General features: G+C 45.5%; 48 protein-coding genes, 2 tRNA genes and 1 pseudogene (1 of these 51 running past the window's edge). 38 read left to right on the top strand and 13 right to left on the bottom strand.

The genetic code is table 11. From position 1 onward, the window contains the following. From HXT59_RS00255 to HXT59_RS00225, 7 genes are all read left to right on the top strand, one after another. Window positions 1–768 carry the 3' portion of a nitrate/sulfonate/bicarbonate ABC transporter ATP-binding protein gene (locus HXT59_RS00255; RefSeq protein WP_421783888.1) on the top strand. The gene continues 747 nt to the left of window position 1, outside the view, so the window shows 768 of its 1,515 coding nt (coding positions 748–1,515); its start codon lies off the left edge, out of view; the stop codon is at window positions 766–768. A 247-nt stretch (window positions 769–1,015) separates the two neighbouring features. Then, window positions 1,016–1,381: a 50S ribosomal protein L19 gene (rplS, locus tag HXT59_RS00250; protein WP_421783886.1), complete on the top strand. Its 366-nt coding sequence runs from the start codon at window positions 1,016–1,018 to the stop codon at window positions 1,379–1,381. 28 nt (window positions 1,382–1,409) lie between these two features. Next, a complete protein-coding gene (gene lepB / locus HXT59_RS00245; RefSeq protein WP_004110299.1) occupies window positions 1,410–2,198 on the top strand; it encodes a signal peptidase I in 789 nt (262 codons plus the stop codon). A 66-nt stretch (window positions 2,199–2,264) separates the two neighbouring features. Further along, entirely contained in the window at window positions 2,265–3,008 is a 744-nt protein-coding gene (locus HXT59_RS00240) for a ribonuclease HII (RefSeq protein WP_421783884.1), read from the top strand. A gap of 13 nt (window positions 3,009–3,021) precedes the next feature. Beyond that, on the top strand, window positions 3,022–4,125 hold the full coding sequence (locus tag HXT59_RS00235) for a LacI family DNA-binding transcriptional regulator (protein ID WP_004110302.1): 1,104 nt from the start codon (window positions 3,022–3,024) through the stop codon (window positions 4,123–4,125). A gap of 269 nt (window positions 4,126–4,394) precedes the next feature. Beyond that, window positions 4,395–6,950 (top strand): ABC transporter, encoded by a 2,556-nt coding sequence (locus HXT59_RS00230; RefSeq protein ID WP_174182659.1) that lies wholly within the window; start codon window positions 4,395–4,397, stop codon window positions 6,948–6,950. A 51-nt stretch (window positions 6,951–7,001) separates the two neighbouring features. Continuing rightward, entirely contained in the window at window positions 7,002–7,712 is a 711-nt protein-coding gene (locus HXT59_RS00225) for an HNH endonuclease family protein (protein ID WP_064621542.1), read from the top strand. A 53-nt stretch (window positions 7,713–7,765) separates the two neighbouring features. Here the strand turns inward: HXT59_RS00225 and HXT59_RS00220 are convergent, their stop codons facing one another. The 3 genes from HXT59_RS00220 to trxA all read right to left on the bottom strand — a co-directional run bounded on the left by HXT59_RS00220 (window position 7,766) and on the right by trxA (window position 11,034). Further along, complete coding sequence (locus HXT59_RS00220) at window positions 7,766–9,394, bottom strand: MDR family MFS transporter (protein WP_004110308.1); 1,629 nt, start codon at window positions 9,392–9,394, stop codon at window positions 7,766–7,768. Window positions 9,395–9,557: 163 nt separating this feature from the next. Then, complete coding sequence (locus tag HXT59_RS00215; RefSeq protein ID WP_033888583.1) at window positions 9,558–10,544, bottom strand: G5 domain-containing protein; 987 nt, start codon at window positions 10,542–10,544, stop codon at window positions 9,558–9,560. Window positions 10,545–10,692: 148 nt separating this feature from the next. After that, window positions 10,693–11,034 (bottom strand): thioredoxin, encoded by a 342-nt coding sequence (trxA, locus tag HXT59_RS00210; RefSeq protein WP_004110313.1) that lies wholly within the window; start codon window positions 11,032–11,034, stop codon window positions 10,693–10,695. 106 nt (window positions 11,035–11,140) lie between these two features. Between trxA and serS the strand changes: the two genes are divergently transcribed. Both serS and HXT59_RS00200 read left to right on the top strand, forming a co-directional pair. Next, on the top strand, window positions 11,141–12,427 hold the full coding sequence (serS, locus tag HXT59_RS00205) for a serine--tRNA ligase (RefSeq protein ID WP_004110314.1): 1,287 nt from the start codon (window positions 11,141–11,143) through the stop codon (window positions 12,425–12,427). A 189-nt stretch (window positions 12,428–12,616) separates the two neighbouring features. Beyond that, window positions 12,617–12,701 (top strand) — tRNA-Ser (locus HXT59_RS00200). 371 nt (window positions 12,702–13,072) lie between these two features. Here the strand turns inward: HXT59_RS00200 and HXT59_RS00195 are convergent. From HXT59_RS00195 to HXT59_RS00180, 4 genes are all read right to left on the bottom strand, one after another. Further along, window positions 13,073–14,386 carry a hydroxymethylglutaryl-CoA synthase gene (locus HXT59_RS00195; protein WP_004110316.1) on the bottom strand — a complete coding sequence of 438 codons (1,314 nt, stop codon included), beginning with the start codon at window positions 14,384–14,386 and terminating at the stop codon, window positions 13,073–13,075. Window positions 14,387–14,409: 23 nt separating this feature from the next. Then, window positions 14,410–15,744: a hydroxymethylglutaryl-CoA reductase, degradative gene (locus tag HXT59_RS00190; RefSeq protein WP_102703378.1), complete on the bottom strand. Its 1,335-nt coding sequence runs from the start codon at window positions 15,742–15,744 to the stop codon at window positions 14,410–14,412. A gap of 66 nt (window positions 15,745–15,810) precedes the next feature. Then, window positions 15,811–17,058: an acetyl-CoA C-acyltransferase gene (locus HXT59_RS00185; protein WP_064621546.1), complete on the bottom strand. Its 1,248-nt coding sequence runs from the start codon at window positions 17,056–17,058 to the stop codon at window positions 15,811–15,813. Between the two features lie 566 nt (window positions 17,059–17,624). Next, window positions 17,625–18,206 (bottom strand): xanthine phosphoribosyltransferase, encoded by a 582-nt coding sequence (locus tag HXT59_RS00180; protein ID WP_004110321.1) that lies wholly within the window; start codon window positions 18,204–18,206, stop codon window positions 17,625–17,627. Between the two features lie 189 nt (window positions 18,207–18,395). Between HXT59_RS00180 and HXT59_RS00175 the strand changes: the two genes are divergently transcribed. The 23 genes from HXT59_RS00175 to HXT59_RS00065 all read left to right on the top strand — a co-directional run bounded on the left by HXT59_RS00175 (window position 18,396) and on the right by HXT59_RS00065 (window position 44,943). Then, entirely contained in the window at window positions 18,396–21,356 is a 2,961-nt protein-coding gene (locus tag HXT59_RS00175) for an ATP-dependent helicase (protein ID WP_421783881.1), read from the top strand. 142 nt (window positions 21,357–21,498) lie between these two features. Next, window positions 21,499–21,912 carry a DUF4418 family protein gene (locus tag HXT59_RS00170; protein WP_064621548.1) on the top strand — a complete coding sequence of 138 codons (414 nt, stop codon included), beginning with the start codon at window positions 21,499–21,501 and terminating at the stop codon, window positions 21,910–21,912. A 38-nt stretch (window positions 21,913–21,950) separates the two neighbouring features. After that, window positions 21,951–23,162 carry an FtsX-like permease family protein gene (locus HXT59_RS00165; protein ID WP_116431898.1) on the top strand — a complete coding sequence of 404 codons (1,212 nt, stop codon included), beginning with the start codon at window positions 21,951–21,953 and terminating at the stop codon, window positions 23,160–23,162. 2 nt (window positions 23,163–23,164) lie between these two features. After that, entirely contained in the window at window positions 23,165–23,953 is a 789-nt protein-coding gene (locus tag HXT59_RS00160; protein WP_421783879.1) for an ABC transporter ATP-binding protein, read from the top strand. A gap of 490 nt (window positions 23,954–24,443) precedes the next feature. Continuing rightward, window positions 24,444–25,070, top strand: coding sequence for a 30S ribosomal protein S4 (rpsD, locus tag HXT59_RS00155; protein ID WP_004105277.1), 627 nt, complete (start codon window positions 24,444–24,446; stop codon window positions 25,068–25,070). A gap of 353 nt (window positions 25,071–25,423) precedes the next feature. Then, window positions 25,424–26,098, top strand: a complete 675-nt coding sequence (locus HXT59_RS00150) for a histidine phosphatase family protein (protein WP_004110332.1) — start codon at window positions 25,424–25,426, stop codon at window positions 26,096–26,098. 148 nt (window positions 26,099–26,246) lie between these two features. Beyond that, window positions 26,247–26,693, top strand: a complete 447-nt coding sequence (locus HXT59_RS00145; protein ID WP_004110334.1) for a DUF948 domain-containing protein — start codon at window positions 26,247–26,249, stop codon at window positions 26,691–26,693. Continuing rightward, the gene (locus tag HXT59_RS00140; RefSeq protein ID WP_033888587.1) at window positions 26,693–26,938 is read left to right on the top strand and encodes a hypothetical protein; all 246 of its coding nucleotides are present in this window, start codon (window positions 26,693–26,695) and stop codon (window positions 26,936–26,938) included. Before HXT59_RS00145 ends, HXT59_RS00140 begins: the two co-directional genes overlap by 1 nt. Before the next feature lie 216 nt (window positions 26,939–27,154). After that, window positions 27,155–29,839 (top strand): alanine--tRNA ligase, encoded by a 2,685-nt coding sequence (gene alaS, locus HXT59_RS00135; protein WP_421783876.1) that lies wholly within the window; start codon window positions 27,155–27,157, stop codon window positions 29,837–29,839. A gap of 54 nt (window positions 29,840–29,893) precedes the next feature. Beyond that, complete coding sequence (gene ruvX / locus HXT59_RS00130; RefSeq protein ID WP_004110340.1) at window positions 29,894–30,352, top strand: Holliday junction resolvase RuvX; 459 nt, start codon at window positions 29,894–29,896, stop codon at window positions 30,350–30,352. A gap of 45 nt (window positions 30,353–30,397) precedes the next feature. Beyond that, complete coding sequence (gene mltG / locus HXT59_RS00125; protein ID WP_004110342.1) at window positions 30,398–31,588, top strand: endolytic transglycosylase MltG; 1,191 nt, start codon at window positions 30,398–30,400, stop codon at window positions 31,586–31,588. A 511-nt stretch (window positions 31,589–32,099) separates the two neighbouring features. Then, complete coding sequence (locus HXT59_RS00120; RefSeq protein ID WP_080551028.1) at window positions 32,100–32,516, top strand: peptidase A24; 417 nt, start codon at window positions 32,100–32,102, stop codon at window positions 32,514–32,516. Window positions 32,517–32,565: 49 nt separating this feature from the next. Then, window positions 32,566–33,753: a chorismate synthase gene (gene aroC / locus HXT59_RS00115; protein WP_415685074.1), complete on the top strand. Its 1,188-nt coding sequence runs from the start codon at window positions 32,566–32,568 to the stop codon at window positions 33,751–33,753. After that, window positions 33,750–35,432 carry a bifunctional shikimate kinase/3-dehydroquinate synthase gene (locus HXT59_RS00110; RefSeq protein WP_004110702.1) on the top strand — a complete coding sequence of 561 codons (1,683 nt, stop codon included), beginning with the start codon at window positions 33,750–33,752 and terminating at the stop codon, window positions 35,430–35,432. Before aroC ends, HXT59_RS00110 begins: the two co-directional genes overlap by 4 nt. Before the next feature lie 19 nt (window positions 35,433–35,451). Beyond that, the gene (aroQ, locus tag HXT59_RS00105) at window positions 35,452–35,907 is read left to right on the top strand and encodes a type II 3-dehydroquinate dehydratase (RefSeq protein ID WP_076002657.1); all 456 of its coding nucleotides are present in this window, start codon (window positions 35,452–35,454) and stop codon (window positions 35,905–35,907) included. A 62-nt stretch (window positions 35,908–35,969) separates the two neighbouring features. Next, entirely contained in the window at window positions 35,970–37,652 is a 1,683-nt protein-coding gene (locus HXT59_RS00100; RefSeq protein ID WP_415690094.1) for a CTP synthase, read from the top strand. Window positions 37,653–37,984: 332 nt separating this feature from the next. Continuing rightward, complete coding sequence (sufB, locus tag HXT59_RS00095) at window positions 37,985–39,523, top strand: Fe-S cluster assembly protein SufB (protein WP_049762345.1); 1,539 nt, start codon at window positions 37,985–37,987, stop codon at window positions 39,521–39,523. Continuing rightward, window positions 39,523–40,770 (top strand): Fe-S cluster assembly protein SufD, encoded by a 1,248-nt coding sequence (gene sufD / locus HXT59_RS00090; RefSeq protein WP_004110687.1) that lies wholly within the window; start codon window positions 39,523–39,525, stop codon window positions 40,768–40,770. Before sufB ends, sufD begins: the two co-directional genes overlap by 1 nt. A 9-nt stretch (window positions 40,771–40,779) precedes the next feature. Beyond that, window positions 40,780–41,556, top strand: coding sequence for a Fe-S cluster assembly ATPase SufC (sufC, locus tag HXT59_RS00085; RefSeq protein WP_004110671.1), 777 nt, complete (start codon window positions 40,780–40,782; stop codon window positions 41,554–41,556). 68 nt (window positions 41,557–41,624) lie between these two features. Beyond that, window positions 41,625–42,968 (top strand): SufS family cysteine desulfurase, encoded by a 1,344-nt coding sequence (locus HXT59_RS00080; RefSeq protein WP_415693669.1) that lies wholly within the window; start codon window positions 41,625–41,627, stop codon window positions 42,966–42,968. An 86-nt stretch (window positions 42,969–43,054) separates the two neighbouring features. Continuing rightward, complete coding sequence (gene sufU, locus HXT59_RS00075) at window positions 43,055–43,735, top strand: Fe-S cluster assembly sulfur transfer protein SufU (RefSeq protein ID WP_421783872.1); 681 nt, start codon at window positions 43,055–43,057, stop codon at window positions 43,733–43,735. A gap of 32 nt (window positions 43,736–43,767) precedes the next feature. Beyond that, window positions 43,768–44,241 carry a metal-sulfur cluster assembly factor gene (locus HXT59_RS00070; RefSeq protein WP_004110664.1) on the top strand — a complete coding sequence of 158 codons (474 nt, stop codon included), beginning with the start codon at window positions 43,768–43,770 and terminating at the stop codon, window positions 44,239–44,241. Between the two features lie 57 nt (window positions 44,242–44,298). Further along, window positions 44,299–44,943: an HAD family hydrolase gene (locus tag HXT59_RS00065; RefSeq protein ID WP_421783869.1), complete on the top strand. Its 645-nt coding sequence runs from the start codon at window positions 44,299–44,301 to the stop codon at window positions 44,941–44,943. On the opposite strand, the gene HXT59_RS00060 is transcribed toward HXT59_RS00065, so the two are convergent. The 3 genes from HXT59_RS00060 to HXT59_RS00050 all read right to left on the bottom strand — a co-directional run bounded on the left by HXT59_RS00060 (window position 44,940) and on the right by HXT59_RS00050 (window position 47,909). After that, window positions 44,940–45,608, bottom strand: coding sequence for a DUF4125 family protein (locus HXT59_RS00060; RefSeq protein ID WP_415692910.1), 669 nt, complete (start codon window positions 45,606–45,608; stop codon window positions 44,940–44,942). The two genes, HXT59_RS00065 and HXT59_RS00060, sit on opposite strands and share 4 nt — an antisense overlap. Next, window positions 45,605–47,614: a DUF4037 domain-containing protein gene (locus tag HXT59_RS00055; RefSeq protein ID WP_415691682.1), complete on the bottom strand. Its 2,010-nt coding sequence runs from the start codon at window positions 47,612–47,614 to the stop codon at window positions 45,605–45,607. Before HXT59_RS00055 ends, HXT59_RS00060 begins: the two co-directional genes overlap by 4 nt. Window positions 47,615–47,835: 221 nt before the next feature. After that, a tRNA-Pro gene (locus HXT59_RS00050) sits at window positions 47,836–47,909 on the bottom strand. Between the two features lie 238 nt (window positions 47,910–48,147). Here HXT59_RS00050 and lysS point away from each other — a divergent pair. Together lysS and HXT59_RS00040 are read left to right on the top strand one after the other, a co-directional pair. Beyond that, a complete protein-coding gene (lysS, locus tag HXT59_RS00045; protein ID WP_116431886.1) occupies window positions 48,148–49,845 on the top strand; it encodes a lysine--tRNA ligase in 1,698 nt (565 codons plus the stop codon). 155 nt (window positions 49,846–50,000) lie between these two features. Next, window positions 50,001–50,741: a phosphoglyceromutase gene (locus HXT59_RS00040; RefSeq protein ID WP_004112459.1), complete on the top strand. Its 741-nt coding sequence runs from the start codon at window positions 50,001–50,003 to the stop codon at window positions 50,739–50,741. Window positions 50,742–50,897: 156 nt separating this feature from the next. Here the strand turns inward: HXT59_RS00040 and phoU are convergent, their stop codons facing one another. Next, on the bottom strand, window positions 50,898–51,578 hold the full coding sequence (phoU, locus tag HXT59_RS00035) for a phosphate signaling complex protein PhoU (RefSeq protein WP_248893152.1): 681 nt from the start codon (window positions 51,576–51,578) through the stop codon (window positions 50,898–50,900). A gap of 189 nt (window positions 51,579–51,767) precedes the next feature. Between phoU and HXT59_RS00030 the strand changes: the two genes are divergently transcribed. After that, window positions 51,768–53,036 (top strand): sensor histidine kinase, encoded by a 1,269-nt coding sequence (locus HXT59_RS00030; protein WP_116431885.1) that lies wholly within the window; start codon window positions 51,768–51,770, stop codon window positions 53,034–53,036. Window positions 53,037–53,071: 35 nt separating this feature from the next. On the opposite strand, the gene HXT59_RS00025 is transcribed toward HXT59_RS00030, so the two are convergent. Continuing rightward, window positions 53,072–53,338, bottom strand: coding sequence for a DUF2530 domain-containing protein (locus tag HXT59_RS00025; protein ID WP_004110629.1), 267 nt, complete (start codon window positions 53,336–53,338; stop codon window positions 53,072–53,074). A 185-nt stretch (window positions 53,339–53,523) separates the two neighbouring features. On the opposite strand from HXT59_RS00025, the gene HXT59_RS00020 reads away from it, so the two are divergent. The 3 genes from HXT59_RS00020 (at window position 53,524) to HXT59_RS00010 (ending at window position 56,672) form a co-directional block, all read left to right on the top strand. Continuing rightward, window positions 53,524–54,669 (top strand): CHAP domain-containing protein, encoded by a 1,146-nt coding sequence (locus tag HXT59_RS00020; RefSeq protein ID WP_116773805.1) that lies wholly within the window; start codon window positions 53,524–53,526, stop codon window positions 54,667–54,669. 113 nt (window positions 54,670–54,782) lie between these two features. Further along, entirely contained in the window at window positions 54,783–55,505 is a 723-nt protein-coding gene (locus HXT59_RS00015) for a C40 family peptidase (RefSeq protein WP_421783866.1), read from the top strand. Window positions 55,506–55,646: 141 nt separating this feature from the next. Next, window positions 55,647–56,672, top strand: coding sequence for a universal stress protein (locus HXT59_RS00010; RefSeq protein WP_004105206.1), 1,026 nt, complete (start codon window positions 55,647–55,649; stop codon window positions 56,670–56,672). Between the two features lie 668 nt (window positions 56,673–57,340). Here the strand turns inward: HXT59_RS00010 and HXT59_RS00005 are convergent. Further along, a pseudogene (locus HXT59_RS00005) lies at window positions 57,341–57,671 on the bottom strand (glycosyltransferase family 4 protein); the annotation flags it as partial.

Here is a 57,671-nt window from a genome sequence, read left to right as displayed (position 1 = left end):
CACAGTGCTGAATTTGAAGCGATGGTTGATAATTTGTATGCTATTTTGACTGGTTCTGCTCCAGAAAGCACTGCAGAGCAAGACGCTTCCGAAGATGCTGATTCTCAAGATCAAGCAAATAATGCAACTAATGAAGATGCTGAAGATAACGAAGCTGCAGCAATTGCAGATATGCTTATTCAGCGCCACCATGACGATGAAGATGAAGATAAGCAAAGTGAGGATGAAGCTGAAGCAGGTGAGACAAAGGCAGAGCCTGTGGCTGTTCGTTTGCTTCCAAACGCTACACCAGGTGGTATGGCTGGTTTGCTTGACGTGATTTCTGAAAGCCCAGATGGCATTGATTTGGCTGATTTGGCAGCTGATTTGTCGTTTGAGATTGATGATTTGTTCCCACTTGTTGATGCTGGCACGATGCTTAATTTGCTTACTGCAGAAAATGGTCATATTACTATCACTTCTGAGGGTGAAGAGTGGCATAATGCCGATATTTTGCACAGTAAGCAAGTTTTTGCTCGTCTTGCGATTGAACATGCGCCTCTTGTGCACGCAATTGATCAAGCTTTGAGTAGGAATCGTAACGGAAAGCTTCGTGGCGAGCTGATTTTGGATTTGTTGCGCAGTAAGCACACGGATGCTTTGGCGCGTCAGCAGTTTGATATTGCAATTAGCTGGGGTCGTTACGGCGAGTTGTTTGATTATGACGCTGATGATGACGAGTTGACTCGTACAGTTGAAACTGCTCCTCTCGATGGAGTTGTGCGCTGAAATAGTGCGGAATAGTGCGGAATTATGCTCAATAATGTCCATTATTGAGCATAAATTTGGTACTTGTATGCTTTCGATAAAGGGATGCCGCATAGTTCTTTTATCTTTTAGGTCTAGTCGCTTCTTATTTAAGATTGCGCGGATCGGAAGTCCCCTAAAAAGCGAACTTTTTGGGGAAAGATTTGCGTAGCACATTTGTTGCTAACGCTTACTATGCGTCGATATGCGGCGGCGATGGAGGAATATTATGGTAAATGCTGTAGAAGCATTTGATGCTAAGCATCTTAAGACTGCTGAAGAAATTCCAGCTTTCCGTCCTGGCGATACCGTTGACGTCAACGTTAAGATTCAGGAAGGCAACAACACTCGTATTCAGACTTTCACCGGCGTTGTGATTGCTCGTAAGGGTGCTGGCGTGCGTGAAACTTTCGTTGTTCGTAAGGTGAGCTTCGGCACTGGTGTTGAGCGTCGTTTCCCACTTCATTCTCCAGCTATCGATTCGATTAAGCTGGTTCGTAGCGGTCGCGTTCGTCGCGCTAAGCTGTACTACTTGCGCGCTTTGCGTGGTAAGGCTGCTCGTATTGCTGAGCGTCGCGATAACTCTGCTAAGTAAAATAGAACTTATGTGAAGGGTATTTGTTATGACTGATGACACGCAAATTAGCGATACTCATATCGTTTCAGTAGCGGGTCATGGTATAGATCCTTCACCGGTTCCACCAGAGCCGGAAGGAGATTTACCTTCCGGCTCTCGCATGTTTAAGCGCAAAAATAGAAAAGGTAAGCATTTTGCACATTCTAAGCGTGCTAAAAATGACCGCCTAACTTTGCGCGATGCTATAACATGGTTCGGTATTCCAGTATTAGTAGTGATACTTATTCGTGTGTTCCTATTTGGAGCTTACACAATTCCTTCTGGCTCTATGCTAGATACTATTCATATTGGCGATTATGTTATTACGACTAAGCTAACTCCGCGCTTATTCCCATTAAAGCGTGGAGATATTGTTGTTTTTGAGGATCCTGCACATTGGTTGAGTGGTGAAAATTCTTCCGGTGTTGTTGGCAAGGATTTAATTAAGCGTCTTATTGGTTTGCCTGGGGATACTGTTGAGTGTAAAGGCGCTGGGCAGCCTATTGTTGTAAACGGTGTTCCAATACGAGAATCTTCCTATATTCGTCCTGGTGTTGACCCGAGTGCTTTTCCGTTTAAAGTAAAAGTTAAAGCTGGTCACGTGTTTGTTTTGGGCGATAATCGTTCTAATTCTGCGGATTCACGATATCATCGCAATGATGGCGATGATGGCTTAGTTCCGATTTCCAAAATCGAGGGCGTTGCTGTGTTTAGATCGTGGCCGCTTGATCGAATTGGTCTTTTAGACGAACACCATGATGATTTTAAAGATGTGCCTGATCGTCCTGCAAAATAAAAAGTATTAACGCAATGAGTATTAACGAAATTGTGTTAGCGCGACTTGTATCTACTGATTTTAATTATGTCAAATAAATCATCCAATATACCGCTTGTTCCATCATTTAAATATGAGCAAGATCTGCTTTGCGAAGGCTATGATTGGGTTATTGGTCTTGATGAAGTAGGAAGAGGCTCTCTTGCAGGTCCTGTGATGGTAGGAGCTGCAGTTATTGGAATTAAACAAGTAAAAGAAAACTATATGCCTGAAGGCTTAGCTGATTCTAAATTGCTGAGTGAAAAGCGTCGAGAAGAGCTTTATGAACCGTTGCAAAAATGGTGTACAACTTGGGCAGTCGGGTCTTGCGCTAACACAGAAATTGATGAGTGGGGTATTAGCTATGCTCTTGGTGTTGCTGCATTAAAAGCAATTTCTAAAGTTGAGGAAGATATTAAAAAGCTAAGTTTTAGCGTAAATGCGAATACGCGTGAGAATACGCGTGAGAATTCAAACTTTCGTATTGCAGCAATATTGGATGGACCTTGCGATTATATTGACAAAGTCGCAAATACTTTTGACGCTCCTTACATTCCTGAGCCTGTAAAAGTCCATACTTTAGTAAAAGCAGACAGACAGTGTGCGAGCGTAGCTGCAGCTGCAGTTTTGGCAAAAGTTACTAGGGATAATCTTATGGTATCTCTTGCTAAAAATCCGAAATATGCAGCCTACGATTGGGCAAGTAATAAGGGTTACGGCTCTTTAGCTCATCGCAATGCCATTAAAAAAGTAGGACCTAGCGATTTGCATAGACTGTCTTGGCATCTATAAGCGAGGGGTATATATGGCAGAAAATGAAGCAAAACGCGTGTCAATGATCGATGTTGCGCATGCTGCTGGCGTAAGTCATCAAACTGTTTCTCGCGTTATTAATAATTCTCCTGATGTTTCTGCTAACACGCGAATTAAAGTTCTGCGAGTTATTGAGCAACTTGGGTATTATCCAAGTAATTCAGCGCGCGCATTAGCGACTAAGAGGTCGCGTACTTTAGGGCTTATCGTTGGTGCAGAAAATAGAACATCTCGAAACATTATTGCTCCTATAGAAGCGCAAGCAAAATCTCGTGGTCTTTTTCTTTCTATTAGCATGGTCAACGAAACGTTATGTGAACAAAGTGATATTCAAGATTTATGCGAGAGTTTTGAAGAGCAAAATGTCGACGGATTAATAATTGACGCTCCAACAGACGCAATATTTACGTCACTGTGTCGTACGCGTATTCTTAAGCCGTGCGTATGTGTTACTGCTACTCATGGTGCAATAAGCGCGCATGAAGGCATGAATATGTTGCGTTCTCATAGCAACGTTGAGTATTCAATGATTGGGATTAATCAATCTCGCGCAATGAACGATATTGTGTCACTTATTGCGCATTATGGACATCGAAATGCTATTTATATAGCAGGTCCTTCACAATGGAGAGGTGCTGCAACGCGACTCATTGCATGGCGTTCACTTTCAACTGCTCAAGGTATTCATTCGCATATTGTGCAATGTACTTCGTGGAAGTCTTCTGAAAGTTACGCGCGAATGAATCATATGATTGAGAAATTTGGTATAGATGGCATTGCATTGCCGACTGTTATTGTTGCTTCAAGCGATGAGCAGGTAGTAGGAGTTGTGCGTTCCTTGTATGAGCACGGTTTGAAAATTCCGAGTGATATTAGTGTTGTTGGTTTCGGCGATATTCCGGCAATAAGTGATTTTTTCCCACCTCTTACAACTGTGAGTCTCGATATGCAGCAATTAGGATCGTTGGCAGTGCGTGAAGCTTTGAGATTAATGAATCATGGGCCTGAACCAGCATTCCCAGATATGTCTCATGGAGTTGGACAAATACCTGCTAGCTTAAAATTGCGTTCTTCTATTGGTGCAGTATTGAGATAATTTTGCGATCGTGAAAAATTGTATGAAAAAATTATTGAGAATAGAATTAAGAATGGTATTTTTAATTATTTTTTTGATTATTTAAATATTGCGTGAAACAGTTGTGAAACAACTTTATTTTCTTAATGCTAATATCTGGCAAAATGGCTTAAAATCAGCATAATTACGCGGCTGTCGGCGTGTTGATGGTGTGTGTGAAGCGTAATCTTAACATCTGTTGGGAGTGTGTGGTTTTTGAATAAATATGGAATAAAGAAAAGGATCAGGAGATGATAAATCGCTGCTTTGCGTTCGTGCCAGGAATTAAGCATCTAGTTGTTTTAAGGTCGGCGTGTCTTGCGATTTCTTATCTTGTAAACATAGCTTTTGTCTACGTTTGCGTTGGGATGTTGTCTCCAGTATTAAGACCTGTTCGTTCTACTGGAACTTCTTTAATGAGTTCTGTTGAATTTACGTCTTACATTATTGTTTTAGCTGCTATTATTTTGCTGAAATATGCAGTTTTTTACTGGTCGTGTACTGTTTGTGCAGAAATTGAGTCGCGAATAGCTATGCGTTTGCGCCCTAAAATGTTGCGCGCAATGTTATCTCTACGCTCTGTAGATATTGAAGATTCTCATGACATTACTTCTTTGCGCGTAAATGAAGATATTTTTGCAATACAAAGTTTTGTTGCTTCTTTAGTTCCACAAATTATTGCATCTATTCCTGTTCCTGTAGTCGTTTCTGCAGCACTATTTACAGTTAACCCTGCTATAGCTGGGATTTGCGCATTAGCTGCGTTGTTTAATGTTGCTTCTCTTATATTCTCGTTGGCGCTAAGCCCAGTATCGTGGCGTTGTGTAAGTGCATTATTTGCCTATGTTATTGCTGGACTCGCAATTGTTGCAACTGTTTGGTTATCTTCCGTTAAAGGTGTAGGTCTTGCTGCAGCTCTGTTGACAATGCCTTTGTTAATGTTAAGCGTCCAGCCACTGAGAATTGTTGGTAAGAATATGCATGTAGTTAAACATGCTGTTCATGGTTTGAATCATGTTGAAGCATTGTTGCAAATGGTTACTGATTCTCCTGCTCCAATAGCATTTAGTGACGACGGTTCAACATTATCTTTGCCTGATGGCTCAACCAATATTGCTTTGCGTATGCGATGCAATATTTCGGAAAATAATGCGAATACTAATGAAGCTCAACGTTTATCGATAATTGCAAAATCTGGTGAATTGCAAGTTATTCCAAGTAAATATCATCATGTTATGCGTGAGAAAATACTTTCTGGAACAGGTTTTAATAAATCTGCTGACATATTGCTTTCTTATAGCGACCGTTATGATATTCATGAAGACGACGTTTCTCCATTTGTAGTTTCTGAAGTATTTGACGCAAACGATAGTGCATCTTACTTGTCGTTGAACGATGCAAGTTCTGCAGCTTTAGCAGATATTGTTACTATAGTTAGCGAGCGAAGTCATCTATTTTCCACAACATTGCGAGAAAACTTACTTTTGGCTGCTCCAACAGCTACGACTACTGCGATGTGGGATGCATTGCGAGCTGTGCGAATAGATGGTGTTGTTTATGCCGATTACGACGGTCTAGATATGCCAATAGATAGACTTTTTAATAATCCTGAAGCATCCTATAATTCTGAAGATTTAAAGCGTCGCGTTATTCTTGCTAGAGCAATTTTAAGACACACTAAAGTGTACGTTTTTGATTATTCCCAATGTGATATTAGCAATCATGAGGCTGAAGAAATTGTTAAAATATTGCGTCGCATAGCGCGTTATGCAAATGTAATAGTATTAATGCCAAATGATGATGGCATTAGCTCAACGGACGAAATAGCAACTGTAGAATCGTATCGTCATGTTGCTAATGATAGTTCTAAAAATATTACGCAACTAAATCAATTAAACGAATCTCAAAACTCGCAAAACTCGCATAATGTTGAGCAAGCTCAGCAAGATCCTAATAAAAACAAGCATATTTCTTCTATTGCAAGTATTGCTTATACTTATGAAGTGAGAACAATCTCAAAGTTCAAACGTGCTATTTTTGCTTTTATATCAATGTTTAGTACTGCTCTCAATCTTGTTTCTGCAGTATGTATTCCTGTTGCTATTGTTTCAGCGATGTTTGCTGTTGCAGGACGTCCAATATTTGGTTTTGTAATGCAACAGTGCGTGCTTGTTGCTGTTGCTTGTATGGCAGTTCGTGCATTAACTCTTGTTACAACATTTGCAGGTGTAGATATGCATCACGAACATTGGCATAAAGCTCATATCAGCATGAATGTTGGAATGATATTTGCAGTTGTACCTCTTATGGTTGTTTTGTACTATTTCGATGCGAATTTGTCTTATGTAGCTATTGTTTCATGCGTGTTTATTATGTTTATTGTTCCTCGATACTTACTTATACGCTCCAAGCATATTGCAAATAAAGTGCGCATTGAACAACATGAAGTTGAGAATGAAGTAAGTGATATTGAGCTTGGTATCGATGAAGTACTTGCATTTAGGCAAGGTGAGCATTGCGTTAATCGAATGGTTACTTCAATGCATAAAGTTTCTCAACAAAGAATGCGTCTGGCTCGTAAAAGTGGAGGCATGTCGGCACTTGTTCTTGCTATATCGTTAATTAGCATTTCTGTAGCCGCACTAGTGGTTTCTCACACCATTCATCCGGTGCCAGCTAATATTCCAGCATGGAGTACGGTTTATGCTGTTATGGCAATGGTTTTGCTTGTAATTATGATTCAGCAAGTTGTAGATGTTGTTTTACAAAGAATACCGTCTGTTATGAGAGTTAAGAGCAGTAACTAACTTTAATTTAAAAAATATTGAATATGCATAAGTTGAGTTGGGGGACTGAGCATGCGTAATCGTTGTAACAAGAGGCAGTTTCTTGCGCTGTTCTGGATGCTGCTGTTTGCTGTTTTATGTGGGATTGTTATTGGCTTGTTGCTTCCTAAAATAAACAGTAGCGTTGGGAAGATTACAGGAGAATATGAAGCAAGCGGAGAAGCTGCGCAAGCATTGGAAAAATTGCGTATATCTAAGCCTTATCATTACGGGTACGAGCGTCAAGTATTTGGATATCGTACTACTGACGATGACGGTAACGGATGTGACGTTAGGGAAGACGTTTTAGCGCGTGATTTACAAAATGTGAAATACAAGTACGCAGGATCCTGCCAAGTGCGTTTCGGCTTGTTGCATGATCCGTATACTGGCAAAGATATTCACTTCGTGCGTGGGCGAAAAACCAGTGCATTAGTTCAAATAGATCATGTTGTTGCATTACAAAATGCGTGGGAATCTGGAGCGTGGAAATGGAATCGTGCAAAACGATTAAAATTTGGCAACGATATGATGAACCTACTCGCGGTTGAGGGAGCTGCTAATCAAGAAAAAGGTTCCGCGTCCGCAGCTTACTGGCTTCCTTCAAACAAAACCTTCAGGTGCGAATATGTTGCTAGGCAAATAGCTGTTAAGTATAAATATGGTTTAACTGTAACTCGCGAAGAAAAGCAGAGTATGGAAAGCGTATTGCATAACTGTTCTGCACAAAAATTACCAAAGTAAGGATTTCTCAGTTTGGTATTCGTAAAGCGACTTAGTAAGCGTTTAATAAGCGTTTAGTAATGATTATGAGTGTGATCGTGCATTACGTCGTGATGCTCTGCTGAATGAGGAATATGCAACACGCGCATGCGATCAATAGCTCTACGCGCAAGATTGTGAGCAGAACCCGTGCCTTCGCCCTTGACTCCAAAAATAACGATAAGAGCCATAATTCCTGTAATAATAGCACTAATGCGCAAAGTCCATTGAACTCCGAAAATACTAGCAGCAACATCGGCAGCGTGACCTGTGCCAGAATGGTGAAGAGTTGTCAATACTGTCATTGTAACTACTAAAACAGGTGCTCCAATAGCTCCCCAAAGCTGACGCATAGTATTAGTTACAGCCGAACCATCGCCAAGTTCTTCCTTACGCAAACAATTAAGCGACCACGTAGTTATTGGCATAAGCAAGAATCCCATGCCAATTTGGCGAGTAAACTGCCAAATGGAAATCCACCAAATCCATGTATCCATGTCAATAAGACTCATCATTACAGTGCCAAAAAACAGAATAATAGAGCCTGCCATAGCAACTGGGCGCACTCCAAAGCGATCTAGCATACGACCACCAAAATACTGCGAAATAGCCATGCCGAACGCTCCAGGAAGCAGAATTAAGCCGCTCATAGTTGCTGAAAAACCACGATCAGACTGAATATAAAGCGGAATAAGCACCATAATTGAGCTGAAAGCAAAAAATGTAAGGCAAGCGCAAATAGTACCTACCATAAAGTAGCGGTTTTTAAGCACATTAAGACCAAGAAGAGGAGTGTGACCGCGTTTTTGCGCTCGCAACTGCCTTATAACAAACCAAGCAATTCCAAAAGTGCCAATAATCATAGGAGCCCAAGATAATGGGTGTGAAATTCCGCATCCTTCAATATTAGTGAATCCAAACATGAGCCCGCCGAAGCCAATAACCGAAAGGCCAACCGAGAAGAAATCAGCATGCGCGTTAAGATCGTGTTCTCCAAAATTATGCAAGAAAAATACTGCCAAAACGACGGATATTGCTCCGATAATAGTAAGAGAGCAGAAAATAGAACGCCATCCATTAATATCAGTTTGCAAACCGCCAATAGTAGGACCGATTGCTGGAGCAATACTCATAGCCATGCCAACGCTTCCCATTGCCATACCTCTGCGAGTAACAGGGTAGACGGAGAATACGGTAATTTGTAAAACAGGCCACATTACGCCAGTGCCAATAGCTTCAAGAGTTCGACCAACCAGTGCCATCATAAAGTCGTTACTAAGCCATGCAAGTACGGATCCAAAAGTAAAAAGCGACATGGAAGTAATAACAATTTGGCGAGTAGAAAAGCGTCTTGTTAAAAATGCTGTAAGTGGAACCATAATTGCCATAATCAGCTGGAAAATAGAAGTAAGCCACTGACCAGTTGTGACGCTTATACCAAATTCTTGAACTATTGTTGGCAATGCTGCAGTAAGTTGTAATTGTGCGAAATTGCCGATAAATGTAATAAACGTAAGAATAGCGAGAGAAATTAAAGCAGGACGTGTAAGACGATTGTTATTGTATGCTTCTTCGCCTGTTAATGCATGACTGAGATCTTGGCTTTTATTAGACAGCCATGTTGAGTGCGTCAAAATAAAACATCCTTTTTTGTTCTTAAACATAGTTTTTCTTAAGCGTATTTTTAAGCATAGGTGGCAAAAGTCAATCGACTTAAGTCTATTCTCTTATCTATTACAACAAAAATTGCAAAACTTAATTTACGCAAAACAAAAGTTATTTAAAAATTTATTTTGCGCAAAACAATGATATTTAGACTGATTCTAATCAGTAGCTGTGGTAGGAAAGCCAATGATTGTAAGCGCCTTGAATGGAGCCATAACGACCATTGCAATAATTCCAGAACCAGCGGAGCTGCGTTTGATAGTTAGTTGCCCAATCAGCGCCAGCAGAAGCCATTTTTCCGCCTGGCAAAGCTTGAGGTAAACCGTAGGCCCCAGAAGGATTCATTGCGTTTACGCGCCAACCGGACTCATGAGAAATAATAAATACTGTTGCAGTAAAATCAGCTTCACTATAACCGTTAGAGATAAGCCAGTCGTGAGCCCATTGTTGCATCTCGCCAGCAGGAACAGTCGTACCGATAGAAGCAGTTAAGCCAATTCCGGCAGAAGAGCCGCCAGTTCCAACAAGAATAACCTTATCTTTTGGAGCTTTTTTAACATAAGAAGCAAAAATATTAGAGGAAACTATTTTTCCCTTAGCTCGAGTAACTATTTTTGCTGTTTCCATTACGCCGTTAGCGCCTTCACTTTGCACCTTCTCAGTACCTTTTGGAAGTGCAGCAGTTTCCTTTTTAACGACGTTAAACGCGATTGGGTCGTCGGAATTCTCTAATTTTGCGCCTGCACGATTAATAGTAATAACAGTTGATTCGCTAACTTTAGTTGTAAGAGATGGAGTAACAACATCGTGTGGCTCAAGAGTGATATCTCCAGCATCAAGAACGGATTTTACATCAGTGAAATCAGTGCCCAAAATAGTACGATGATGACCATTTATAACAACGTTAATATATGAAGTCGCGCCATTATGCAACATACTACGGCTAGCACTACGAGAAACTTGCGAAGAATCGGTTGCTGAATAAGAAGTAACCTGAACAGCGTGACCTTTAGACGAAGCGTAAAAATCTCGCGAGGCAAAACCAAGTATCACCAAAGCAACGAAGCCCAAAATAACCGCACTAACTCTAGCCCACTGTCGTAAACTGAGTGAACCAAGCGTAACAGTATGCTTACGGTGACTGGTCATAACCCTCCTTATTTCTGCAATTACTCTATTGATACTTGCAAACGCTCGCAACGTAGACTAATAAAACATGAGAAACATGCGTTAAAGTGTATGTGCAAAACGTATATGCAAAACCTCACGTATTATATCTCATGGCATAGTCTATAAATCAGGATTCAGAATCATTAGATTCGTAAGATTTAGCTTGTTCAACCAAATCTTCCAAATCAGAAGCTAGTAATGCTCCCGCTTGTCTATAAATAACTTCGCCGCGCTTAATAACCATTACTGTTGGAACAGCTTGGATTTGAGCAGCTGCAGCAATCTCGTTGCTTTTGTCAATATCAACTTTTACGAAAGGAATTTCGGGATATTTTTCACTGACCTTCTCAAAAATAGGACCAAAAGATCTGCATGGACCGCACCATGTTGCCCAAAAATCAACAACAACTATTTCATTTGTCGAAGCAATCTTCTCAAAATTTTCTGTAGTAGCATGTATTGCTGCCATATTACCCCCTCAATATTTTGCGTATTTGCTTTATTGTACGTGCCGCCTTGCATAAAGTTGCCGATAGTGCGCTTATCTGTCGTCTTGCGGCACTAGGCTAGGAGTCATGCTTGATATCCAATTTATTCGTGAACATGCCGACGTAGTTAAGGAATCGCAGCGCAAGCGCGGTGAATCCGTTGAGCTCGTCGATGAAGTATTGCGCAGCGATGATTTGCGCCGAACCGCTCTTAAGGCTTTTGAAGAGGCTCGCGCCGAGCAGAAAGCTATTGGTAAGAAGGTTGCAACAGCTAGCGCGGAGGAAAAGGCTGCGCTTATTGCCGAAACTAAAGAATTAGCTTCGAAAGTTGCGGAATACAAAGCTGAATCCGAAAAAGCTACTGCCGACTACACTACGGCAATGTGGAAGCTTTCTAACATCGTTGAAGATGAAGCTCCAGAAGGCGGAGAAGACGACTATGTTGTAGTTAAGAAGGTTGGTACGCCTCGCGATTTTGCAGCTGAAGGTTTTGAGCCAAAGGATCATTTGACTCTTGGAACTGGCGTTGCTGGAATTGATATGCGTCGTGGCGTGAAGGTTGCAGGCTCTCGCTTCTACTTCTTGCGCGGTGCTGTGGCTCGCTTGCAAATCGCAATGCTTACTATGGCTGTTGATCAAGCCGAAGAGCACGGTTTTACGCTTGCGATTACGCCAACGCTTGTTCGCCCAGAAGTAATGCGCGGAACTGGCTTCTTGAATTCTCATGCGGACGAGATTTACCGTTTGCGCGAACCAGATGATCAGTATTTGGTCGGTACTTCCGAGGTTGCTTTGGCTGGCATGCATGAGGATGAGATTCTTGACTTAAGCAATGGTGCTTTGCGTTATTGCGGTTGGTCGAGCTGCTACCGTCGTGAAGCTGGTGCTGCTGGAAAGGATACTTCTGGTATTATTCGTGTGCATCAGTTCGATAAAGTTGAGATGTTCGTTTATTGCAAGCAGGAAGATTCTCGCGCTGAGCATCAAAAGTTGCTCGGTATGGAGCAGGAAATGCTTGCTAAGGTGGAAGTGCCTTACCGCATTATTGATACTGCTGCAGGTGACCTTGGTTCTTCTGCCGCTCGTAAGTTTGATTGTGAAGCTTGGGTTCCAACGCAAGGACGTTACCGTGAGCTTACTTCTACTTCTAACTGCACTGAGTATCAGGCTCGCCGATTGAATGTGCGCGAACGTATGGAAGATGGCGGAACTCGCCCAGTTAGTACGCTTAACGGCACTTTGGCTACTACTCGCTGGCTTGTGGCTATTTTGGAAAATCATCAGCATGAAGATGGTTCGATTGATATTCCAAAGGCAATGCAGGCTTATATGGGTGGCAAGGAAGTGATTGAGCCGACGAAGTGGGAAGCGTGAGTTTACTCGTGCACAAACACGGCGTTTGTTTCAAAAAACCGTTTAATTAGCTACAAAGCCCGGGAAATTGCCTGGGCTTTATTTTTTAGTTGATAAGCTTTTTGAATCTGGGTGTTGTGTTCTATACGTGATGATATGCTTACCACTTGTGCGTTGAAAGCGGCAATTTGATTGCTTTTGTGCGCAAATGGATGGGTGTCCGAGCGGTCTAAGGAGACGGTCTTGAAAACCGTTGTAGGGAAACCTACCGCGAGTTCGAATCTCGCCTCATCCGCGAATTAACTAAGCCTAATGCATGTGAAATTGCTTTAGGCTTTTTTAATTCGCTGAGCTTGCTCAGGGTTGGAAGCACAGTGTGCTTCCAACGCAAGCGAGGTCTTTCTGCGTCAATAAAGACGCAGAAAGTGTGGGCTAGTGTGTTTAACGTAGTGTGTTAGGTTTGTGTTGCTGCATTTCGCGCTTGAAGCTTTTTTATTCTGCCGAGCTTTCTCAGGACTGAAAGTGCACTGTACTTTCAGTGAAAGCTCGGTCTGTCTTCGTCTCGATTGACGGGAAAGGGCGTGAAGGTGGCGGAAAGTTTGCAGTCGTGTAAAGGAAGGGTCGTTTGCGAGCGAGAATCCGATCGAAACGTGCGCTCGCTCGATTTTAGCGCGCGGAGTAGTGACGCTCTTGTGATGTGATGTCGTCCAGGAAGAAGCTTGCACCTTCGCGGCAAGACGTGCTGCTTTCGAAATCTTCCGGAGCGTAAGGCGCAACGCTTTCAAACATCTCCTCGTAATCAGCAACGCTTAAATGCACGCGCGAATCAAGCATATCCGCATGCTCGCGCGCAAACAGCGCATCTCTAAATCCTGGCGCAATCGTGCCGCTGAAAAATTCACCAACAGCGCCGGAACCATAAGAAAATAGTCCAATCTTATCGCCGCTTTTAAGTGCAGTAAGATCACTATTTTCGCAAGTAAATTCGTCTAACTCAAGTAAAGACAGCAATCCCAAATACAGGGAACCCGTATAGATGTTGCCTACACGACGGCTGTACTTCGTGCTGGTTTCGTAGCGCGAAAGTAAGCGATTGCGCGACGACTCGCTTAGGTTGCTATTATCGCAAGAATCAGAGCAAGAATTTGCGCAAGAATCCATCGCAGCCTTAAGTGCTTTCAAACCCATTTTCGTATATGGCAAATGGAAGCACAATCCGGCGAAATCGCTGAAATTGCAATCGTTTTGCGCGCAATACTTTTGCCAAACTTCGCAGAAAAATTGTATGTATTGCTCGGTTGAAAACTTGCCGCGAGCAAGAGCGGTGTCTTGGTAAACAGGTCGCCAAAAGTCCTGAATATCCGCGGATTTTACAACGCTGTCGTCGTTAATTTTAAGCACGTGCGGATTCGCGCTCACAAGCATTGCCACAGCCCCAGCGCCTTGCGTAACTTCGCCAGGGGTAGCAAGCCCGTAGCGCGCAATATCGGCTGCAATAACAAGCACTTGCGGATTTTTTTCTGCGTGCGCGCGCACGTAATCGCATGCCATCATCAAAGCTGCCGTTCCGCCGTAGCAAGCCTCTTTTACTTCAATAGAGCGCACCCACGGCGTGAGTTTTAGCAGATTTTGAACGTATAGCGCGCTGGATTTACTTGCGTCGACTCCGCTTTCTGTGCCGACGATGAGCATTTTGAGGCGATTGCTATCGATGTATGGTAGTAGTGGGAATGCGGCTTGCGCGGCGAGAGTGACGATGTCTTGGTGATTTGGTGGCACGGATTGTTCGCTTTGACCGATTCCGATTGTGAATTTGTTAGGGTCGATTCCGCGGTGTTCCGCCAATTCTTCGAGGTTTAGGTAATAGTGCGGCGTTGCGAAGGAGATGCGGTCAATGCCGACGGTAAGGGGAGTGGTTGCGGAGGTTGTGGTTGTGTTGGCTGCTGCGGTTGCTGATATTTTGATATTTTGTGTGCTCATTTGTCCTAAACCCTTAAATTTTCTTAATTTTTACTTGATTCTCGTAACTTTTGAAGTAATTGCGTAACTTTTTCTGTAGTTCTTTCTGCAGGGCTAAGTTGCAAAATATTATGCGTGATTTCTGCGATTTCCGCACCTTTGGCACCTGCTGCAATTGCCAGGTTTGAAGACTGCAATGCCATGTGACCTGCTTGAATTCCAGGGCCTGCTAGTGCGCGAAGAGCCGCAAGATTTTGCACCAAACCGAGCGCGGCAAGCGTATTTCTAAAGTCGTTTGCGTTTTTGTATTTGCCGATTTTGATCGCGAGTTTTGCCATTGGAAGCGATGAGATTGAGCCGCCGACAATGCCGATCTGTAGCGGAATTTCAATCCTGCCGTGGAGTATGGTTTTTCCGTTTAAAGTTTCGGTGTTCCACTTTGACAGTGGTAGGTAGCGACCGGAGCGCGCCGCCCACGCGTGTGCTGCCGATTCTAGTGCTCGCGTATCATTCCCGGACGCGAGCGCGGCTCCTGCGATTCCGTTTAGGATTCCTTTGTTGTGCGTGGCGGCGCGTGCAGGGTCGCTGGCGGCAAGCGCGCTCAATGCCGCGATTCGGCGCGCAAGGCACTTTCCCTCGCGCTCTCGTTCAGAGTCTTCCAGCCGCCTGGATGCTAGTGCTTCAACCGGTATATGCACTTCTGCTGTGCTGGCAACGCGGCTGGTGTTCGTGAGTATTGCAACTAGCGCCTGCACGCCGAGCCAGCTTTCCAGCTGGGCTTTGACGGCTTCGCCCATAGTGTTCACTGTGTTTGCGCCCATTGCGTCGCATGTGTCTACGTCAATCTCGAGCTTTGCGAAGCCGTGCAAAGCTGAAGCGCGGCATTTTCGCGCGCCGCCACCCCTTTTACTTATTGATGGGTGTGACGCGTTTGCAATGCGCAACAGTTCTGCAACCTTTTCTTTATCTTCAACGATTCTGCTCAAGCGCGCCGCCACGCTTCCGTCTGCGTCCTCAAAAGCTATTTGTGCTGTAGTCACGTATTGTGGGGAGCGCGCAATAATTCCGTATCCAACGTCAGTCGCTGCAGCAATTCGCGCCCCATTGCACGCAGCTGCAATCACGGATGGCTCCTCAGTTGCAACCAGCACGTCACACACTTCGCCGTTCACAATCAGCCCACGCACAACGCCAACCGGCAGCGTATACTTTCCAATTTGATGCTCAATCATATGATTTGCAACGTCTGCAGAAATTGTAGTATCGGAACTTTCCGCAAACTGTTTAAGCAAAAATGCTGCCTCAGTATCGTTAATTGCGCCCTCATTTTGCAAGGTTTTTATGCGATTTTCCACGCTTAATTCACGAAAAGCAGCCATCGAAATAACCTCATGATTTGTAGACTACGAATGCTTCTGATCGCTTTGCATTCTGACTTTATTGTTTTACATTCTGACTTGATTGTTTCGCATTCTAATTTGCATAGAAACGCCGATTCCGCCGCCGACGCACAGCGCAGCAACTCCATTTAACTTATTGCTATCTCGCAAAGCGTATATAAGCGTCGTCAAAATCCTCGCTCCGCTAGCGCCAAGCGGATGTCCGAGTGCAATTGCTCCACCGCGTACGTTGAGTTTTGACTCGTCAATATGAAGTTGCTCCGCAACGGCAATGCTTTGCGCTGCAAACGCTTCGTTTATTTCGAATAAATCAATGTTGTCAACGTTGCTACCGGTCGCATTTAGCATGCGTTCCATCACATGTTTTGGAGCGTATCCCATTAAATCTGGGTCGATTCCGCCTTCTGCGAATCCCACAATTTGCGCAAGATATTCAATTCCGTACGCTTGCGCGTAATCTTTGCTCATAAGCACTAGAGCTGCAGCTCCGTCGTTAATTCCGCTTGCGTTTCCTGCAGTTACAGTCGATTCGTGCTTGCAAACTTCGTTCTCGCCAACTTCGCAAGTTGCGTCCGCAGTTTCTTCCGACGCTTTAAAAAGCGTGCGCAATTTCGACAACTGCTCTAAAGACGTATCTTCGCGAGGATGCTCGTCGCGAGTTATAACAGTTCCGTTTGCAAGCGTTACTGGCACAATTTCAGAAGCAAAATCGCCTCTTTTAATAGCGGCAACAGCTTTTTGGTGAGATTTAAGTGCAAAAATATCTTGTGCTTCGCGAGTGATACCAAATTTTGCTGCAACATTTTCTGCAGTAACGCCCATTGCGTCGCCAGTAAAAGCATCGTTTAAACCGTCTCGTTGCAAACCGTCAATAAGCGCAAAATTCCCGTATTTGTGTCCGCTAAATCGCGAATTAGTTGCGTAAAACGGTACGTTGCTCATGCTTTCAGTGCCGCCTGCAACAACAACTTGCGCATCTCCCATAACGATTGCGGATTGTGCTAAGCGCACTGCTTTTAAGCCGGATCCGCATACTTCGTTAATTGTCATTGCGCAGCTAGAAGTATCTAATCCTGCTTTTAACGCAATTTGGCGAGCAACGTTTTGTCCGCTGCCTGCTTGTAATACGTTTCCAAAAATAGCTTGATCCACGTCGTGTGAGCTAATTCCAGCGCGTTCTATTGCTGCTTTTGCTGCGATTGTTCCTAAATCAACTGAGGAAAGCGAAGATAAGCTGCCGCCGAATTTGCCAATAGGCGTACGTACAGCGCTTGCAATCACCACTTCAGTCATATGTTTAGCCACCTAATCAATTGTTTGTTGCAATACGTGTTGAAGTATACCAACCGGACTACTTTATCGTATTTTTCGACAAAATTACCATTTGCGAAAAATTTTTCTCGTTTCCTTCACAATTAGACTTACTTCAGTGAGTTTATGTTTTTGTGAAAAGTGATTACTTGTTGATTAGCGAACGCTATCATTAATGCTGCTGCACACACCACACCGGGCATACATATCACACACCAAACCGCAGCTTAATTTCGTGACTTTAGTTGCACGAATACCAGTGTGGTAGAGATTTGAGATTTTTCGCACTGAGCGAAGGACGCTCGCGCAGCGCTTTGACCGAGCTTGAAATCATTGGGATTTCAAGCTCCTTCAAAGCGTGATTTGGCTCAATTGTGAAGCACGGTGTGCTTCACATGCCAAATCAGCCGAACGGCTACCAATAGCCGTGAGGAATAAGCTCGCTACGAAACTCGCGTTGGAAGTCCACTGGACTTCCAACTTTAGCGAGTTTCCGCTCCGAGTTACTTTCGCGCGCTACGCTCTAAGCGCGAAAGCAGGTCGGAGCGCTACTTACGGAACGAAATCGAGCCGTCAACAGGATCCATCGCATCAACAATTGCCAGCGAATCCAAGTCATATCCGGCTTCACGAAGCGCATCTCCACCACCTTGGAAGCCCTTTTCGATAGCGATTCCAATGCCTGCAACGCTAGCTCCAGCATGATTGCAAATGTCGATTAATCCTTGCAAAGCTTTGCCGTTCGCCAAAAAATCATCCAAAATAAGCACGCGATCTTCCGCACTTAAATACTTACGTGACACAATCACCGGAAACTCGCGCTGCTTTGTAAAAGAAAATACCGTAGATACGTATTGGTCGCCATCGAGATTAATCGACTGAGCTTTCTTTGCAAAAACCACAGGAACTCCACCAAAATGGCGTGCTGCAACACATGCGATTCCAATACCAGAAGCCTCAATCGTAAGAATCTTAGTAATATTTGCGTCGCGGAAATGCTCAGCCCAAGCGGCTCCCATATGATCAAATAAATTCACATCGCACTGGTGGTTCAAAAAAGCGTCTACTTTTAATACATTGCCTGGTTTTACGATACCATCTTGGAGAATGCGTTCTTCCAGTTCTTGCACGATGCGCCCCTTCTTACGAACAATTACATTGCAGTACGCTCAAGCATACCCAAGTTCGTGACACAATACGAGTAAAAACGACTGCAGCATGTGGTAAACCTGATTAAATACGTGCGCAATTAAAACGTGGGGGCGTTTTATTGCTGAAGCTAAAACGTAGGTAATTGGCGGAATTAATGGAGTACAAGTATGAGCGTAAGTATGGGCGCAAGTATGAATGCAAATATGAGTGCAAAAGATAGCGATTACGGATATGTAAGTGATTTGTTGGGGAATCCAGTTGATTCGTTCGATTCTGACGATAGTTTTTACGAGAATGTTGCGGATGTGAATGATTATGCCAACTACAGTTACGACGAGTATGCTGACGCTTATGCTAAAGAGCCTGATTTTACGCAGCAAGAATATGCGTCTGATCAAGAATCAGTGTCTCCTCAAGAATCAGTGCCTTCCCAACAAGAAGCTCTTGCCCAACAAGAACTGCTTCCTCAAGAATCTCAAGAATATTCTCAAAATTCCGCACATTCTAGAGTTGCAGTTGACGCGCAAAAACTACTCGACGGCTTAAATCCGCAACAATCTCAAGCAGTCCAATACGACGGACCGGCACTGCTTATTGGAGCAGGAGCTGGAAGCGGCAAAACGCGAGTTCTTACGCGAAGAATAGCTTGGATATTAAGCCAAAAAGGTGCCTGGCCAAGCCAAATTCTTGCCATCACTTTTACAAACAAAGCAGCTGCCGAAATGCGTGAACGTTTAAGCAAACTTATTGGTAGCGAAGCAAATACTATGTGGGTTTCGACGTTCCACTCTGCATGTGTGAAAATACTTCGCAGATCAGGACAGTATATTGGCTTAAAATCAGGCTTTTCTATTTACGATACTTCCGATTGCGAGCGATTAGTAAAAATTATTGCAACAGAGCTTAACGTTGATATTAAGCGTTTTACGCCACGCAGCATTTTGGGCAAGATTTCGGATTGCAAAAATAGTTTAATCACTTGGCGTGAGCAACTAGACATGTATGCTAACGATTACAAGCCTGGTGTTGCAGGTCAACAAATTGCGCACGCTGGCAATTCTGAAGCTGTCTACGCAACTATTTATGCGGAATATCAGCATCGTTTATCTCAAGCAAATGCGGTTGATTTTGACGATTTAATTATGCGAACTGTGCAACTCATGCGCGAAGTACCAGAAGCTGCGCAATATTACCGACGTAAGTTCCGCTATATTCTTATAGACGAGTATCAGGATACGAATCACGCTCAATACGAGCTTATTCGCGAGCTTGCTGGAGTGGATGTAAAGCAAAATAGTGCAAATCCATCTCAGCAAAATAACACTCCTGCATCAATCACAGTTGTAGGCGACTCCGACCAGTCGATTTACGCTTTCCGCGGAGCAGATATTCGCAATATTCAAGACTTTGAAAAAGATTTCCCAAACGCTACAACTATTATGCTTGAGCAAAATTATCGCTCTACGCAAACTATTTTGGATGCTGCAAATGCAGTTATTTCGCATAATCAAGGACGAAAGCCTAAAAAATTGTGGACGGCATTAGGTAAGGGCACTCCAATTACTGGTTATGCAGCAGACAGTGCTCAACAGGAAGCAGCTTGGGTTGCGCAAGAAATAGCGCGATTAGCAGGTGAAGAGGGCGTTGCTTATTCGGATATGGCGATTATGTATCGCGCTAATGCACAGTCTCGTTCGCTGGAAGATGCGCTCGTTAAAGCAGGTCTTCCGTATCAACTTGTTGGCGGCACGAAGTTTTACGAGCGTCGCGAAGTAAAAGATGCGCTCGCATACTTGCAATCTATGGCAAACCCAGATGACGATGTGAATATGCGCCGAATTTTGAATGTGCCTAAGCGTGGGCTTGGAGCGCGTGCGGAGGCTTTGCTAACGCTTTACGCTCAAACACAAGGAGTTAGCTTCTGGCAAGCTTTGGAGCATTTGGAGTCAATCGAAGGCATGCCAACTCGCACTGCAACCAAGCTTAAAGAGTTCCGCGAGCTTATGCACAATTTAATTACTTGTATGCAAAACGATGACTCGAAACCTTCTAAAGTTATTGACAGCATACTGAACGACAGTGGTTTGCTGGAGGATTTGCAACGTTCTGAAGATCCTCAAGATGCCGCTCGCGTGGATAATTTGTCGCAATTGCAGTCGGTTGCAGCTGAGTATGAGCAGAATACGCCGGATGCTAGTGTTGCTGGATTCCTTGAAACGACAGCGCTTGTGGCTGATTCGGATCAATTGCCGGATGAAAATGAGGACACTGGTAAAGTTACGTTGATGACGCTTCACACGGCTAAGGGCTTGGAGTATCCGGTTGTGTTCCTAACTGGCATGGAGCAGGGAACTTTTCCGCATTCTCGCGCTTTGGAAGACGATGGTGAGCTTTGCGAGGAGCGTCGTCTTGCTTATGTTGGTATTACTCGAGCTAAGCAGCGTTTGTATGTTACTCGTGCTGCTGTTCGTGCGCAATGGGGGCAGGCTCAAGATATGCTTCCAAGCCAGTTTTTGGATGAGATTCCAGATAATTTGATTGATTGGAAGCGCAGAGAGTCTGATGTTGAGCGTTGGGGCGCTTCGTCTAGGCGTGGCGATGATTTCGATAGCGATTTTGATAGTGATTTTGGCGGCTGGGATGACGATTATAGCGATGCGTTTAGTGAAAAAACAACTTATGGTGGAAGCATTTACGGTTCTGAAAAATCGCATGGCTCTAAGTCTTACGGAAGAAATAAATCGTATGGCTCGAGTTCTTACAGCTCCTCTTACGAAAAGTCTTATAGCAAGTCTTACGGCTCGTCTTACGGTTCTTCTTACGGCTCGTCTTATTCTAAATCGAATTGGTCTAAGTCAAGTGCAGTAAAAACGCGCAAAGTTACTGCAAAAACTGCGACTTCAACAAGCGCAACAAAAGTTGGTTCAACTTCTGCAGTTATGAATAAAGACAATCATCTAAATATTCAAGACTTCCAAGTTGGCGACAAAATTACTCACGATACTTACGGCTTAGGAACCGTGTTAGCAACGCAAGATAAGGGCAGAAACTCAATTATTACAGTCGATTTCGGCTCCGATGGAGTAAAGCGACTAATGCTTAGAGTTGCACCAATCGAAAAATTGTAAAATCTTTTATTTATGCACTTTAATGTAAGATAAATTTTTAACAAGGACGTGGCGTTTGCTGGTGTGAGCGCTGAGAAGCGTGTTGCATTAACGAAAATGTGACACTAAAAAATAAAAACATACATTTAATGAGGTATAAATTATGAAAAACAAATTATTCGCATCAATTCCTGCAATTATTTTCGGCTTGCTTATTGCCATTGCACCATTGACGTTTGCAAAGCCATGCTCAACCGGAGGCATGCACAAAATGCATATGATGATGCAACCTATGGCATGCTACTACACAGGTCGTGCAGCTGTTGGAATCGGCTTAGTTATTGCAGTACTTGGAATTATTGCGTTATTTGTTAAAGAAAATGTTCGCATTGGTTTAAATATTGCTGTAGTTGTGAACGCTTTACTTATGATTGCTGTTACAACATTCCTTATTGGCGTGTGCAAGAGCCCAATGATGCATTGTGCATCAGTTATGCGCCCAACGCTGATTGTTCTGTCTGTGCTCGCATTGGTGTTCGCGGCTGCTTCCGTGTATTTGGATAATAAAGAAGATTAATAGTTCAAATAGTTCGAAAAGCTTAATAAAGCAAAATTATGCGCACTATTACGCTAAAGCGATTGCCGCTGGAAAATCTTAGACGCAAGCCATTGCGCACTGCTGCACTTATTGTTGTATCTGCGTGCTTGTCTGCAATATTTTTCGGCGGCTCGCTGATTTCTATGAATCTTGAACGCGGTTTGAACAGTATGCGAGAACGCATGGGAGCTGATATTATGGTTATCCCTCAAGGTACGCACACTAAAGCAGAAGCGTTGCTTACAAACAGTGGTTCAAGCACTTTTTATTTCACTAACGATATTGAGAATTTAGTAAGACGCTCTCCGGGTGTGCAAAAGGCGAGTGTACAAACGTATATTTCTTCGCTTTCTGCAGGATGTTGCGCTGAAAAATTGCAAATTATTGGTTTTGATCCCGATTCTGATTTTGTTATAGGTCCTTGGATTTATTCTCAACATAAGCAGAAGTTACAAAAAGGCGAGATGATTGCTGGCGCAAATGTAATCGTGTCTTATATGAATACTGTTCGTCTTTTTGGACACCAATGGCCTGTAGCTGCGCAGCTTGCAAAAACCGGCACAAGCATTGATAATTCAGTGTTTGTGCGACGCGAAAGTGTGCCGCAAGTAGTTGAGTATTCAACGAAAGTAGGGCATACCGCTATTCCAAAGGAATATGCTAAAAAAGCAGTTTCTGCAGTTCTCGTAAAAGTACAAAAAGGTTACAGCGCGCAAGAAGTTGCAAAAAATATTCGCAAAACAACTGGTCTTTCAAGCATTGGCATAGTTTTTCCGGGCGGAATTACAGCAACTACGCAAGCTAATCTTGGTGTTTTTACTCGCACGTTGACTTTTATAATTGCTGCGTGCTGGCTAGTTGGATTGCTAGTTTTAGTTGCAGTGTTTTCAACATCTGTAAACGAGCGCAAAAAAGAGTTTGCTTCTCTTCGCATACTTGGCACAACAAGAAATATGCTTTTAGGTGTTGTAGTTAGAGAATCTACGATACTTGGCTTAGTTGGCGGAGTATTGGGTGTTGCGTCTGCAAGTCTTATATTGTTCCCTTACAGTTCTCTTATTTCTGAACAATTGCAGCTTCCGTATTTGGAAGTGACTGCTCTACCAGTAGCAGTGCTTATGTTAGCGTCTGTGCTACTTGCGCTTGTTGCAGTTGTTGTAGCTTCAGCGCTTACTACATTGCGTATTGCTATGCGTGAAACGTATTTGACACTTAGGTCAGGTGAGTAAGTATGGAAGATAAGAGTCAAAAACTGCCAAGTAATGAGTTTGATATTTTACCTGTTGTTGAGCTTACTCGTGTAACTCGCGAATTTATGCGCAGAAAACACAAATTTTTTGCAGTAAATAACGTGAGTTTTGCGCTAAATAGCGGCGATTTTGTGGCAATCGTTGGAAAGTCAGGTAACGGAAAATCTACTTTACTAAATTTGATTGCTGGGTTATTGAAGCCAACGCATGGAAGTGTAAAAGTTTGCGGCGAAGAGATTTCTGAACGCACTTTTAGTGATGCAAAAATGTCTCGTTTGCGCGCATGTGATATAGGTTTTGTGACGCAATCGCAGACGCTTTTACAAAATCTTACTGTGCATGACAACATACTTTTACCTGTGCAAATTGCAGCTAGTGCTTGTGAAGTAAGTAAGTCTGGAATAAGTAAGGCTGAAGTAAGTAAGTCTGAAGTAAGTAAGTCTGAAGTAAGCGAAGATTTAAACGAGACTCGCGCGTTAGAACTTTGCAAGCAATTGCATATTGAAGATTTACTGTGGTGCTACCCAAATGAGCTTTCGGGTGGTGAAATGCGTCGCGTAATGATTGTGCGCGCGCTAATAAACAATCCAAAGCTTCTTATTCTTGACGAGCCTACTGGCGATTTGGATGTAGAGCATACTCGCATAGTTGTGAAAATGTTGCGCGAGGCTGCAAAAAATGGTGTGGCAGTGCTCATGGTAACTCACGATGTTGAGGCTGCTCGCTGTGCGGATCGCACATACACAATGGATTGCGGATCTCTTCGCTAATTTGTTCTTACGGGTGTGAGTTTTGTTGCGTATCGCTCCAAACGTGCGCGCACGCTCGCTATAAGCGCTCGCTTACGAAACTCGCGTTGGAAGTCCACTGGACTTCCAACGCGAGTTTCCGCTCCGAGTTGCTTTCGCGCGCGCTGTGCTGCGCTCAAGCATGTCGTCGCGCCCGCATTTGGAGGGTTTGGTCTGGCGTATCGCTCCAAATGCGCGCAATTAAATCGCAAGCAAATTATTCTTAGTGGTGTGTAGAATCAGAAACGATGCCTATTTTGTGTAAGCATCATCTGGAGCCTTAGCCCATCAGTGGGTCGGCGCGCGGTAGTTATGGCGTTATTTCAACGTTTTAATACTTGCGCGTTCGTGTGTTAGCACGAAGAAGCACTGGAGAGGCCGGCTCAGCGTGAATAATTTTAAGCGATTTTGCGATCGATTAAAAACTTGGTTCACGTTCCGTTCAGATAACGACAGAATTAAAGGATTAGCTATGACTAATATTCAGCGTTCTCGCCGTCAGGTGCGTCTTTCTCGCGCCCTCGGCATCGCTTTAACCCCAAAGGCTCAGCGTATCTTCGAGAAGCGTCCATATGCTCCAGGTGAGCACGGTCGCACTCGTCGTCGCACCGAGTCCGATTACGCAGTACGTCTTCGCGAGAAGCAGCGTCTTCGCGCTCAGTACGGCATCTCCGAGAAGCAGCTTCGTGCTGCTTACGAGAAGGGTACGCACACTGCAGGCCAGACCGGTGACGCAATGCTCACCGATTTGGAAACTCGTCTTGATGCTTTGGTTTTGCGTGCAGGCTTTGCTCGCACCACCGCCCAGGCTCGTCAGTTTGTTGTACATCGTCATATTTTGGTTGATGGCAATCTTGTCGATCGCCCATCTTACCGTGTGAAGCCAGGTCAGACCATTCAGGTTCGTGCCAAGAGCCAGACCATGGTTCCATTCCAGATGGCTGCAGAAGGCGTTCATCGCGACGTTTTGCCAGCAGTTCCTGGTTACCTCGATGTGAATCTTGCCTCTTTGAAGGCTACTTTGACTCGTAAGCCGGAAGTCGATCAGATTCCAGTTGAAGTCAACATTCAGTACGTCGTCGAATACTACGCTCGTTAATTCGCCGATTTAATTCTTAAGGACATACCGCTTGACCCCTGTTGCGCATTCGCGTGGCAGGGGTCAATGCGTTTGGCGCGACGACCTGCTTGAGCGCAGCACAGCGCGCGCGAAAGCAACTCGGAGCGGAAACTCGCTCGCGTTGGAAGTCCAGTGGACTTCCAACGCGAGTTTCGTAAGCGAGCGCTTATAGTGCGAGCTTTGGTCTGGCGTGGCGCTCCAAACGTGCGCGACTTTTCTCGCGTTTGGAGGGTTTGGGGTTGCTTGGCGCTCCAAATGCGGGTAATTTTTCCGGCGTTTGTTGTCGCGCAACTTTCTGACGCTTATGTACCGCGTAGTGCAATAATGGAGTTATGTTGCTGCATCTTTATTTAGTGCGTCACGGACAGACGCTATTTAATCGCTATAATCGACTGCAAGGCTGGTCAAATTCTCCGCTTACTGAAAAAGGTTTGAAAGATGCGGATACTGCCGCAAAAAAACTGCAAAATATTACTTTTGCTGCAGCTTATTGTTCGGATACTACGCGTGCGCAAATCACAGCACAACGTATTCTCGATGCAAATGAAGCTGCCGGTAACGCGCGCCCAAAGCTTGTAAGCGATATGCATTTTCGTGAGCAATGCTACGGCTATTTTGAAGGTCAAGATATGCAAATGGCTTGGTGGGCTGCAGGAGCGCCTCACGAAGCGCACACTTATAACGAAATCGTTGAAAAATTTGGGCTTGCAGCCACTCGTGACATGCTTAAAGAAGCGGATCCTTTCCACGATGCCGAGTCAGATATCGAATATTGGACTCGCGTAGAAGAAGGTTTTGTGTTAATCGCTTCAAATTCTTTGCTTAACGATGGAGATAATGTTTTGCAAATTTCGCATGGCAACACTTTGCTAAGTCTTATGCACCGTTTTGCGCCTGCAGGCTACGATTTAAGCGAACGCCCTCAAAACGGAAGCGTAACCAGACTTGATTTTGATACTACCAAACCTATTGATAATGCCATTACTATTCGAGGCTATAACGAGTAGATTCTACTGTTTAACTTTGTTATATGCGTCGTTACCGTTCGTTAGTCTTAAGTCATTGCGAATGGTTTTAACTGTAGTCTGATTTGCTGTTGTATTAGCTTTCAGCGCGGTGAAGTCTTAAGCAAAAATGGTACAGAAAGAGGTTACGATGAGCGTTGGAGACATAGCTGCTCTTATTGCCGCGATTGCGTTTACTGTGCTTTCGGGTTTTTTGATTTATCCGCTAATTAGATTGGGCAAGTTGTTCGATCAGATTGCGAAAACTGTCAAAGAGTCGGGTGAGCATGCGATGCCTGCAATTGACGAGTCTGTGACGACGATTAAGCAAGTTAATAAGACTCTTGACGATGTAAACGCTGTTTCAGGAGCTACGCGCACAACTGTTACGAATATTGGTGCTCTTACTGATTTGTATGGTGCTTTCCTTGGAAAACCGCTCGTAAAAATTGCAGCTGCCGGTTACGCTCTAAAAGATACTGTTTCTTCTTTCTTCAATAAGCCGACTGTGCCAACAGACAAGAATAGTGCCAATAGTAACGCTTCAAAAGAATCCTCTGATAAGAATGCAACTAAGAATGCAAGCAGGGGGGAGTAATGTTCAAGCGTTTATTTTGGATGTTTGTTGGCATTGTAATTGGTGTTCTTACAGTTACGAAGGCTCGTGCATATGTTAAAGCAAAAATGCCGTCTTCTGCTAGTCGTTTTATATTTGATAAGGAACCGAAAAATATCACATTGCGCACAGTAATGGGATTGTTTAAAGATTTCAATACTAGCCGTAAAGAGCATGAAGCTGAGCTTAATTCTCGTTATACTAATCGTAAGAATAGGGAATTTTAAATAAAAAACGAGTTTTTCATAATTTCGTTACTTTGCTAAGTTTAGTTAAGTTAAGTTAAGTTAAGTATTGAAGTACTATATTGAATGTTTGCATGATTGCGTCGTGCGTCATGCGGCACGATTTCGTGTGAGCGTTGCATGTGGCTTTTGTTTGTGACGGTTATTTGTGACGGTTTGCGTGGGTCTTGCTAAAAATTACACAAGGAGTTCGTACGTATGCGCACAGCAGAAATTGCAAAGCGTTATCTTGACTATTTTGCTAAGAATGGTCATATGGTTGTTCCTTCGGCTTCTCTTATTTCGCCGAACCCAACAACATTGTTTACTATTGCCGGCATGGTGCCGTTTATTCCTTACTTGCTTGGTGAGCAGACGCCTCCTTCGCGTCGTATGGCTTCGAATCAGAAGTGCGTTCGCACTCTAGATATTGACGAAGTTGGTAAGACTACTCGTCACGGCACCTTCTTCCAGATGGTTGGTAACTTCTCGTTCGGCGATTATTTCAAAGAGGAAGCTATTCACTACGCTTGGGAGCTTTTAACTAGTCCTCAAGATAAGGGCGGCTACGGTTTTGACCCAGAAAAGCTTTGGGTAACCACTTACACGGACGACGACGAGGCTCGCGCAATTTGGAAGAACGAGGGCTTTGATCCAGAACACATGCAAGTTTTCGGCATGGAAGATAACTTCTGGACTACCGGCGGCCCTGGTCCTGGCGGCCCATGCTCTGAAATCTACGTGGATCGCGGTCCTAAGTATGGTCGCGACGGAGGTCCGGCTGCTGACGAATCTCGCTTTATTGAGATTTGGGATTTGGTTTTCGAAAATTACCAGGTAGATAACGTCAAATCTAAGACTGATTTGCATATTGCTGGCGAACTCGATCAAAAGAATATTGATACAGGCGCTGGTTTGGAGCGTTTGGCTTACCTTATGCAAGGCAAGGAAAACATTTACGAAACCGATGAAGTTTACCCAGTTATTGAAGCGGCAGAAAAGCTTAGTGGTGTAAAGTATGGCAGCAACGCTGATGCGGATGTTCGTTTCCGCGTTGTAGCAGATCACGTGCGTTCCGCTTTGATGATTATGAGCGATGGCGTGCGTCCAAGCAATGTTGGCCGCGGATACGTGCTTCGCCGTCTTCTTCGCAGAACTGTTCGCGCAATGCGTATGCTTGGCGTGCAAGACCCAGTTTTGCCAACGCTTTTCCCAGTTTCTAAGGGTGCTATGGAGCCAAGCTACCCAGAGCTTAATAACACTTTCCACGAGGTTAGCGAAGCTGCATACGGTGAGGAAGATGCGTTCCGCAGGACTCTAGAAAAGGGTACTACTATTCTTGACTTGGCTGTTGAAAAAGCCAAGAAAGAACACAAGGATGATCCTATTGTTGGCGGCGCAGACGCGTTTACTTTGCACGATACTTACGGCTTCCCAATTGAGTTGACTCTAGAGATGGCTGCTGAGCAGGGTGTTAAGGTCGACGAAGCTAAGTTCCGAGAGCTTATGAGTGAGCAGAAAGGTCGCGCTCGCGCTGATGCTTTGAAGAAGCGTCACAATGTGGACGTTAGCGTTTACGACGATATTAAGAAGGCTCTCGAAAAGCCAATTGACTTCCTTGGCTACACTGACTTCTCCAGCCGTTCTAACGTTTTGGCAATTGTTGAAGCAGGTAAAGGCTCTGTTAAAAGCGTTACTGCTCCTGCAAACGTTGAGATTATTCTCGACCGCACGCCATTCTACGCTGAGCGCGGCGGCCAGATTGCTGACCAGGGCGAGATTATTTCCGATGACGGCGCGATTTTGGAAGTTGACGATGTTCAGCGACCAATCAAGGATTTGATTGTTCACAGCTGCCGACTTACCGAAGGAACTCTTAGCGTTGGTGCTCCTGTAAACACCAATATTGACCAGGTTCGTAGAGCTGCTTTGGCTCGAAGCCACACTGCTACGCATACCCTTCACAAGGCTTTGCGCGAAGAGCTTGGTCCACAGGCAACTCAGCGCGGTTCCGTGGTTGATCCAGACCGCTTGCGCTTCGACTTCCAGTGGCCAAAGGCTGTTGATAAGGATGCGCTTTCTCGCGTTGAAGCTCGCGTAAACGAGCGTATTCGCGACGATTTGCAGGTTGTTCCTAAGGAAATGCCAATCGACGACGCTTTTAAGCTTGGAGCAATGCACTTGTTCGGCGAAAAGTACGGCGATGTTGTGCGCGTTGTTGAAATCGGCGACGGTTGGAGCCGCGAGCTTTGCGGTGGCACTCACGCTAAGAGCACCGGAAAGATTGGTATGGTTACAATCCTTTCCGAGTCTTCTATTGGCTCTGGTGTTCGCCGTATTGACGCTCTTTGTGGTGAAGCTGCGTACGAGTATGGCGCTCGTGAACACACTTTGGTTGCGCAATTAGCAGACATGGTTAATGCTCGCCCAGACGAGTTGGTTGAACGTTTGGAATCTTTGCTTAACAAGATGAAGGATTCTGATCGTAAGCTTGCTTCTGTTTACGAAGCTCAATTAAATGAAGCTGTACCAACATTAGTTGATGAAGCAAAGAATAGTAACGAAAAAGTTAAGTTGGCTCTTAAGAATGTTGGCAACTTTGGCTCATTCGATGCTTTGCGCAAGACAGTCCTAGATATTCGTGCTCGTTTAGGTGAAGATGCTCCAGTGGTTGTTGCACTTGCTGGTGTTAATGAAGACGATCGACCAATGATTGCAGTAGCTACAAACGAAGCTGCTCGCGGTCTTGGTGCTAAGGCTGGCGACTTGGTTCGTACTGCTTCCAAGGTGCTTGGTGGCGGCGGTGGTGGCAAGCCAGACTTCGCTCAGGGCGGTGGTACAGATGCTTCTAAGCTTGATGAAGCTCTCGAAGCTGCGAAATCAGAAGTAGCTAAGCTCGCCTAGTGCGTGTTTTACAGCTTAAAAATTTACGAATCTATACCAAAAGCAACACGAAATATGGTGTGGTTAGGTATTGATTTAGGTGACGCAAGGGTCGGACTTGCACTTTCCGACCCTGGTCTCACCTTTGCGCATCCTATTGGTAATGTGCAAGTGTTTGGAGATTCCTTCCATGCTATAGATGAAGTGCTTGAAGTTATTGAAGATAACAATGTAGAAAAAGTTGTTATAGGCTTGCCTTTGCAACTCGATGGCACTGAAGGAAAATCTGCTAAAAAAGCTCTGCGCTGGGGGAAGAATCTAATAAAACGCATGCAAATATTGCATGACGAAAAAGATTGGGCGTTGGATTATATGCCAGAAGTAGTTTGGAAAGATGAGCGTTTGACAACAGTAAGTGCTCATCGTCAGCTTTTGCAAGCGGATCTTTCTACTAAAAAGCATCGTCCAATGGTAGATCAGCAGTCGGCAGTGTTGATTTTGCAGTCTGCGCTTGACGCAAATAATGCAGAGTAGTTTTGAAAATCGAGTAAAAGCAGAAATAGCGAAGAGGAGAATAGCGTGTCTGACAATTTTGATGAATTTTTTGACAAACATGCAAAGTGGACTGAGCATGATGGCGAGCCGTCGTCAGAATCATCTAATTCTTCTAAATACAAGTCTTCGACTGTTAGCTCCAGAAAACGTGCTAAAGCTCGTCTTGAAGCAAAAAAACGCAGGCGTAGAGCAAAAGTCGTTTTATCTATTCTGCTCGTATTCGTATTAGCTGTTGTTGGATATTTTGGATACAGTGCGGTTCGCGCGTGGAAATTATCTCAAAATAGCGAGTCTGTTGCAGATTGGCCAGGCCCAGGCTTTGGAACGGTTGAGTTTACTATTGACACCGGCGAGGGTGCTATTAGCGTTGCCAACAAATTAGTTAAGGCAAATGTTGTTAAATCTCAATCAGCTTTTACTTCAGCTGTTTCTGCAAATAATAAAATTTTGTATCCTGGCGTTTACTCACTGAAAAAACATATGGCTGCTATTGATGTAGTTGATATTCTTTCAGATCAAACAAAAGCAGGCGGATTCCTTGAAGTTCGTGCAGGGGATCACGCAGCAGACGTTTTGCAAAAAGCTTCAACATTATCTGGAATAAGTTTAGATAAATTCAAGGCTGCGTTAGCTGATGGCACCGCAGGAATTCTGCCTGCTGAAGCAAACGGTAGCGTTGAAGGCTGGCTAGAGCCTGGAGTTTATAACGTAAAAGCTATGAAAAGTGCGGATGCTATTCTTTCCGCAATGGTAAAAAAGCGTATTGAAAAACTTGATTCTCTTGGAATTCCTAAAGGTAAAGATAGAGAAAAAGCCTTAATTATGGCATCTATTGCCGAAGCTGAAGTGAATAATCGCGAATATTATGGCAAAGTTATTCGCGTAATACTGAACCGTTTGGCAAAAGATATGCCTCTTGGAATGGACTCTACAATTGGCTACGGAGCGGGAGTAAAACCTATAAAGCTTACGCAATCAATGCTAGATAATCCAAATAATCCTTACAATACTCGCATTCACAAGGGTTTGACTCCTACGCCTATTGGTATTGCTGGAGACAACGCTCTTCTTGCCACTATTAAGCCTCAAGACGGTCCGTGGCTTTACTTCGTCACCACGAATTTGAAAACTGGCGAAACGAAGTTTGCGGATAATAAAGACGACTTTTTGAAGTTCCGCGACGAGTACAAGCGCAACAATCCTGAAGGCAACTAAACTAAAGCTTGTTTTTGTTTTCCTTGATGTGGCGCGAGTTTTGGGGGATTTCTCTCCTCGCACGTCCCGTCCTTCGTGCGCTCTGGCTGCTAAAAGAGTTTAGTGTGTTCGCCTTTCTTTAAAGAATGTAGCTTCTCAGTCCTCTTTTAGTGCTCGTAGAGAAATCCCCCAAAACTCTGCGTGTTTAATCGTTAATAACCTCGTTTTATCGCAGAGATTTTTCGATTTTTCTTCTTCGCTTGGCGAATCAGCAGCCTGCGGCTCTGACGTTCGCCGCGCTCAGTGCGAAAAATCTCAAATCTCTACCACACTAATATCCACACGACTGAATGATGCAAAATTAAACTATTAAAATATAGCTTTTAACCACATATATGTTTTGAGGTTGTAACAGTTTCGCAAGTTTTCGTAATCTGCTTTAATGAAGCAATTAATTATTACGATACTATCGGTGCTGCCAACGCTCACATGTTTAATTTCAGTTTGCGCAACAGACATAAAAAGTCGCGTAGTGCCAAGACTTTGGGTTGTTATTGCAGGAATTTTTCAATCTTTTGCGAATCTCATATATTCGGTTATTTTGTTTAGAAATATTAGCGTGCTTATTTTCGGCTGGATTTCTTGCGTAATTATTTTTGTAATTTACTGGAGTATGCGAAAAATTTCCGCAAAAAATGCTATTGGCTTCGGAGATGTTACGAGCGCGTCGATGATTGCGCAAGCCTTGGTATTATTCGGCTTTTACTGCTTAATTTACTGGTTCGCTTTAGTTGGAGCAGTTGGCTTACTTTGGCTTTTGCTATGGAAAATTTACTGCAAAATCTGCTCGCCAATCAACGCATCAATACCATTCGTACCAGTAGAAGCAATATCTGCGATACTCGCAGCATTGCTGTCAATAACAACCTGCTCAATACTTGGTAGTTAGTAGAGTAAAGTATTTAGACGCGTAAATTGCTTGAGAAAGGAGAAATGGCATGCTTAGATGGCAAACGGCAGGGGAGTCGCACGGTGAAGCATTAGTAGCCATGATTGAAGGTTTGCCGGCAGACGTGCACATTACTAGCAATGATGTAGTTTCGGCACTTGCTCGCCGTCGCCTTGGTTATGGTCGTGGCGCGCGTATGAAGTTTGAGCAAGACAAAGTGCGTCTTTTAACTGGAGTTCGCCACGGCGTAACGCTTGGTTCTCCGATTGCTGTAGAAATCGCGAATACAGAGTGGCCAAAGTGGACCGAAGTAATGAGTGCAGATCCTTTGGATCACGAGGTTGAGCAAGTTGGCAGAAATGCTCCTTTGAGCCGCCCTCGTCCAGGGCATGCGGATTTAACTGGTATGCGCAAGTACGGTTTTAATGATGCTCGCGAAGTTTTAGAGCGTTCGAGCGCTAGGGAAACAGCTTCGCGCGTTGCTTTGGGTGCTATTGCTGATGCGTTTTTACAGCAAGCTTTAGGCGTGCGCACAGTTGCGCATGTTATCGGCATCGGCGGCGAATACACTAACAAAAGTTTAGCTTTACCAACACCAGATGATGTTGCTGCTTTGGATGCTTCTCCAGTTCGCACTCTTGACAAAGATGCGCAAGCGCGAATGATGGCTCGCATCGACGAAGCAAAAGCAAATGCAGATACGCTCGGTGGAGTAGTGGAAGTGCTTGCTTACGGCATGCCTGCAGGAGTTGGCACATACGTTGAGTCGGATCGTCGCTTGGATGCGGCTCTCGCGAGCGCGCTTATGGGAATTCAGGCTATTAAAGGCGTGGAAATTGGTGACGGTTTTGCAGAAGCAGATCGCCCCGGATCGGCCGCGCACGACGAAATGGTAACAGACGAAAATGGGAAAATTAAGCGTCTTACTAATCGAGCTGGAGGAATTGAAGGCGGAATGTCGAACGGCGAAATTATTCGCGTGCGCGCTGCAATGAAGCCAATTCCGTCTATTCCACGCGCTTTGCGCACAGTGGATGTGCTTACTGGCGAAGCTGCTCAAGCTATTAATCAGCGCTCCGATTTCACTGCTGTGCCAGCTGCTTCTGTAGTTGCAGAAGCGATGGTAAGGCTTACTTTAGCTAAGTATGCTTTGGAAAAATTCGGCGGAGATTCTTTGCAAGAAACGCGCCGAAATGTGGAGTCTTACGTAGCTTCCTGGCCGGAGAATATGAAATGAGCAACACTAAACTTCCGCTAGCTGTTATTATTGGCATGCCTGCTGCTGGAAAAACGCGTGTTGGCCGCGAAGTTGCGCATCTTATGAATCTGCCTTTTTATGATACAGATGACATGATCGAGTGCGATATTGATATGTCAATACCGCAATATTTCGAGGAATATGGCCAGGATGCTTTTCGTAAAATAGAAGCTCGCATAGTGCGAGAGGCAATTTTGGGAGATACACCTATAGAAGATTCTACAAAGGGAATAGTTTCGCTTGGTGGAGGTGCGCCTATGCGTGAAGAAACTCAAAAAGTTTTGCGTGAGTATATGCGCTGTGGCGGTCGCGTTGTGTATTTGCAAGTCAATGCTAAAGAGGCTATTGAGCGCGCAAGCTGGAATAATAATCGTCCTATGTTTTCTGGAGAAGATGCGCAAAAGCGTTGGATGGAATTATTTGAGCAGAGAGACCCTGTTTTTAGAGCGGTATCGAATATCCACATGCAAACAAAAGGTTCGACTCCGTATATGGCTGCAGAAAAATTAAGGAGCATGATTATGCAACGTATTGTGCACGTAACAGGTGAAGGAATTGAACCATACGATGTGCGAATTGGTGACGGTGCAATGCAACTTCTGCCGCAAATGCTTGGAACTAAGCCAGTTAAAGTGGCGTTAGTTCACACGCAACCTGTTCAGCGTCATAGCGACAAAGCTCGAACTATTTTGCGCCAATCTGGTTACGAAGTTTTCGACATGTTAATTCCGGATGCAGAAGCTGGAAAAACTATTAAAGTTGCAAGTGGATTGTGGGCTAACCTGGCAGAAGCTGGTTTTACTCGTTCGGATGCAATTGTTGGTTTAGGCGGAGGAGCAGCAACGGATGTCGCTGGATTTGTTGCTGCAACTTGGATGCGTGGAATTCGCTATGTAAACTGCCCTACTTCGCTTCTTGCGATGGTTGACGCGTCTACGGGCGGTAAAACTGGTATTAATACGGATGCTGGAAAGAATCTAGTCGGCAGCTTTTACACTCCAGCTGGCGTTTTAGCAGATACTTCTACGCTTGCAACTCTTCCAAACGATATTCTTATTGAAGGCTTGGGCGAGGTTGCAAAATCTGGTTTTATTCGCGACGGCGAAATTTTGAAGATTCTTAGCGATGCCAATAACGCAAGGCTTTTGCGTGAATTTAATGGGGATGATTTAGAAAATAATAACGAACTTCATGAACTGCTCGTGGAGCTTATTGAACGCACAGTTAAAGTAAAGGCGTATCACGTATCGAGCGATTTAAAAGAGCAGGGTTTGCGCGAGTTTTTGAACTACGGGCATACGCTTGGTCACGCTATTGAGCAGATTGAGCACTTCCGTTGGCGTCATGGAAACGCTGTAGCTGTTGGCATGGTTTTTGCGGCGGAGCTTGCGCAAATTTTAGGATATTTGGATGCGGGAGACGTTGCGTATCATCGTTCGCTTTTGGATTCGCTTGGATTGCCAACTTCGTGGCAGTGTGCCAAAGATGCGGATGCTGCTTTTGAGTGTGTGCTTAACCTTATGCATCGCGACAAGAAAGCGCGCGGCAACATGCTACGTTTCGTAATTTTGGATGGTATTTCTAATCCTATGCATTTAGACAATCCGCCTATTGAAGCTGTTCGTGAAGCTTTTGAGCGCGTTTATAAGCAAAAATAATTAATCTTGCGAGGTAAAAATGGAAAATCAGCATACAAAAAAAGTGCTTGTTGTAAACGGACCGAATTTAGGTCGTTTAGGTGTGCGTCAGCCGGACGTGTACGGTAGTGAGAACTTTGAAACTTTACGCGAGAAATGCGAAAAGTGGGGTGCGGAACTTGGGTTTGAAGTAGAAGTGCGCCAAAGTGACGACGAAGCTCAAATGGTTCACTGGATGCACGAAGCTGCCGATACTCATACGCCTGTTGTTATGAATCCTGCCGCTTTTACACACTACAGTTACGCGCTCGCGGACGCTGCTCACATGGTTTTGGATGCTGGAGTTCCGCTCATGGAAGTGCATATTTCTAATCCTGCTGCGCGCGATGCTTTTCGTAAAATTAGCGTAATTAGTCCTGTTGCAACCGGCACTATTACAGGCATGGGATTGTACGGCTATAAGCTCGCTTTAGAAGCCGTTGCGCATCTTGTTTGATTTTGTTCGATTTTTTGCGAATCAACACCCAGCGTCGAGGCTCGAAGATACCATGGAGTTCCATGGTTAGAAGACAACATGGTAACTCTCAGGAGCATATTACAAAGCATATTTTTGTTACTGGTGGCGTAGTTTCGTCCCTCGGAAAAGGCCTTACAGCATCATCTTTAGGCCGACTTTTACGCAGTCGCGGATTGCATGTATTACAACAAAAACTCGACCCTTATATCAATGTTGACCCGGGTACAATGAACCCATTCCAGCATGGCGAAGTCTATGTTACGGAAGATGGTGCAGAAACAGATCTCGATATTGGTCATTACGAGCGATTCCTCGATGTTTTCTTAAGCCAGAAAGCGAATGTAACTACAGGTCAGATTTATCAATCTGTGCTTCGTAAGGAGCGCGCTGGCGAATATTTGGGTCAGTGCGTGCAAGTTATTCCGCATATTACTGGCGAGATTAAGTCGCGTATGCGCGCGCAAGCTTCCGACGATGTAGACGTGATTATTACGGAAATCGGCGGCACAGTTGGCGATATTGAATCCCAGCCATTCTTGGAGGCTGCTCGCGAAGTTCGTCGCGATTTAGGTCCTGAAAACTGCATGTTTGTGCACGTTTCTTTGGTACCTTATATTGCTGCAGCGCACGAGTTGAAGACTAAGCCAACTCAGCATTCTGTGATGATGCTGCGTCAGCTTGGTATTTCTCCAGACGCGCTTGTTTTGCGCTCCGATCGTCCGCTTAATCAGGCTATTAAAGACAAGATTTCGCTTATGTGTGATGTCGATGCTGAAGGCGTTGTGAACTGCGTTGACGCTCCAAGCATTTACGATGTGCCGAAGATTTTGTTCAACGAGGGCTTGGACGCTTACGTTGTTCGCGAGCTTGAGCTTCCATTCCACGATGTTGATTGGAACGAGTGGGAAGATTTGCTTGAGCGCGTGCATCATCCAAAGCATGAGCTAAACATTGCAATCGTTGGAAAGTATATTGATTTGCCGGATGCTTACCTTTCTGTTACCGAGGCTATTAAAGCTGGCGGTTTTGCAAACTGGGCTAAGGTGAATGTGCGCTGGGTTGCTGCCGACAAGTGCGAAACTCAAGAAGGTGCAGCTGCGGCTCTTGACCAAATGGACGGCATGGTTATTCCAGGCGGCTTCGGCATTCGCGGTATTGAAGGTAAGATTGGCGCACTTCGTTACGCTCGCGAGCATGGTTTGCCAACGCTTGGTCTTTGCCTTGGCTTGCAATCTATGGTTATTGAGTACGCTCGTCACGTGCTTGGGCTTGAGGATGCTAATTCCACTGAGTTCGAGAAGGATTGTGGCGATCCAGTAATTGCGACTATGGAAGAGCAGAAGGATATCGTGGCTGGTAAGGGAGATATGGGTCACACAATGCGACTTGGCTCTTACCCTGCAATGCTTGAAGAAGGTTCTATTGTTGCTGAGCTTTACGGCACTACGCATGTTACTGAGCGTCACCGTCACCGTTATGAAGTGAACGTGGCATATAAGGATCGTTTGCGTGAAGCCGGCTTGCGTATTAGCGGTCAAAGCCCAGATGGTAATTTGACTGAGTTTGTGGAGCTTCCTAAGAGTGTTCACCCATTCTATGTTGCAACTCAAGCTCATCCAGAGTTTAAGTCTCGCCCAACTAAACCTCATCCACTGTTTGCTGGATTGGTTGCGGCAGCACTGGAACATCAGGAAGCTGCTGCTAGTAGTAAGGCTGATAAGTAAGGCTTAAGTAAGAATTAAGTAAATAGAAATAAGCGGTAAGACTGGGTTTTCCTAAGTTTTGCCGCTTTTTCATTCGCAACCGATCTTTTCTTTACACGCGCGTAAAGTTTCTGCCGTTTTTGTTTTATTAGATTGTGATAAACATTACGTTTTGCGCGTAACACGGCTATACCAAGAAATCGCATTACGAGGTAACCTTAGATAGGTGATAATTGAGTGGGGAGAGTGCAAAAGTAGCGCTTGGGGAGCAGCTTTTGCCAATTGATACGTACCGCGCGCAGGTGTGCGTTAAGTATGGAGGTGTTACAGGCTTTATGAGCGATACTGGCAATATGAATGATACTGGCGTTACTGGCGATACAAGCGTTGCAGCAAGCGATGGTAATCTAGCAAAAAATAAAGCTGCAGACGTTGAAATGAGCCAGTATGTGGCAGATCGCGCTCGCGTAAACGAAGAGAAAATCCGCCAAGATGAGCAAATTGTTGCTGAATTTGGTGATTACAATTACGGCTGGCATGATTCGGACGCTGCAGGCGAGGCTGCAAAAAAAGGTATTGACGAGTCGGTTGTTCGCGCAATTTCTGCCGATAAAAACGAGCCGGAGTGGATGCTAGATCTTCGCTTGCAAGGCTACCGCGCGTTTTTGCAAAAGCCAATGCCGGATTGGGGCGTGGATTTAAGCGGTTTTGACGCTGACGATTTTAAATACTACGTGCGCCCGGTTCACGATCAAGCAAAAACTTGGGACGATTTGCCGGAAGATATTCGCAAAACTTACGATCGCTTAGGCATTCCGGAAGCGGAGAAAAAGCGCTTAGTTTCAGGCGTTGCAGCACAGTACGAGTCGGAAGTTATTTACAATTCGATTCGCGAAGACTTGGCAGCTCAAGGCGTGATTTTTGTTGACACGGATACGGCAGTGCAAAAGTATCCGGAGCTTGTAAAAAAGTATTTCGCAACCGTGATCCCTGTTGACGACAACAAGTTTGCAGCTCTTAACACCGCGGCTTGGAGTGGCGGCTCGTTCGTGTATGTTCCAAAAGGCGTGCACGTGGATATTCCGCTTCAAGCTTACTTTAGAATTAATACGCCGAACATGGGTCAGTTTGAGCGAACGCTTATTATTGCGGACGAAGGCTCTTATGTGCATTACGTTGAAGGTTGCACGGCTCCAATTTATTCAACGGATTCGCTTCACGCTGCAAACGTTGAAATTGTTGTAGAAAAGCATGCTCGCGTGCGCTACACAACAGTGCAAAACTGGTCGAATAACGTGTATAACTTGGTAACTCAGCGAGCTTACGTGCGCGAAGGCGGCACAATGGAGTGGGTTGACGGAAACATCGGCTCCAAGGCAACTATGAAGTATCCTGCTTGTATTCTTGCCGAGCCTTACGCAAAAGCAGAGACTATGTCTTTGAGCTTTGCTGGCCGCGGACAATATCAAGATACTGGTGCGAAGATGATTCATTTAGCTCCTCACACGAGTTCTACGATTGTTGCTAAGTCGATTTCGCGCGGCGGCGGACGTTCAGCTTACCGCGGTCTTGTGAAGATTATTAAGGGTGCGAAGGGCTCTAGTTCGTCTGTTGTGTGCGATGCTTTGCTTGTTGACGATTTTTCCAGGTCCGATACTTATCCGCATGTTGACGTGCGTGAAGACGACGTTTCAATGGCTCACGAGGCCACTGTTTCCAAGGTTTCGGAGGATCAACTTTTCTATTTGATGAGTCGAGGGCTTGAAGAAAAAGAGGCTATGGGCATGATTGTTCGCGGCTTCGTGGAGCCGATTAGCCGCGAGCTGCCAATGGAGTACGCGCTTGAGTTGAATCGCTTAGTTGAGTTGCAAATGGAAGGATCCGTGGGCTGATGAGCGAAGATTTAAATAAGAATTTAGGCAATAAAATGACGGAAAAAGAAATTACTATTCCTATAGCAGACCCTAATGATCCGTATGCGGTTCCTGCAGCAATGCCTTCTAGCGCAGATAAATCCGTGCGCTCGTTTAATGTGGAAGATTTTGCGATTCCAACTAGAAAGCAGGAAGATTGGCGATATACTCCAGTTGAGCGAATTTCCGAGTTTTTCGAGCGTTTTGAACCATCTAATAGTATTCAAGTAACTCTTGAAGGTGTTGGTGGAGCTGCATTGGATGATTCTTACGTTGGTAGCGACGGTTCCGTAAGTTTGCAAGTAAAGCCGAAAAACGAGGCTCCTCATACCGATATGAAGCCGTCTGATCGCGTAGCTGCAGTCGCGTGGAATACAGCGAAATCTGCATACGTGCTTCACGTATCTGGCGAAATCAAAAAGCCAATCGTACTGAAAATTCAGGGTGATAATGTTAATACGCTTGACGCATTGCACTTAGTAATCGAAGCGGATTCTCGCTCGAATGCTGACATTATTATCGAACATACCGGCTGCGCAAAACTTGCTGAAGGTGTGGAAATCATCCTCGGAAAGCACGCGCACGTTTCTACTACCTTTATTCAAGAGTGGGATTCGGGCAGTAAACACGTTGGAAATCAGCGTATTCACGTTGGTGAGGGAGCTTCGCTTCGCCACACGATGGTCACTCTTGGCGGAGATGTTGTGCGCATTCGCATGGATCAGGATTTTGGCGGCGAACAGGGTGATTTGAACATGCTCGGCATGTATTTTGTGGATCCAGGCGAGCATGTTGAGCACCGCACGATGGTTGTGCACAATTATCCGGAATGCAAGTCCAGAGTAGTGTACAAGGGTGCCTTGGAAGGGAAGGGAGCGCATTCAACTTGGGTTGGAAACGCGCTTATTAAGCCGGAAGCTCCTGGCACAGATTCGTACGAGTTGAACCGTAATTTGGTGCTCACTCCTGGCGCAATCGCCGATTCTGAGCCAAATTTGGAAATTGAAAACGGCAATATTATTGGCGCGGGTCATGCAAGTTCAGTTGGACGATTTGACGACGAAGAGCTTTTCTACCTGCAGTCTCGCGGAGTTAGTGAGGTTGAGGCTCGAAAGCTTGTTGTGCGCGGATTCTTTAACGAGCTGATTGAGGAAATTGGCGTTCCGGAAATTGTTGATCACTTAATGAAGGCGATTGAGCGCCGTCTTGCAAGAACGGAAGAATAGGAGAACATTATGTCAACTTTGGAAATTAAGGATTTGTACGCTTCTGTAGAAACCAAAGAAGGCCGCAAGCAAATCTTAAAAGGCGTAAATCTTACAGTTAATTCTGGCGAAACGCACGCAATTATGGGTCCTAACGGATCTGGAAAGTCTACTCTTGCTTACACTTTGGCAGGTCACCCGAAGTATGAAGTCGATTCCGGCCAGGTGCTTTTAGACGGCGAAGATATTTTGAAAATGACTCCTGACGAGCGCGCGAAAGCGGGATTGTTCCTCGCAATGCAATACCCAGTAGAAGTACCGGGCGTGTCTATGACGAACTTCCTTCGCACTGCAAAAACAGAAGTCGAAGGAAAAGCTCCATCTTTAAGAAGCTGGGTGAAAGAACTTAGCGAGGCTATGAAAAAGCTTCGAATGGATCCAAAATTTGCGTCTCGTTCCGTAAACGAAGGCTTCTCTGGCGGCGAAAAGAAGCGCGCGGAAGTTTTGCAACTAGAGCTTTTGAAGCCAAAGTTTGCAATTTTGGACGAAACTGATTCCGGACTAGACGTTGACGCGCTTCGAATCGTGTCGGAAGGCGTGAATCGCGCCAAAGAGAACACTGGTTTGGGCATTATGATGGTTACACATTACACGCGAATCCTCAAGTATATTAAGCCGGATATTGTGCACGTTTTTGCGCAAGGTCACTTTGTGAAGACTGCAGGGCCGGAGCTTGCGGATGAGCTGGAAGAAGAAGGCTACGACAAGTACTTGCCGGAAGGTGCAACAGAGTCGGCGCTGGCTTAAGCGCGGTTTATAAATAATAGTTTTAAATAACGGCTTAGAATATGACTACAGTGATTGAAGAAAATATTATGCGAGAATTTAGCGATTTGCGCTCGCAGTTTCCGATTTTGCGTCGCACAGTTCACGGCACTTCGCTTTACGACACTGTGCACGGAAAACCCTTGATTTACTTGGATTCTGCAGCAACTTCGCAAAAGCCGCAAGTTGTAATCGACGCCGAAAAAGAGTTTTACGAAACAATTAACGCAGGAGTTCACAGGGGAGCACACGAGTTGGCGGCGCTTTCCACGGTTGCATTCGAAGAAGCGCGTGCGAAGGTTGCGCGTCTTGTTGGAGCGTGCGCGGATGCTGGGCGCGAAGAAATTGTTGTTACTCCGGGCGCGACCGGCGCGCTTAATCTTCTCGCAACTGCTATTGGCAACGCTAGTGCAAAAGCGAGAATCTGCAAAAAAGACAGTAGTGATTCTGTTAGTTCTAAGCGTGATTTCCGCCAAAATTTTGTTCTTCGAGAAGGCGATGTAATAGTCGTATCTCGCGCAGATCATCACTCTGTTTTGCTGCCATTCCAAGAGCTTGCTCTTCGCACGGGAGCGGAGCTTCGTTGGATTGACGTAACAGAGGACGGCCGCGTGCGCACGGACACGGATTATTTGCGAACAATTATTGACGAGCGCACGAAAATTGTTGCAGTTACGCATATTAGCAACGTTACTGGCGCGATTACGGATGTTTCGTCGATTTGCAAGCGCGCTCACGAAGTTGGTGCGATTTTTGTGCTTGACGCATGCCAGTCAGTGCCTCATATTTCGGTTGATTTTCACGCGTTAGACGTTGATTTTGCAGCATTTAGTGCGCATAAAATGTATGGACCTACGGGAGTTGGATTCTTGTATGGTCGCCGCGAGCTTTTGAACGCTCTTCCGCCGGCGAATTTCGGCGGTTCAATGGTGGAGCTTGCGTGGCTTAACAAGCCTGCGCAATACATGGATGCGCCTTACCGTTTTGAGGCTGGAACTCAGCCGGTTGCGCAAATGGTTGCGGCCGGAGTTGCAGCGGATTGGTTGCGCGCGGTGGGTATGAATAAAGTTGCAGAGCATGAGCAGGAAATTGCTGCAGAATTGCTAAAATTACGGGATGTTCCAGGCGTTCGCGTTTTGGGTCCAACTGATTTGAGCCAGCGAATTGGCACAGTTGCTTTTGAAGTTGAAGGCGTGCATCCGCATGATGTTGGCCAGTTTTTGGACGCGCAGGGCATTGCGATTCGCGTCGGACACCATTGTGCTCAGCCGATTCACCGTCATTTTGGCGTGTATGCTTCGAATCGCGCTTCCGTTGGTGTTTACAACACGATTGACGAAGCTCGCGCGCTTGTTGAAGCAGTCTCACACGTTCGCGCCTACTTTGGCGCATAATATTGTTAGCGAGCGAGTTGGATAGTTAGCGAGTTAGCAAAGCGAATTGGCGAGTTAGCGAATTAGCGAGTAGGTAAGGAGTGCGTATGTTTGATATGGGTTTTGGTACAGGTGCAGGTTTTGGTGCAGATGCTGGTTTTGGTACAGGTGATGCGGCTGGTGACGGCTTAGAAAGCATGTACCAAGAAGTAATTTTGGATGCTGCGCGAAATCCGCATGGCAAAACTCATTTCGAAACTACGGACGCGCTTGCACAAGCGGAATTGCAGGAAGAAACTCAAGAATCTACTGAATCTGCAAAAAATACAAAATCTGCCGAAATCACCCTAAATAATACTCACGAAAGTTGCGCTGTTATATCTGACGAAAACTCTGCTTTAGGTCAATCGCACCAATTCAATCCAACTTGCGGCGACGAAGTTACCATGCGCGTGGAGCTTTCGCGCAGCGCAAATAATGACGAAACACCAATAGTATCAAGTATTAAGTGGGACGGTCACGGCTGCTCAATTTCGCAAGCAAGCCTTTCAATGATGGTTGATCTAGTCGAAGGAAAATCAGTTGACGAAGCCTTACAATTAGACGCGCTTTTCCACAAACTTATGGAATCTCGCGGAGAAGGTTTGCAAAGCGAAGAGGACGAAGATGCGCTGGAAGATGCAATGGTTTTGCAAGGCGTATCGCGCTACCCAATGCGAATTAAGTGCGCGCTTTTGGCGTGGGAAGGCTTAAAAGACAGCATTGCAAAGGCTATGAAAGAACTATAAAATCTTTATGTAACGTAAAAGCAAGGAATATTATGGCAGAAAATCAATCGGCATCTGAGGTGATGTATGAAACGCATCCTGCGAATTTAAGCGCGAATGACATTGGCCGAGTTACAGAAGATGATATTTTAGACGCTTTACACGATGTTGTGGATCCTGAGCTTGGCATTGACGTGGTTGATTTAGGCTTGGTTTATGGCATTGAAATTGATGAGCTTGGGCGCGCAATTATTACTATGACGCTTACCACGCCTGCATGTCCGTTAACTGAATTGATTGAGGATGAGTGTGCGAATGCGCTCGCAGGCTTGGTGGAAGAGTTTCGTATTGATTGGACGTGGAAGCCGCGTTGGAGCGTTGAAAACATTAATGAGGACGGTCGCGCGCAGCTTGAGGCGCTTGGCTACAATCTCAACAGTTTGCAAGCGAATTTTGCTGCAGGAATGTACGGTTCTGGCGTAGTTGGCGATGCGTCGATGAGTGCTGGTATTCCGCCAACTGTGTGAGTATTTGGTTTGCGTGCTGTTTTGTTTTGAGAGCAACGTATTGCACAAGTGGGAATTATGGGCGCTGAAATAAAGGCAGTTAGTGCAAGCGGTATCTGTGATATTCGCGAAATAAGTGATGTGCGCGAAAATAGTATTCGCAAGTATGCTTTGCGCAGAATAACTGACGTTGTTTTCGACTTGCAATTGCTTGTGGATTGGGATGCGCGCCGCACTCTGGATGCAGATTATCCGGATTTTATTGGGGAAGTGCTTTTTAGTTTCGAGCCTGAGTGGGGATTTGAGTTTCACGAGTCATTGCGCGAGGCTGGGTGGAGTTGCAAGCAAGCGCTGGATTCGTTTGATGAGCATCACGGGCCGGCAGTTACATGGCTATATCGCTTGTATTTTGAGCGTTTCGAGCGCGGTTTTGCAGGCGAGCTTGCGGATGCTTCGGCTGTGGTGCGTGAGTTGATTGCGAGCGGCGTGCGCGTGTGGGCACTTGGTAACGCTTCTTGCGATTGGTTAAATTGCGCGCGCAAAACTTGCCCAATACTCGGCGAGCTTAACGGCGTTTGTGCATCTTACGAATCGCATTTGCGCAAACCCGACGTAATGCTTTACCGCACGTTTTTGCAACAAACCGGTCTTTCCGCTGCTTCCGCGCTTTTTCTCGAAAGTGACTCTCGCGCAGCTTCTGCAGCGTCGCTGCTTTATTCTTAAGCTGCATTTCTAATCTGCGCACGCTCGGCCGCTTCGAGCGAATCGTATCCATACATTCGCACAGTATTCGCAATAATCATTTGCGTAAGATTTATATTTTCCGCGCGCAAGTTATGTACAAAACGCTGGTATTTTGCGAAAGTTGCGTCAGAATACGTGCTTAATTCGCCTCGCAAATACGTTTCAAAAGATGTATTTTCTGCCGTATCCTCGCTAGTTTTAAGCACGCGCATCGCAAAACCCAAATGCGGGTAGTGCTCGCGAAAATCCGCAGCCCACTCAACTTGCGTTAAAATAATCTGCTCCTGCGCGCTTTTTCTAGGCTCCAAAATTGGCTTAATATAAGGCTTAATCGTGCGCTCAAAAATTTCCGGCGCAGTCGACTCCATCATTCGCGCATACTTTTCCGTAATCAAATTGCCGCCGTTGCTGTTTGCGCGCTCAAGATCCTGCTTATAAGACTCCTGCAAATCCAGCGGCCACGCCAAAAACTGACTCATGCGCATAATGCGAAAAGTTGGCCAGTTTCCTTGGCAATTCGCGCGTCCGCCTTCGTTTTCTGTAAGCTGAAACTGATCCCACTCGAGTTTAGTGATTTCTTCCGCAAGATTTTCTGCTTTCGCAAGCTTTTGCGCTTTCGTATTTACTGATGAATCGCACATCATAAGCTCCTTAAGCACGCAGCGCGCGAATTAATATGCGCTTCAACGTACGGCCGCTGCCATTCCAAAAAAGTTTCGTCGCAATCGCTTAAGCCTTGATATTGCAATTCTCGCACAATATCTTCGCAAATGCTGTCAATTATTTGCGTAACTTGCTTTTGCGCAATTCCCGCTCCTTTGCCGCCTTCGCCAAAACCGTCGCCGCCGGAACCGTCGCCGCCAAAACAAGCAGCGGAAGAAAGTCGCATTACCGACTCAAGTTTTCCGCACACTTCCGGAAGCCTAGAAGCCATGCGATTGCTGAGCTTGCGCAATGCCGCAAACTGCCACTTGTAGTAAGGCAAGTAGCCTGCGGTTACAGGATTGTTGAGCAGAAAAACGAGGGAAGCAGTTGCGCGCACGAATTCGTTGATAGAAAGCCATGCTGCGGATGCGTCTTTGCGCGCGATCATGCGTGGGAAATTGTACTGGCCAGCTTGCGAAATCATGCCAAGTCTGCGCGAGATTAGTGAGATTCGCACATCGTCCGGCATGAGCTTGAAGCTTTGGCGCGCCTTTGAGAACTTTCCAAGAGGATCCGCGAAAATTTTGCCATTCGTTGCTACTGCAAGCGTTGGCTCGTTTAATGAGAGCCATAAGTGTGGCTCGTTTTGGCTTGGAGCAGTGGGGAAGCCGGTTATATTTTCAAAAAATTCGCTTATGCGAAATACTCCGACGCGCTTGCTGCTTTCGCATGATTTTGCGCGCGGCGTTTCGTTGCGAGAGTCAAAACCGGCGTATTTTCGCGGAAGTGCGTCGTAAGCAGCCTGCAAATCCGCGCCGATTTCCGCGTAATCTTCGTCGGTAAGCCACAAGCAGAAGCCTGGTCCAAAATCGTGATCGCGCGAAATCTCGTCGTCAAAACCGTAACATTCCGATCCGTGACCAACTAATCCTGCTGCAATGCGATTTTTGTACCTCGCGAATTTTGGCTGATCAAGTAACGGCTTTCCGTAAGTTTGCCAGTATGATTGCGATAATTGCATGCCGGTTTTTATGTTATTGTTTGCTGCGTGTTGGCTTTCTGTTTGTTGGCTTGATGATTCTTGAATTTTTGTAGATAATTTTGCAGATACTTTTTCGGATATTTTCGTAACTTTTTCTGCCAACTTGCGCGTCTGTCGCAAATTTTCTGCCGTAATCGCGTAAGATTCGCTATCTTTTCCGTAGCATCTCGCAATCAAATCAAGTGCCTTACTGTAACTTTCTTCAGCCTGAGCGTACTCTCCGCGCGCGCACTGTACTTGCGCAAAGCCTGCCAATGCAGAAGCGTAGTGCGACTGATTTTCGTTATTCCCCGCAATATACATGCGAACGCTGGTCGAAGCGTGTTCAAAAGCGGATTCAAGAGTTGCGGATTTGCTGTTTGTGCTGGTGTTGGGATGCGAGCACTCCTTCGAGCACTCCTTCGTATGCTCCTTCGTACACTCCTGCAGCATCGAAAGCGCAAGATTCGTGTGCGTGGCGGCAATATCGATGTCGCACTCAGGATCCGTGCTCGTATTTTGCAAAATTTCAAGCGCCTGATTAAGCTCCTCAATTGCATCATGCGTGCGACCGGTTTCGCTGTAAAGCATCGAAAGATTGTTGTGAAGCGCGGCAAGCTTGCGGTTTTTAGTGCCGAGCGTTTCGGTGGATTCGTTAAGAGCTTGAGTGTAAATTTTTTCGGCGCGATCGTAGCTGCCTGCCGCGCGAAGGCTTGTGGCGGCGTTAATTAGCGTAGTTGTGCCAGCTTCCGTGCCAGCTAGCTGCATTTTGTTTGCAAGATTTAGAGCGCGATTGATGATTGGCTGATTTTTTGTGTGCTCTCCGCGCGAACGGTAAAAGCCCATGAGTTCGTTGAGAATAGACAGTTGCAGGGGATTGGCTTCGGTAAGTTTTCGCAAAAGATACGTTTCAATCGCGTCTGCGCTCGCGTGATTCGCGAACATTTCGTCAAGCTCGTTATAAAATTGCGCAGCGTCCTCCATCAAAGCCCCCTTGCTATTGCGCTTGTTCACAATCAATCGACTTCAATTTTACAGCCATGTAAAGAAACTGCCGCTTTCACGCCAAATTGCGGCAGAAACTTTACGCACGTGTAAAGGAAATATCGCCTACGCGCCTTAATTCGGCAGAAATTTTACAGCCGCGTATAGGAAATGTCGGAATTGCGTGTGCGTGGGTGGAGGGTGATTCTAGAAATCAAAAGTCGGGCTGGCGGGATTTGAACCCGCGGCCTCTTCGTCCCGAACGAAGCGCGCTACCAAACTGCGCTACAGCCCGATGCTGAAACTAGCGAAAGCATATGCGCATAAAAGTTCCAACAACGTCCGTAATGTTACAGGTTGGCTAATACAAATTATTGTAAAGCGTGTGCAAGTCGCGCAAAGCAAGTCACGCAAAGTAAGTCCCGCGTAAGCATATTGCTACAGGCTGCGGAATTTCTTTGTAAACATATCGCAAATTATCACTGCAAGTCGCGTATAAAACCTGTATTACCTACTGGCTACAATTAGCGTTTATGACTGACACCAATACTGCAATGTCTGCCGCGCAAAGTGCCGCAGAATCTGCCGCTAAAAATGCAGCAGAAAACGAAGCAACAGATACCGTCAATGAAATTGACACTGTTGAACATGCCGAAATGTTACTCGCTCAAGACGAGGCAATCGCCAAGCGCGTAAACGAAGGCGCAACCTTGGATGAAGCAATCGACCCAAGCAATAAAGAATTTGGGCCACAAGCTCATCCTGAGCAGGTACAGATGCGCGTTGCTAAGCGCGCAATGATGCTTAAGGAGGGTGTGCAGCCTTATCCTGTGCATCTTAACGTTACTGACACAATCGAAAAGGTGCGTGCTGATTTCGATGGCAAGCTTGAAGCTGGCGAAGAAACCGATACCGAGGTTGGTATTGCAGGTCGCGTGCTTTTCTTGCGTAACGCTGGCGGCTTGTGCTTTGTTAAGCTTTCTGCCGGTGACGGTACTACGATTCAGGCGATGGTTTCCAAGAAGGAAATTGGTGAGGAGTCCATTAAAAGTTTTAAGCAGATGGTGGATTTGGGTGACCACTTGTACGTTCGTGGTCGCGTGATTTCTTCTAAGACTGGCGAGCTTTCTGTATTTGCAACCGAGTGGGCGATTGCGGCTAAGGCTTTGCAGCCGCTTCCGGCTTTGCATAAGGAATTAAGCGACGACACTCGTACGCGCAAGCCTTATATTGGCATGATTGCGGACGAGAAGATTCGCGATATGGTTCGCAGGCGTTCGCGCGCTGTGGCTTCGCTTCGCCGCACTTTCGACAGTCATGACTTCTTGGAAGTCGAAACTCCAATGTTGCAAACGGTTCATGGCGGTGCTGCTGCTCGTCCATTTACAACTCACATGAACGCTTTCGACATTGATCTTTATTTGCGCATTGCGCCTGAGCTTTTCTTGAAGCGTTGCTTGGTTGGTGGCATTGAGCGCGTGTTCGAAATCAACCGCGATTTCCGCAACGAAGGCGTGGATGCAACTCACGCTCCAGAGTTTACAATGCTTGAGGCTTACCAAGCTTACGGCACCTACGATACGATTGCTGCTCTTACCAAGGAGTTGATTCAGAAGGCTGCTGTCGATGCTTTCGGTTCCACTAAGGTGACTTTGCTTAATGGCGAAGAGTACGATTTTGGCGGCGAGTGGAAGCAGATTACCATGTACGGCTCGCTTTCCGAGGCTTTGGGCGAGGAGATTACGCCGGAAACTTCCGTTGAGCATTTGGGTGCGATTGCAGACAAGCTTGGTGTTGAGCGCGACGAAGTGGAGAATCACGGCAAATTGGTTGAGCACTTGTGGGAGCACTTCTACGAGGATAAGCTTTACGCGCCAACGTTTGTGCGCGACTTCCCAGTTGAGACGAGCCCGCTTGTTAAAGGTCATCGTACGAAGTCTGGAATGGTCGAAAAGTGGGATTTGTACGTGCGTGGCTTTGAGCTTGCAACCGGCTACTCCGAGCTTAACGATCCTGTTGTGCAGCGCGAGCGCTTTGTTGCTCAAGCTAAGGATGCTTTGGCTGGCGATGTTGAGGCAATGGATATTGACGAGGACTTCATTGAGGCTCTCGGCGTCGGTATGCCTCCTGCTGGCGGCATGGGAATGGGTATTGATCGCTTGCTGATCGCTCTTACTGGCGCAACTATTCGCGAGACAATTACGTTCCCACTCGTGAAGCCTCTTCGCTAGTTGTGATTATCGCTAGTTGTATTAGTTATAATCAGTTGAATTAATCTTAAAAGTCGTTGAATGCTATTTTAGTGTTCGGCGACTTTTTTGATTAAATTTTTCGTGTTTGTTTACTTTTTGTAAGTAGTCGTACGAAACGAATAGACTAGGTAACTATGACATACAAATTAGTATTGCTCCGACATGGTCAGAGCGCATGGAATAAGACCAATCAGTTCACTGGTTGGGTTGATGTACCGCTGACTGAGCAGGGTGTTGAGGAAGCTAAGCATGGTGGCGAGCTTCTTAAAGAGAAGAACGTTCTTCCAGACATCGTGTTCACTTCTTTGCTTCGCCGCGCTATCAATACCGCGAATTACGCGCTTGATGCAGCCGACCGCTTGTGGATTCCAGTTCGTCGCAGCTGGCGTTTGAACGAGCGTCATTATGGTGCTTTGCAAGGTAAGAATAAGTCTGAGATTCGTCAGGAATATGGCGATGAGAAGTTCATGATTTGGCGTCGTTCTTACGCAACTCCACCTCCTGAGATTGATCCAAACGATGAGTATTCTCAGACGAATGATCCTCGTTACGCAGGCGATCCAGTTCCAGAAACTGAAGCTTTGGCAAACGTTGTGACTCGCGTAACTCCTTACTGGGAGTCGGATATTATTCCAGAGCTTAAGTCCGGCAAGACTGTAATGATTGCTGCTCATGGCAACAGCTTGCGCGCAATCGTTAAGATGCTCGATAACTTGAGCGAGGAAGAGATTTCCAAGGTGAACATTCCAACCGCTATTCCTCTGCTTTACGAGTTGGATGAGAACTTCAAGCCAATCAAGCCTCGCGGTGAGTATTTGGATCCAGAAGCTGCTGCTGCCGGCGCTGCTGCCGTGGCTGCTCAAGGTCAGAAGTGAGACTCTGATTAAGTTAGCTTTGAACTGCTTAAGTTAGCTTTTACAATAAAAGTAGGTTTGCAATTAATTTGCAGACCTACTTTTTTATTCACGTTTTATTTTCGTGCGCACTTTTGAGTAACTTGAAATTGCGTAGCGCGTTTCGCTGTAACCGCTTTACGCTACAACCGTGTCTTTATCTGGCTCCGGCTTCTTGGACGGATCGAATCCGGAAACAATAAACACAATTTGCCTTGCGACGGCAACGCAATGGTCTCCAATTCGCTCAATAAAGCGGCTAAGCAGAACGACATCAATTAACTGCCTGCGTGTACCCTTCCAATTTTCGCCTTCTACCAGCTCAAAAATCTTCTCGTGCAATTTGTCGAGCGCATCGTCGCCAGCAATAATAGTTTCCGCCATTTGCACATCGCGATTTGCAACCATGGTCGTTAAGCGGCCTGACAGTTCGTGCAAGAAATCAACCATTGCAACAATAGTTTCGCGTCCTTCTTGCGCAATAGCAGATTCAGGCCAGGTTCGTCTAGTAATTTGAGCGATATGACTTGTTAAATCTCCCATGCGTTCAAACGTTGCAGCTAATCGCATTGTAGCTACAACTTCACGCAAGTCCGTTGCCACAGGGTTTTGGCGAGCAAGCAAAGTCAAGCATTGGTCAATAGTGCTTGCTTCTAAAGCGTCTAAGTCTGCGTCTTTATCGATAACAGTTTGAGCAGCTTCCAAATCCGCGTTTAAAAGCGCGCTTCCAGCATCGTTCATAGCTTTTGCTACAAGTTCTGCCATGCGCTCGATGTTTGAAGCAATCGCCTTCATTTCTTCGTTGAAAATTACTCGCATGGTGCGTCCTTTCTCAGTGCTGTGAGTTTATTTGAACGCCTAGTTTGCACGTCTCTATAAGTCAGGCATCCTATGTAATTATAGACGACGCTGGTAACGAAGCGACCGAAACTTTACAGCCGTGTAAAGTTTCTGCCGCTTTTTAGTTGCATAGTTACAAAAGCGCGCAAAATATGAGATTATAGGAGTATGCCTCAAGGTTCTTCTGCGGTTGTGATCGTTGTATTTGTTGCTTTCGGCGTGCTTGCGTTGTGCGTTGTGCTTTCGTTGTGTGTGTTGATGTCGGATTGGTTTTCTACAGTTTTGCGTCTTTTTAAGCGAGCGTTTAATTATATTCGTGGCGCAAGGTATGGCACAAAGTATGACGAAAGCGACGACATAAGCGACGACATCAGCGACAACGCAAGCGACGACATCAGCGACGACGCGTCCCAAGTTTTGGCAATGCTCGACATGCCAACTGTTGTAATTGATGCCAACAATGACGTAATTCGCGCAAGTTCTGAAGCTTATTTGCTAGGTGTTGTTAGCGATGATTCGCTATGTCAGCCTCGCGTTCTTCAAGCTGCTAATTCCGTACGCGCTTCTGGTGGATTCGAGCGCTTCTCTTTGGTCACTTCGACCCCTGAGCGTTATGTGTCAATAACTGCAAATCCTCAAGAGTCAACCACTGTTTCGCGCCCTAATTGGCTTACTGTTACGGCTGGAAGCATTGGAGGCGGTATTGTAGTTGTAATTATTGAGGATACGAGTGCAGCTCACCGTTTTGCGCAAACTCGCGACGACTTTATTTCCAACGTTTCTGAGCAGTTAATGCGATCTACTCGCAACTTAACTCAGCTTACGAAAGTTTTGCAAAACGAACAGGTATCTGCGCAAAAAATTAAAGATATTGCGCAAATTGCCGGTAAATCTTCCAAGAAACTTGAGCACATGCTTGAAGATTTGTTATGGCTGGTTCGCGCTCAAAATCCTATTGATTTAGATTCTGCGCAAGTATTTTCTTTGAATGATGTTTTGTCGTATGTGCAAAATCAAGTTGCTGCGTTTGCTAAGGATTGTTGCGTACGCGTCGTGTCAAAAGTCGATTCGCACTTATGCGTGCGCGGTGAAATTTCGCAAATTCAAGCTGCAGTGCGGAAATTAGTTGAGAATGCAATTACGTATTCTCCAAAAAATTCTACAGTTTCGCTATCTGCGTCACTTTCAACAGATGGTCAATACGCTGTGATTCGTGTTGTAGATCGCGGAGTTGGCATTGATTTGCAAGATCAGTCGCGAATTTTTGAACGATTCTATCGTGCGAATAATCAAAATAGTCAAAGCCAGGATGGTGTAGGTTTAGGGCTTGCAATTGCTAAGCATGTGGCACTTACGCACCACGGAAATATTACGCTTTGGAGTATGCCGGGGCAGGGTACTACCGTAAGTTTTGCGCTACCAATTGCAAATAAATAAGCAGCAAGTTAGCAAGTTAGCAAATCAGCAATAAACTATTTTCCTAAGCGCCTGTAGTCCCAACGGTCAAAATGTTCCCAGATTAATAGCAGAACGCCAATAATTGTTCCCGATACGCAAAACAGCACAGGAAACCAAGTTGTAATATGCAATAACGCAACGATAAGCGCAATCATTGTTGCGACTAGCCACGCGATCGTTCCTATAGCAAAAACCTTTCGCAAATCAACGCGCAGCGGTTTTGGTGCTGCTTTTCGTGCATCAGGATTAACTATAGGTGCAAATTTCATACTTCCAACCATACAACTTACCGAAGTCTAAGTGTGACAAGTGCAGCTTAAGCGCGAAAATTGGCGGATTTAGGTTGTGTGCGTTTCTTACATCCTAACCACGTTGTAACCTTTCACATAGAAGATTGGAAGAAAATCAGTTGGGGGTGTAGCGTTTGTGCGCTGCGTTCCACGTTTAACATAAGAAAGTGATTAGTATGAGACATGCTGCACATGGTGCCACAAAAGCAAAGAGGCGTGGTGATTCGCCGCTTTCGCTGTTTGTAGCTCAGCATGGCGCGCATGGTGCGCATAGTGTGCGCGGTATGCGTTCTGTTCAGGCTAATCGTGTTAGTGAGCGTTTGGCTGCGGTTGCTACTAGCAATGGTGCTGTTGTAGAGCTTCCAGAAGCTGTTTCTGAGCGTTTGCAGGAGCTTGTTCCTCAAAGCAGGCGCGCGCTTAGGTTGTCTAAGCTTGCTAATGAGCGTCGTCACAATGTAATACTTTCGGCTTCTCTTGTTGCAATGGTTGGTACTGTTGCAGCTACTATGGCTTTAACTAAGGTTAATAGTTTTGATGCTCGCGCTTCCGAATTTGAGCCGTCTATGACTGCAGTTGGCGACGCATCTTCAACAGTTTCGCGTTCTAGCCAGCGCGAGTCTCTTGATCCTATGGCGACTATTAATAATGCTGTTGACTCTATTGAGAATGCTGCTAAAAAATCGCATAATGCGGGCTCTGCTGATGCTGCAAATAGCGCGAATGAAGATAGTTCTGCTCGCTCGGATTCGAAGCATGGAAACTTAGCCAATAAGGTTGCTAATTCAGTACAACCTGGCACTTTTTCTACTATATCTTCGAAGTCTGATTCGTGGAATTTAGGTTCTGATTCAGGCTTTAATATTGCGGAAATGTCGCGTTCTGCTGCGAATAATCCTAAGGTTGCTTTGTTGATAGATAAAGACTTTGACGTTTTGCCGAAGGGCTTTAACCCAAATCACGCAACTGGGGATACCGGTAACGCGTATGAGTTCAGCCAGTGCACGTGGTGGGTGTATATTCGCCGCCATCAGTTAGGTTTGCCTGTTGGCTCGCATTTTGGCAACGGAAATATGTGGGCTGATTCTGCGCGCAGTCTTGGCTATTGGGTAGATAATTCCGCTCGTCATGTTGGCGATATCATGGTGTTCCGCTCGGGTCAGGCTGGTTCTGATCCATTCTATGGGCACGTTGCAGTTGTTGAAAAAATTAATTCAGACGGTTCTATTGAAACTTCTGAATGTGGCGCTTCTTACCAAGGACGAACTTTCTCGCGCAAGTTTGACGCTAAGGAAGTTTCTCAATATCAGTTTATTCATTACTAAAGCTGCATTACTGAAGTTTCGTTACTAGAGCTGGTTTGCTAAAATTAGTTTGCTTATTACTGGCGTTGCTATTTTTCTCGTATGTAATACCCAGATGATACACTACGGAAAGTATGCTAAAACAAAGTAGAATTTTCTCAGTTTTTGTATCAGCTGCCGCTGCAGCTTCAATGCTTACTGTTATGGCGCCATTCGCCATGGCAGAGTCTTCGCATGAGCTTTCCGAGTCAGCTGTCACTTCTACGCGCGCATTTCCAAAGGTGACGAATGTGCGTCGCGATATTTTAACTGAATCTACTTCTACTGATGTCGACGCAGATTCTCATTGGGGTGGCATAGAAAGCTTGAATGTACCTCAAACTAAGACTCCTAGCGAACAAGCTGCTGAAGTGGCACACCGTGCTTTTGCTGGAAATGTTGCTGCAAGCCGTTCTGGTTTCCGCAGTGGTGTTGAGCAGGTTCCTCTTGCTTCTGTAGTTCCTCCTGACGGTAAGTCTGTTGCTTCTCTTTTGAATTTTGCTACTCAATTCTTAGGCAAAGTTCCGTATCGTAGTGGTGGCAATACTCCTGCTGGATGGGATTGCTCCGGTTTTGTGCAGTATGTTTTTGCTAGTGTTGGTGTTTCTTTGCCTCGTACTTCTGGAGCGCAGGCAACTGTTGGAACCCCAATCCCAAGTTTGGCTCAAGCGCAGCCTGGAGATATTATCGCGAATGCGCAGCATGCTTCTATTTATGTTGGTAACGGCATGGTAATTAATTCGCAGCTTGCTGGCACTAAGTACGATCCTATCCGCTGCGTGTTCCCAGGCGGATACTCTATTCGTCGCGTTCTGTAGTTTCTATAGCTTCTGTAGAGTTTCTGTAGTCATATATCGCAAAACTGGCCAACACTCAATCTAAAATTACGCTACAATAGTATTTACAAGTTGTGCGCGAGTGACGCTGCTGTCGCAAGTGCAAGTATGAGGAGGTTGGCAATGATCCCAGAAAAAGCTGTATTGGTTGGAGTTGACGGCTCGCACGCGAGCTATAAAGCGGTTTGGTGGGCTGCAAATTACGCAAAGCATGCTGGGTTGCAATTGCAAATTGTTTGCGCTTATTCGTTGCCGAGTTATGCTGCTGTTTCTTTTGATGCCACTTACACTGCGATTGGTGACGATAATGCAGCTCATCACGATGCACAAGAAATTCTATCTAAAGCAAAAGCTGTTGCTCTTGAGCAGGGTGTTGACGCGACTACGCTAATTGTTACGGGCGATCCTTCTTCGGTTTTCGTGGAGCTTTCTCGTAACTATCAGCTTATTGTGATTGGCAATCGCGGCAAAGGTGGCTTGGCAGAGCGTTTGCTCGGCACAACTAGTTCTTCGCTTCCAGCTTATGCGTATTGCCCAATTGTGGTTGTGCCTTACACTGACGATGACGGTCAGCGTATTCATTTGAATAATACGATTACGCGTGTGGCTGTTGGCTCTGACGAGTCGAAGTGGGGACTTAAAGCTCTTGAAATTGCGGCTGATTTGGCGGATAGCTGGCATGCTGAGCTTGATGTTATTTCTGCAGTGCCAAGAGTGCAAGGTGCTGAGGGCGATACCGCTGTTATGGGCTCGTACATGGAGGATCTTGAGGAGCGCGTGAAGCCAATTTTGCAGCGTTTGCCGGATTTGCAAATTCATCGAACTGTTGTGCCTGGTTCTGCTGTTGAAGCTTTGACTCAAGCTAGTTTGAATCATGATCTTGTGGTTGTTGGTTCTCGCGGTCGCGGTGGCTTTACCGGTTTGCTGCTTGGCTCGATTAGCCAGGGATTGTTGCAGCATTCTTCGAGGCCTGTGTACGTTGTGCCGCGCAAGTATGTGGAATTTAGTGCAGCTCAGGTTGCGGCAGCGCAAAAGCAGCATTCTGAAGCGTCTATTGACGATATTTCCGGAGTGCATGAGGTTGATGTGCCGAAGGCTGGTAAAGAAGCTGCTAAGGAGATTGAACAAACAATCGATCCGCTGCGATAATGCAACGACTGCTTGGGATAACGCTCGCGTTGCTGCGACGACCTGCTTGAGCGCAGCACAGCGCGCGCGAAAGCAACTCGGAGCGCCGAGCTTGCTTAGGGTTGAAAGCACGGTGTGCTTTCAACGCAAGCGAGGTCTGCCTTCGTCTCGATTGACGAAGGCAGGACAGATTTGTGTGGTTATGCTTTAGAAACTAGGTTGTGTTTTGTGTGCGCTGACGACCTGCTTGAGCATTGAATTACTAGCGTTGACTTGCTTTCTGCGCGCGTGTCTCATTTTGCCCATTTTGAGACACTGGTGCAGATGAGTTACTGCGTTATTGTCTCTGTTTGGTTGTTTTCGGACATTAGTGCAGATTGCGTACTGCATTAGGGTCTCATTTTGCTTGTTTTGAGACATTCGTGCAGATTGCGCTCGCGCTGATTACGCTCGCGCGCGAAACTCGCGTTGGAAGTCCACTGGACTTCCAACTTAAGCGAGTTTCCGCTCCGAATTGCCTTCGCGCGCTAAAATCGCAGCGCGAAAGCAGGTCGTCGCGCTGCGCGCGTGTCTGAAGACCGGCGTAGTGAAACATTTGCCGGAGTTTTTACTGGCGTTTGTTGTTGGTTTTGCCGAAGCTGACCACATTTGCCGGGGATTTTATCCCACATTTGGAGCGCGCAGGTCATCTAGTCTTGCGGCTTTTGCGGCTCTTGCGACTCCGCTTCAGTATTCTCGCGCTTTTTCAGCATAAAACGCGCGCGCCTGGCATCTCGCTTAGCTTTCTTTTCAGCGAGCTTTTCTTTATTCATCTCGATTGCGCGCTTGTAAATCTTAAGCAGCTCACGCGCTTGGCTCTTAAAATCGTTATTTTTCGAATACTCGAGCACGTTCGCCTTAAGCTGAGCCTGCTCAGCCTCGCTCATATTCAAAACTTTACTAAAAACAGTTTTAAAATCTTCCTTAGTATCCCACTGATACCCGTTTTGACCGCTGATAATCTGCTTCTCATTCGGTACA

This window comes from Gardnerella sp. KA01001 (genome assembly GCF_049244025.1).
Lineage (GTDB): Bacteria > Actinomycetota > Actinomycetes > Actinomycetales > Bifidobacteriaceae > Bifidobacterium > Bifidobacterium swidsinskii.
This window is presented reverse-complemented; position numbering and strand designations above follow the sequence as displayed.

Bases quoted from the DNA above. Each gene is read 5' to 3' on its own strand.
- HXT59_RS00185 (WP_064621546.1), bottom strand. From the start codon at position 17,058: ATGACTGAAGTGGTGATTGCAAGCGCTGTACGTACGCCTATTGGCAAA.
- HXT59_RS00215 (WP_033888583.1), bottom strand. From the start codon at position 10,544: ATGACCAGTCACCGTAAGCATACTGTTACGCTTGGTTCACTCAGTTTA.
- HXT59_RS00220 (WP_004110308.1), bottom strand. From the start codon at position 9,394: ATGTTTAAGAACAAAAAAGGATGTTTTATTTTGACGCACTCAACATGG.
- HXT59_RS00190 (WP_102703378.1), bottom strand. From the start codon at position 15,744: ATGGCTGCTTTTCGTGAATTAAGCGTGGAAAATCGCATAAAAACCTTG.
- HXT59_RS00225 (WP_064621542.1), top strand. From the start codon at position 7,002: ATGCGTAATCGTTGTAACAAGAGGCAGTTTCTTGCGCTGTTCTGGATG.
- HXT59_RS00080 (WP_415693669.1), top strand. From the start codon at position 41,625: ATGCGAGAATTTAGCGATTTGCGCTCGCAGTTTCCGATTTTGCGTCGC.
- HXT59_RS00140 (WP_033888587.1), top strand. From the start codon at position 26,693: ATGTTCAAGCGTTTATTTTGGATGTTTGTTGGCATTGTAATTGGTGTT.
- HXT59_RS00015 (WP_421783866.1), top strand. From the start codon at position 54,783: ATGCTAAAACAAAGTAGAATTTTCTCAGTTTTTGTATCAGCTGCCGCT.
- sufB (WP_049762345.1), top strand. From the start codon at position 37,985: ATGAATGATACTGGCGTTACTGGCGATACAAGCGTTGCAGCAAGCGAT.
- rplS (WP_421783886.1), top strand. From the start codon at position 1,016: ATGGTAAATGCTGTAGAAGCATTTGATGCTAAGCATCTTAAGACTGCT.
- HXT59_RS00145 (WP_004110334.1), top strand. From the start codon at position 26,247: ATGAGCGTTGGAGACATAGCTGCTCTTATTGCCGCGATTGCGTTTACT.
- aroQ (WP_076002657.1), top strand. From the start codon at position 35,452: ATGGAAAATCAGCATACAAAAAAAGTGCTTGTTGTAAACGGACCGAAT.
- HXT59_RS00195 (WP_004110316.1), bottom strand. From the start codon at position 14,386: ATGAGCACACAAAATATCAAAATATCAGCAACCGCAGCAGCCAACACA.
- HXT59_RS00055 (WP_415691682.1), bottom strand. From the start codon at position 47,614: ATGGAGGACGCTGCGCAATTTTATAACGAGCTTGACGAAATGTTCGCG.
- sufD (WP_004110687.1), top strand. From the start codon at position 39,523: ATGAGCGAAGATTTAAATAAGAATTTAGGCAATAAAATGACGGAAAAA.
- HXT59_RS00010 (WP_004105206.1), top strand. From the start codon at position 55,647: ATGATCCCAGAAAAAGCTGTATTGGTTGGAGTTGACGGCTCGCACGCG.
- HXT59_RS00150 (WP_004110332.1), top strand. From the start codon at position 25,424: ATGTTGCTGCATCTTTATTTAGTGCGTCACGGACAGACGCTATTTAAT.
- HXT59_RS00110 (WP_004110702.1), top strand. From the start codon at position 33,750: ATGAGCAACACTAAACTTCCGCTAGCTGTTATTATTGGCATGCCTGCT.
- HXT59_RS00025 (WP_004110629.1), bottom strand. From the start codon at position 53,338: ATGGTTGGAAGTATGAAATTTGCACCTATAGTTAATCCTGATGCACGA.
- HXT59_RS00060 (WP_415692910.1), bottom strand. From the start codon at position 45,608: ATGATGTGCGATTCATCAGTAAATACGAAAGCGCAAAAGCTTGCGAAA.
- aroC (WP_415685074.1), top strand. From the start codon at position 32,566: ATGCTTAGATGGCAAACGGCAGGGGAGTCGCACGGTGAAGCATTAGTA.
- HXT59_RS00030 (WP_116431885.1), top strand. From the start codon at position 51,768: ATGCCTCAAGGTTCTTCTGCGGTTGTGATCGTTGTATTTGTTGCTTTC.
- HXT59_RS00040 (WP_004112459.1), top strand. From the start codon at position 50,001: ATGACATACAAATTAGTATTGCTCCGACATGGTCAGAGCGCATGGAAT.
- HXT59_RS00020 (WP_116773805.1), top strand. From the start codon at position 53,524: ATGAGACATGCTGCACATGGTGCCACAAAAGCAAAGAGGCGTGGTGAT.
- HXT59_RS00235 (WP_004110302.1), top strand. From the start codon at position 3,022: ATGGCAGAAAATGAAGCAAAACGCGTGTCAATGATCGATGTTGCGCAT.
- phoU (WP_248893152.1), bottom strand. From the start codon at position 51,578: ATGCGAGTAATTTTCAACGAAGAAATGAAGGCGATTGCTTCAAACATC.
- trxA (WP_004110313.1), bottom strand. From the start codon at position 11,034: ATGGCAGCAATACATGCTACTACAGAAAATTTTGAGAAGATTGCTTCG.
- HXT59_RS00160 (WP_421783879.1), top strand. From the start codon at position 23,165: ATGGAAGATAAGAGTCAAAAACTGCCAAGTAATGAGTTTGATATTTTA.
- lepB (WP_004110299.1), top strand. From the start codon at position 1,410: ATGACTGATGACACGCAAATTAGCGATACTCATATCGTTTCAGTAGCG.
- sufC (WP_004110671.1), top strand. From the start codon at position 40,780: ATGTCAACTTTGGAAATTAAGGATTTGTACGCTTCTGTAGAAACCAAA.
- sufU (WP_421783872.1), top strand. From the start codon at position 43,055: ATGTTTGATATGGGTTTTGGTACAGGTGCAGGTTTTGGTGCAGATGCT.
- HXT59_RS00240 (WP_421783884.1), top strand. From the start codon at position 2,265: ATGTCAAATAAATCATCCAATATACCGCTTGTTCCATCATTTAAATAT.
- HXT59_RS00175 (WP_421783881.1), top strand. From the start codon at position 18,396: ATGAGCGTAAGTATGGGCGCAAGTATGAATGCAAATATGAGTGCAAAA.
- lysS (WP_116431886.1), top strand. From the start codon at position 48,148: ATGACTGACACCAATACTGCAATGTCTGCCGCGCAAAGTGCCGCAGAA.
- HXT59_RS00165 (WP_116431898.1), top strand. From the start codon at position 21,951: ATGCGCACTATTACGCTAAAGCGATTGCCGCTGGAAAATCTTAGACGC.
- ruvX (WP_004110340.1), top strand. From the start codon at position 29,894: ATGGTGTGGTTAGGTATTGATTTAGGTGACGCAAGGGTCGGACTTGCA.
- HXT59_RS00070 (WP_004110664.1), top strand. From the start codon at position 43,768: ATGGCAGAAAATCAATCGGCATCTGAGGTGATGTATGAAACGCATCCT.
- serS (WP_004110314.1), top strand. From the start codon at position 11,141: ATGCTTGATATCCAATTTATTCGTGAACATGCCGACGTAGTTAAGGAA.
- HXT59_RS00170 (WP_064621548.1), top strand. From the start codon at position 21,499: ATGAAAAACAAATTATTCGCATCAATTCCTGCAATTATTTTCGGCTTG.
- HXT59_RS00065 (WP_421783869.1), top strand. From the start codon at position 44,299: ATGGGCGCTGAAATAAAGGCAGTTAGTGCAAGCGGTATCTGTGATATT.
- rpsD (WP_004105277.1), top strand. From the start codon at position 24,444: ATGACTAATATTCAGCGTTCTCGCCGTCAGGTGCGTCTTTCTCGCGCC.
- alaS (WP_421783876.1), top strand. From the start codon at position 27,155: ATGCGCACAGCAGAAATTGCAAAGCGTTATCTTGACTATTTTGCTAAG.
- HXT59_RS00230 (WP_174182659.1), top strand. From the start codon at position 4,395: ATGATAAATCGCTGCTTTGCGTTCGTGCCAGGAATTAAGCATCTAGTT.
- HXT59_RS00100 (WP_415690094.1), top strand. From the start codon at position 35,970: ATGGTTAGAAGACAACATGGTAACTCTCAGGAGCATATTACAAAGCAT.